At 70.8% G+C, this 56717-nt stretch carries 50 protein-coding genes; 33 read left to right on the plus strand and 17 right to left on the minus strand.

Translation table 11 applies throughout. The features are described 5' to 3' along the window. Both AB0395_RS20660 and AB0395_RS20665 read right to left on the minus strand, forming a co-directional pair. Nucleotides 1-1346 (minus strand): heavy metal translocating P-type ATPase (locus AB0395_RS20660; protein ID WP_366282891.1); only part of this gene is annotated, 1346 nt, incomplete at its 3' end. A gap of 309 nt (nt 1347-1655) precedes the next feature. Further along, the gene (locus AB0395_RS20665) at nt 1656-4226 is read right to left on the minus strand and encodes an FAD-dependent oxidoreductase (RefSeq protein ID WP_366282725.1); all 2571 of its coding nucleotides are present in this window, start codon (nt 4224-4226) and stop codon (nt 1656-1658) included. A gap of 76 nt (nt 4227-4302) precedes the next feature. Between AB0395_RS20665 and AB0395_RS20670 the strand changes: the two genes are divergently transcribed. Both AB0395_RS20670 and AB0395_RS20675 read left to right on the plus strand, forming a co-directional pair. After that, nucleotides 4303-5304: a phosphotransferase gene (locus AB0395_RS20670; protein ID WP_366282727.1), complete on the plus strand. Its 1002-nt coding sequence runs from the start codon at nt 4303-4305 to the stop codon at nt 5302-5304. Continuing rightward, entirely contained in the window at nt 5258-6799 is a 1542-nt protein-coding gene (locus AB0395_RS20675; protein WP_366282729.1) for an amino acid permease, read from the plus strand. Before AB0395_RS20670 ends, AB0395_RS20675 begins: the two co-directional genes overlap by 47 nt. Nucleotides 6800-6888: 89 nt before the next feature. On the opposite strand, the gene lipB is transcribed toward AB0395_RS20675, so the two are convergent. The 5 genes from lipB to AB0395_RS20700 form a co-directional block, all read right to left on the minus strand. Beyond that, nucleotides 6889-7527: a lipoyl(octanoyl) transferase LipB gene (gene lipB / locus AB0395_RS20680; RefSeq protein WP_366282731.1), complete on the minus strand. Its 639-nt coding sequence runs from the start codon at nt 7525-7527 to the stop codon at nt 6889-6891. 16 nt (nt 7528-7543) lie between these two features. Further along, nucleotides 7544-7729: a PspC domain-containing protein gene (locus AB0395_RS20685; RefSeq protein ID WP_366282732.1), complete on the minus strand. Its 186-nt coding sequence runs from the start codon at nt 7727-7729 to the stop codon at nt 7544-7546. A 252-nt stretch (nt 7730-7981) separates the two neighbouring features. Continuing rightward, nucleotides 7982-8959: an alpha/beta hydrolase gene (locus AB0395_RS20690; protein ID WP_366282734.1), complete on the minus strand. Its 978-nt coding sequence runs from the start codon at nt 8957-8959 to the stop codon at nt 7982-7984. Nucleotides 8960-9167: 208 nt separating this feature from the next. Beyond that, nucleotides 9168-10349 (minus strand): hypothetical protein, encoded by a 1182-nt coding sequence (locus AB0395_RS20695; RefSeq protein WP_366282736.1) that lies wholly within the window; start codon nt 10347-10349, stop codon nt 9168-9170. Next, nucleotides 10346-10837, minus strand: a complete 492-nt coding sequence (locus tag AB0395_RS20700) for a SigE family RNA polymerase sigma factor (RefSeq protein WP_366282738.1) — start codon at nt 10835-10837, stop codon at nt 10346-10348. Before AB0395_RS20700 ends, AB0395_RS20695 begins: the two co-directional genes overlap by 4 nt. A 148-nt stretch (nt 10838-10985) precedes the next feature. On the opposite strand from AB0395_RS20700, the gene AB0395_RS20705 reads away from it, so the two are divergent. Beyond that, the gene (locus AB0395_RS20705; protein WP_366282740.1) at nt 10986-11825 is read left to right on the plus strand and encodes an undecaprenyl-diphosphate phosphatase; all 840 of its coding nucleotides are present in this window, start codon (nt 10986-10988) and stop codon (nt 11823-11825) included. Between the two features lie 129 nt (nt 11826-11954). Here AB0395_RS20705 and AB0395_RS20710 read toward each other — a convergent pair whose 3' ends face one another. Further along, nucleotides 11955-12140 carry a hypothetical protein gene (locus tag AB0395_RS20710; RefSeq protein ID WP_366282742.1) on the minus strand — a complete coding sequence of 62 codons (186 nt, stop codon included), beginning with the start codon at nt 12138-12140 and terminating at the stop codon, nt 11955-11957. 245 nt (nt 12141-12385) lie between these two features. Here AB0395_RS20710 and AB0395_RS20715 point away from each other — a divergent pair, with 245 nt between their 5' ends. Then, entirely contained in the window at nt 12386-15079 is a 2694-nt protein-coding gene (locus tag AB0395_RS20715) for an ATP-dependent helicase C-terminal domain-containing protein (protein WP_366282744.1), read from the plus strand. Nucleotides 15080-15092: 13 nt separating this feature from the next. On the opposite strand, the gene AB0395_RS20720 is transcribed toward AB0395_RS20715, so the two are convergent. After that, nucleotides 15093-15836 carry a hypothetical protein gene (locus tag AB0395_RS20720; protein WP_366282746.1) on the minus strand — a complete coding sequence of 248 codons (744 nt, stop codon included), beginning with the start codon at nt 15834-15836 and terminating at the stop codon, nt 15093-15095. A 103-nt stretch (nt 15837-15939) separates the two neighbouring features. Here AB0395_RS20720 and AB0395_RS20725 point away from each other — a divergent pair, with 103 nt between their 5' ends. The 3 genes from AB0395_RS20725 to AB0395_RS20735 are packed head-to-tail and all read left to right on the plus strand — an operon-like array spanning nt 15940 to nt 18519. Further along, complete coding sequence (locus AB0395_RS20725) at nt 15940-16791, plus strand: SPFH domain-containing protein (RefSeq protein WP_366282747.1); 852 nt, start codon at nt 15940-15942, stop codon at nt 16789-16791. Further along, the gene (locus AB0395_RS20730) at nt 16784-16981 is read left to right on the plus strand and encodes a hypothetical protein (protein WP_366282748.1); all 198 of its coding nucleotides are present in this window, start codon (nt 16784-16786) and stop codon (nt 16979-16981) included. The genes AB0395_RS20725 and AB0395_RS20730 overlap by 8 nt, the downstream gene beginning before the upstream one ends. A gap of 47 nt (nt 16982-17028) precedes the next feature. Beyond that, the gene (locus tag AB0395_RS20735; RefSeq protein ID WP_366282750.1) at nt 17029-18519 is read left to right on the plus strand and encodes an amidase family protein; all 1491 of its coding nucleotides are present in this window, start codon (nt 17029-17031) and stop codon (nt 18517-18519) included. A gap of 185 nt (nt 18520-18704) precedes the next feature. On the opposite strand, the gene AB0395_RS20740 is transcribed toward AB0395_RS20735, so the two are convergent. The 4 genes from AB0395_RS20740 to deoC are packed head-to-tail and all read right to left on the minus strand — an operon-like array spanning nt 18705 to nt 22168. After that, nucleotides 18705-19592 carry an aldehyde dehydrogenase family protein gene (locus AB0395_RS20740; protein ID WP_366282752.1) on the minus strand — a complete coding sequence of 296 codons (888 nt, stop codon included), beginning with the start codon at nt 19590-19592 and terminating at the stop codon, nt 18705-18707. Continuing rightward, the gene (locus AB0395_RS20745; protein ID WP_366282753.1) at nt 19585-19782 is read right to left on the minus strand and encodes a hypothetical protein; all 198 of its coding nucleotides are present in this window, start codon (nt 19780-19782) and stop codon (nt 19585-19587) included. The genes AB0395_RS20740 and AB0395_RS20745 overlap by 8 nt, the downstream gene beginning before the upstream one ends. Continuing rightward, nucleotides 19775-21202, minus strand: a complete 1428-nt coding sequence (locus AB0395_RS20750) for an aldehyde dehydrogenase family protein (RefSeq protein WP_366282755.1) — start codon at nt 21200-21202, stop codon at nt 19775-19777. Before AB0395_RS20750 ends, AB0395_RS20745 begins: the two co-directional genes overlap by 8 nt. Before the next feature lie 3 nt (nt 21203-21205). Further along, complete coding sequence (deoC, locus tag AB0395_RS20755; protein WP_366282756.1) at nt 21206-22168, minus strand: deoxyribose-phosphate aldolase; 963 nt, start codon at nt 22166-22168, stop codon at nt 21206-21208. Between the two features lie 708 nt (nt 22169-22876). On the opposite strand from deoC, the gene AB0395_RS20760 reads away from it, so the two are divergent. From AB0395_RS20760 to AB0395_RS20780, 5 genes are all read left to right on the plus strand, one after another. Next, nucleotides 22877-24814 carry a protein kinase gene (locus tag AB0395_RS20760; protein ID WP_366282758.1) on the plus strand — a complete coding sequence of 646 codons (1938 nt, stop codon included), beginning with the start codon at nt 22877-22879 and terminating at the stop codon, nt 24812-24814. After that, a complete protein-coding gene (locus AB0395_RS20765) occupies nt 24814-26718 on the plus strand; it encodes a serine/threonine-protein kinase (RefSeq protein ID WP_366282759.1) in 1905 nt (634 codons plus the stop codon). The genes AB0395_RS20760 and AB0395_RS20765 overlap by 1 nt, the downstream gene beginning before the upstream one ends. Before the next feature lie 217 nt (nt 26719-26935). Continuing rightward, nucleotides 26936-27106: a hypothetical protein gene (locus AB0395_RS20770; protein WP_366282761.1), complete on the plus strand. Its 171-nt coding sequence runs from the start codon at nt 26936-26938 to the stop codon at nt 27104-27106. Between the two features lie 121 nt (nt 27107-27227). Further along, on the plus strand, nt 27228-30095 hold the full coding sequence (locus AB0395_RS20775) for an AAA family ATPase (protein WP_366282763.1): 2868 nt from the start codon (nt 27228-27230) through the stop codon (nt 30093-30095). 93 nt (nt 30096-30188) lie between these two features. Next, a complete protein-coding gene (locus AB0395_RS20780; protein WP_366282765.1) occupies nt 30189-30818 on the plus strand; it encodes an XRE family transcriptional regulator in 630 nt (209 codons plus the stop codon). Between the two features lie 419 nt (nt 30819-31237). Here AB0395_RS20780 and AB0395_RS20785 read toward each other — a convergent pair whose 3' ends face one another. Continuing rightward, nucleotides 31238-31642 (minus strand): RidA family protein, encoded by a 405-nt coding sequence (locus AB0395_RS20785; protein ID WP_366282767.1) that lies wholly within the window; start codon nt 31640-31642, stop codon nt 31238-31240. A gap of 622 nt (nt 31643-32264) precedes the next feature. Here AB0395_RS20785 and lepB point away from each other — a divergent pair. The 3 genes from lepB to AB0395_RS20800 all read left to right on the plus strand — a co-directional run bounded on the left by lepB (nt 32265) and on the right by AB0395_RS20800 (nt 36273). Next, the gene (lepB, locus tag AB0395_RS20790) at nt 32265-33146 is read left to right on the plus strand and encodes a signal peptidase I (protein WP_366282769.1); all 882 of its coding nucleotides are present in this window, start codon (nt 32265-32267) and stop codon (nt 33144-33146) included. A 420-nt stretch (nt 33147-33566) separates the two neighbouring features. After that, nucleotides 33567-34733 (plus strand): amidohydrolase family protein, encoded by a 1167-nt coding sequence (locus tag AB0395_RS20795; protein WP_366282771.1) that lies wholly within the window; start codon nt 33567-33569, stop codon nt 34731-34733. A gap of 88 nt (nt 34734-34821) precedes the next feature. Then, nucleotides 34822-36273: an aldehyde dehydrogenase gene (locus AB0395_RS20800; RefSeq protein ID WP_366282773.1), complete on the plus strand. Its 1452-nt coding sequence runs from the start codon at nt 34822-34824 to the stop codon at nt 36271-36273. Nucleotides 36274-36362: 89 nt separating this feature from the next. On the opposite strand, the gene AB0395_RS20805 is transcribed toward AB0395_RS20800, so the two are convergent. After that, nucleotides 36363-36896 carry a MarR family transcriptional regulator gene (locus AB0395_RS20805; protein WP_366282775.1) on the minus strand — a complete coding sequence of 178 codons (534 nt, stop codon included), beginning with the start codon at nt 36894-36896 and terminating at the stop codon, nt 36363-36365. Nucleotides 36897-37005: 109 nt separating this feature from the next. On the opposite strand from AB0395_RS20805, the gene AB0395_RS20810 reads away from it, so the two are divergent. The 10 genes from AB0395_RS20810 (at nt 37006) to AB0395_RS20855 (ending at nt 45258) form a co-directional block, all read left to right on the plus strand. Further along, entirely contained in the window at nt 37006-37506 is a 501-nt protein-coding gene (locus AB0395_RS20810) for a cupin domain-containing protein (protein WP_366282776.1), read from the plus strand. Nucleotide 37507: 1 nt separating this feature from the next. Next, complete coding sequence (locus AB0395_RS20815; protein WP_366282778.1) at nt 37508-38425, plus strand: PDR/VanB family oxidoreductase; 918 nt, start codon at nt 37508-37510, stop codon at nt 38423-38425. A 30-nt stretch (nt 38426-38455) separates the two neighbouring features. Further along, nucleotides 38456-38677 carry a recombinase-like helix-turn-helix domain-containing protein gene (locus tag AB0395_RS20820; protein WP_366282779.1) on the plus strand — a complete coding sequence of 74 codons (222 nt, stop codon included), beginning with the start codon at nt 38456-38458 and terminating at the stop codon, nt 38675-38677. Then, complete coding sequence (locus AB0395_RS20825; protein ID WP_366282781.1) at nt 38674-39708, plus strand: Rieske 2Fe-2S domain-containing protein; 1035 nt, start codon at nt 38674-38676, stop codon at nt 39706-39708. The genes AB0395_RS20820 and AB0395_RS20825 overlap by 4 nt, the downstream gene beginning before the upstream one ends. Further along, on the plus strand, nt 39705-40616 hold the full coding sequence (locus tag AB0395_RS20830) for a VOC family protein (RefSeq protein WP_366282783.1): 912 nt from the start codon (nt 39705-39707) through the stop codon (nt 40614-40616). The genes AB0395_RS20825 and AB0395_RS20830 overlap by 4 nt, the downstream gene beginning before the upstream one ends. Then, nucleotides 40613-41329 carry an aspartate dehydrogenase domain-containing protein gene (locus AB0395_RS20835; protein ID WP_366282785.1) on the plus strand — a complete coding sequence of 239 codons (717 nt, stop codon included), beginning with the start codon at nt 40613-40615 and terminating at the stop codon, nt 41327-41329. The genes AB0395_RS20830 and AB0395_RS20835 overlap by 4 nt, the downstream gene beginning before the upstream one ends. Continuing rightward, complete coding sequence (locus AB0395_RS20840; protein WP_366282787.1) at nt 41314-42093, plus strand: alpha/beta fold hydrolase; 780 nt, start codon at nt 41314-41316, stop codon at nt 42091-42093. Before AB0395_RS20835 ends, AB0395_RS20840 begins: the two co-directional genes overlap by 16 nt. A 1-nt stretch (nt 42094) precedes the next feature. Beyond that, nucleotides 42095-42877 (plus strand): SDR family oxidoreductase, encoded by a 783-nt coding sequence (locus AB0395_RS20845; protein WP_366282788.1) that lies wholly within the window; start codon nt 42095-42097, stop codon nt 42875-42877. Then, nucleotides 42870-44498: a thiamine pyrophosphate-binding protein gene (locus tag AB0395_RS20850; RefSeq protein WP_366282790.1), complete on the plus strand. Its 1629-nt coding sequence runs from the start codon at nt 42870-42872 to the stop codon at nt 44496-44498. The genes AB0395_RS20845 and AB0395_RS20850 overlap by 8 nt, the downstream gene beginning before the upstream one ends. A gap of 61 nt (nt 44499-44559) precedes the next feature. Further along, nucleotides 44560-45258: a dienelactone hydrolase family protein gene (locus tag AB0395_RS20855; RefSeq protein WP_366282792.1), complete on the plus strand. Its 699-nt coding sequence runs from the start codon at nt 44560-44562 to the stop codon at nt 45256-45258. 70 nt (nt 45259-45328) lie between these two features. On the opposite strand, the gene AB0395_RS20860 is transcribed toward AB0395_RS20855, so the two are convergent. Beyond that, nucleotides 45329-46027 carry a GntR family transcriptional regulator gene (locus AB0395_RS20860; protein WP_366282794.1) on the minus strand — a complete coding sequence of 233 codons (699 nt, stop codon included), beginning with the start codon at nt 46025-46027 and terminating at the stop codon, nt 45329-45331. A 19-nt stretch (nt 46028-46046) separates the two neighbouring features. After that, nucleotides 46047-47282: a M24 family metallopeptidase gene (locus AB0395_RS20865; protein ID WP_366282795.1), complete on the minus strand. Its 1236-nt coding sequence runs from the start codon at nt 47280-47282 to the stop codon at nt 46047-46049. Between the two features lie 228 nt (nt 47283-47510). On the opposite strand from AB0395_RS20865, the gene AB0395_RS20870 reads away from it, so the two are divergent. From AB0395_RS20870 to AB0395_RS20905, 8 genes are read left to right on the plus strand one after another with little or no spacing between them, the layout of a single operon-like run. Beyond that, nucleotides 47511-49094, plus strand: a complete 1584-nt coding sequence (locus AB0395_RS20870; protein ID WP_366282797.1) for an ABC transporter substrate-binding protein — start codon at nt 47511-47513, stop codon at nt 49092-49094. Nucleotides 49095-49099: 5 nt separating this feature from the next. After that, nucleotides 49100-50149 carry an ABC transporter permease gene (locus AB0395_RS20875; protein WP_366282798.1) on the plus strand — a complete coding sequence of 350 codons (1050 nt, stop codon included), beginning with the start codon at nt 49100-49102 and terminating at the stop codon, nt 50147-50149. After that, on the plus strand, nt 50146-50997 hold the full coding sequence (locus tag AB0395_RS20880) for an ABC transporter permease (RefSeq protein ID WP_366282800.1): 852 nt from the start codon (nt 50146-50148) through the stop codon (nt 50995-50997). Before AB0395_RS20875 ends, AB0395_RS20880 begins: the two co-directional genes overlap by 4 nt. Beyond that, nucleotides 50994-52016, plus strand: coding sequence for an ABC transporter ATP-binding protein (locus AB0395_RS20885; RefSeq protein ID WP_366282801.1), 1023 nt, complete (start codon nt 50994-50996; stop codon nt 52014-52016). The genes AB0395_RS20880 and AB0395_RS20885 overlap by 4 nt, the downstream gene beginning before the upstream one ends. After that, nucleotides 52013-52837 (plus strand): ATP-binding cassette domain-containing protein, encoded by an 825-nt coding sequence (locus AB0395_RS20890; RefSeq protein WP_366282803.1) that lies wholly within the window; start codon nt 52013-52015, stop codon nt 52835-52837. Before AB0395_RS20885 ends, AB0395_RS20890 begins: the two co-directional genes overlap by 4 nt. Continuing rightward, nucleotides 52834-53928 (plus strand): sugar phosphate isomerase/epimerase family protein, encoded by a 1095-nt coding sequence (locus AB0395_RS20895; protein ID WP_366282805.1) that lies wholly within the window; start codon nt 52834-52836, stop codon nt 53926-53928. The genes AB0395_RS20890 and AB0395_RS20895 overlap by 4 nt, the downstream gene beginning before the upstream one ends. Before the next feature lie 21 nt (nt 53929-53949). Next, nucleotides 53950-55383 (plus strand): FAD-binding oxidoreductase, encoded by a 1434-nt coding sequence (locus AB0395_RS20900; RefSeq protein ID WP_366282807.1) that lies wholly within the window; start codon nt 53950-53952, stop codon nt 55381-55383. Continuing rightward, nucleotides 55376-56488, plus strand: a complete 1113-nt coding sequence (locus AB0395_RS20905) for a sugar phosphate isomerase/epimerase family protein (protein WP_366282809.1) — start codon at nt 55376-55378, stop codon at nt 56486-56488. Before AB0395_RS20900 ends, AB0395_RS20905 begins: the two co-directional genes overlap by 8 nt. The last annotated feature ends 229 nt before the right edge of the window (nt 56489-56717 follow it).

Raw genomic sequence — 56717 nt, forward strand, 5'->3', positions numbered from 1 at the left:
ACCTCCACCAGGGTCATCCGGCCCTCGGTGACGGTGCCGGTCTTGTCCAGCACCACGGTGTCGACGGCGCGGGTGGACTCCAGCACCTCGGGGCCCTTGATCAGGATGCCGAGCTGGGCGCCCCTGCCGGTGCCGACCAGCAGCGCGGTCGGGGTGGCCAGGCCCAGCGCGCACGGGCAGGCGATGATCAGCACCGCCACCGCCGCGGTGAAGGCCGCCTCGGCCCCGCCTCCGACGCCCAGCCAGAAGCCGAGCGTGGCCAGGGCCAGCGCGATCACGATGGGCACGAAGATCCCGGAGATCCGGTCGGCCAGCCGCTGCACCTGAGCCTTGCCGGTCTGGGCGTCTTCGACCAGGCGGGCCATCTGGGCGAGCTGGGTGTCGGCTCCGACGCGGGTGGCGCGGACCACCAGGCGGCCTCCGGCGTTGACGGTCGCGCCGGTCACGGTGTCGCCGGGCCGTACCTCGACGGGCACGGACTCGCCGGTCAGCATCGAGGCGTCCACGGCCGAGGAGCCCTCCTCGACCACTCCGTCGGTCGCGATCTTCTCACCCGGCCGCACCACGAACAGGTCACCGGCCCTGAGCCTTTCCACCGGGATGAGCCTGCCCGAGGCCAGCGTGACCTCCTTGGCCCCCATCGACAGCAGGGCCCGCAGCGCCGCGCCGGCCCTGCGCTTTGACCGGGCCTCGAAGTAGCGGCCCGCCAGGATGAACGCGGTCACCCCGGAGGCGGCCTCGAAGTAGACGTTTCCCGTGCCGTCGCCCCCGGTGAGGGCGTGCTCGAAACCGTGCCGCAGGTCGGGGGCGCCCGCCGTACCGAAGAACAGCGCCCAGAGCGACCAGCCGAAGGCGGCGAGCGTGCCCAGAGAGACGAGGGTGTCCATGGTGGCGGCGCCGTGGCGCAGGTTGGTCCAGGCCGCCCGGTGGAAGGGCCAGCCCGCGTAGGTCACGACCGGCGTGGTCAGCGCGAGGGAGAGCCACTGCCAGTTGTCGAACTGCAGCACCGGGATCATCGCCATCGCGATGACCGGCACCGACAGCACGACCGAGACGACCAGACGCCGCCTGAGCGAGGCGAGATCGTCCTCCTCCTCGCGTGTCTCCTCCTCGGCGGGCAGTTCCGCGGTGTAGCCCGCCTTCTCCACCTCCGCGACGAGGTCCTGCGGACTGACGTTCCCGTTGAAGGAGATCTTCGCCCTCTCGGTGGCGTAGTTGACCGTCGCGGTCACGCCGTCGAGCCTGTTCAGCTTGCGCTCGATGCGGTTGGCGCAGGACGCGCAGGTCATGCCGCCGATGGCGAGCTCGATCTCGCCGTCGACCGCCGCCCGCCCCGTGGTGGTCATGGACGTCACGCTCACTCCTCGTAGCTTGTCCTCACCATCCTGCGCGGCCCGTCGCCGCAGGGGGTAATCGGGACCCCCTGGGCGACGATCCGGCGCGTCACGCCAACGCGCTGCCTGCAGCCCGGTGGAAAGGCGCCCGCCATGCCCGTCACCGGAACGACGCGGGCGGCGACGGCGATGACGACCGGGTGGGTGGCGGTGACGAGGACCCACAGGTCACCGAGGAAGTCGATGAAGTCCGGGGCGAGGAGACTCGACGCGATCTCCCCGCCGGAATCCGCCCTCCCCTGGGAGTCGGTTCGGTGAAGGTCAGCCAGGCAGGCGCCTGACCCGCTCAGCGGCCGGGTCGTAGAGAGGTTCCGCGGCGACGGCCGCGCCGACCCATGTGCCGGTGACGCCGACCTCGACGCGGTCGCCGGGAGCGGTTTCCTCCGGCAGGTAGGCGTAGGCGATCGAGAGGTCGACGCGGTGGCCGTACCCGCCGCTGGTCACCCGGGAGGCGGGCGCGCCGCCGAGACGGACCGGCTCGCCGCCGAGGCAGACCTGGCCGGGGTCGTCGAGCACGAGGCAGCGCAGCCGCGTGGCGGACGCGTCCACCCCCTCGTCCCCCTGGCCGGGCGAGCCGGGACGGGAGGACCTGGCCGACTCGAGCGCGGACCTGCCGAGGAAGTCCTTGTCCCCGGCCACCGCGAAGCCCAGGCCCGCCTCGACGGGGGTGGTCTCCGGGGTGATGTCCAGGCCCCACACCCGATAGCCCTTCTCCAGGCGCATCGAGTCGATCGCGCGATAGCCCGCCGGGCGCATGCCGTACGGCGTGCCCGCCTCCACGAGCGCGTCCCACAGCGTGAGCCCGTACTCGGAGGGGCAATAGAGCTCCCAGCCGAACTCGCCGACGAACGTCACCCGCTGGGCCAGCACGGGGACGTTCCCCACGGTGATCTCCCTGGCCTTCATGTATCCGAAGGTCAGGTCGTCGTCGGAGAGCGATCCGAGGATGTCCAGCGCTCTGGGTCCCCACAGGCAGTAGCAGGCGTTGGCCGAGGTGACGTCCCGCACGTCGAGGCCGTGACCGCGCAGCCAGGCCGCGTCGTGGACACCGAAGGCGGTGCCGGTGACCAGGCGGAAGCGGTCCTCGGACAGGCGGGTGACGGTCAGGTCGGCCTCGATGCCGCCACGCCCGTTGAGAAGCTGGGTGTAGACGATCGAGCCGGGGGGTCGATCGAGCTGCCCCGCGCACAGCCATTGCAACCCCGCCAGCGCCTGGGGGCCTGAGACTTCGAGCTTCGAGAACGAGGTCTGGTCGAACAGGCCCGCGGCGTCCCGGGTGGCCAGGCACTCCTCACGGATCGCCGAGGACCAGACTCGTCCCGCCCAGCCCACGGGACGCCCCGGCCCCGCCTGACCGGGTTCTGCATGAGTCGCGTTGGACTCGAACCAGTTGACTCGCTCCCAGCCCGCCTTCTCGCCGAACACCGCGCCCAGCTCCGCGTGCCGTACCCAGGCGGGAGAGCGGCGCAGCGGCCGGGCGGCGGTGCGTTCCTCCCCGGGGTAGACGATGTCGTAGTACTTGGAGTAGGAGTCCAGTGCCTTGGCCCGCGCCCACCGGGCGGACCGCGCGTGAGCCCCGAACCTGCGCAGGTCCATGCCGAACACGTCGTACTCCGGCGAGCCGTCCACGATCCACTCGGCCATGACCTTGCCGACGCCGCCCGCCGCGGCCAGGCCGTGGACGCAGAACCCGGCCGCCGCCCACACCCCCCTGACCGTGGTCTCCCCCAGCAGGAACTCCCCGTCCGGGGTGAAGGCCTCCGGCCCGTGGACGACCTTCACGATCGAGGTACGGCCCAGCGCGGGCACCCGCCGCCCCGCCGACTCCCACGATTCCTGAAATTTCGGCATATCAGGGGAGAACAGCGTCCGGGGCTCAGCCAGCGGCCGTTCGGTGTCCCAGACCTCCGGAGTCCGGATGTAGCCGCCGACCAGGATCCCGCCGCCCTCCTCCCTGAAGTAGACGATGTTGTCCGGGTCGCGGACCGTGGGCGCGGCGGAGGAGACCCCGAAGGGCTCGGTCACGACGTACTGGTGCTTGATCGGCACGATCGGGATGTCCACCCCGGCCAGCCGCCCGACCCGCCCGCTGGCGGCTCCCGCCGCGATGACCACGGTGTCCGCCCGGAGCGACCACTCCTCCCAGACCGGACCGGCGCCCGCGCCGACCTCCGCGCCCACGCCTGCGCCTGCCTCCATAGCCGTGGCCGTGGCCGCGCTGACTGTCCCCAGGACCGCGCCCGGCTCGGCGCGTGACGCCAGGCGGACGCCGGAGACCTCGCCGCCGACCACCTCGATCCCCGTCACCCGGGTGCCGGTGAGGATCCGCACCCCCAGCTTCTCCGCCCCCGCGGCCAGCGCCCTGGCCAGCAGCGCGGGGTCGAGCCAGCCGTCGCCCGGCAGCCAGAGCGCGGCACGCACGTCGCGCACGTCGAGCAGCGGGAGCATCTCCCCCGCCTCGGCGCCGGAGACGACGGAGAGGTCCAGGCCGTAGGTCTCCCCCGCGCCCGCGAGGCGCAGTGACTCCTCGACCCGTTCCCGCGTGGTCGCCAGGCGAAGACCTCCGACCCCGTGCCAGCCCGGGTCCATCCCGGTCAGTTCGGCCAGCTCGGGATAGAGCCCGGCCGAATACATGATCATCTTGGTCTGGGTGACCGTCGAGCGGAGCTGCCCGACGAAACCGGCCGAGTGCCAGGTGGTCCCCTCCGTCAGCTCGTGCTGCTCGACGAGGACGATCTCGGTCCAGCCGAGTCTGGCCAGATGGTAGGCGACGCTGCATCCGGCCACCCCGCCGCCGATCACGACGGCCCTTGCGGAGTCGGGAAGTTCCACGGTCGGCAACCCCTCTGTAACGACTCTGTCCGCGAAATCAGATCAATGGTATGAAGGTAGGCCAAAGGAGTTCGGCATGCCAGATGCTCTCGCAGATGTCCGAAAGTGGGCAGGACAGCCCGTCACCGAGACGCCGATCAAGGGCGGTCTGAGTCACCGGATCGCCCGCCTGGACGCGGCCGACGGGCAGCGCTGGCTGCTGCGGGTGCTCGACCCCCGGGTCTCGGCGGCCGGGCTCGGCATCCCCCTCGACCTGGAGATCGCCAACACGGTGCTGGCGGCCGAGACCGGGGTCGGCCCGCGCGTCCTGCGGCGGATGCCCGGCGCCCTGCTGCTGGAGTATCTGGACGGCACAACCCTGGACGCGGACGCCGTGCGCGCGCTCCCCGGGCCGATCGCGGCAGCCTGCCGCAGGCTGCACTCGGGACCCCGGTTCGTCAACGACTTCTCCATCTTCCGCAAGCTCGAACGCTTCCTCGAGGTGTGCCGTACCCACGAACTGCGCACACCCGACGGCTACGAGAACCTGCTGGAAGCCGCGTCGGAGATCGAACACGCTCTGGCCGCGGACCCGCTGCCCACCGTGCCCTGCCACAACGACCTGCTGCCCGCCAACCTCATCCGCTGCGGCGCCGAGGTCAGGATCGTGGACTACCAGCTCTCCGGGAACAACGACCCGGCCTTCGAGCTGGGCGACATCGCCGCCGAGGCGGAGTACGACCCCGATCTGACCCGCGCGCTGGCCCGCGCCTACTTCGGCGAGGACACCCCCCGGCTGACCGCCAGGGTCAGCCTCAACCTGATCATGTCCAACCTGACCTGGACCCTCTGGTTCGCCGTGCACCACGGGCTGCTCAGGGACCAGGCCGCCGCGGCCGACTTCGACTACGAGGCCGAGGCCGCGGGCAAGTTCGCGCGAGCCGTACGAGACCTGGACGACCCGGGGTTCGGGCGGCTCGTCGATGACGTCCGGGGCTCACACCCCGGATCCTTCACCCCCCGCAACACACGCAAGACGCAAGGAGGCTTGAATGACCAAGCCAGCCCCGCAGGACGAGGACGCGAAGAGACTCGCTGAACTCGGATACAAGCAGGAGCTGTCCCGCACCTGGAGCGGCTTCTCCAACTTCGCCATCTCCTTCTCGATCATCTCCATCCTCGCCGGCTGCTTCACCACCTTCGGCCAGGCGTGGAACAACGGCGGTCCGATCGCCATCTCGTGGGGCTGGCCGCTGATCTCGATCTTCATCCTGATCATCGGTCTGTGCATGTCCGAGCTTGTCTCCGCCTATCCGACGGCGGGCGGCATCTACTGGTGGGCCGCCAAGATGGGCAGGCCGGTCCACGGCTGGTTCACCGGGTGGTTCAACCTCATCGGGCTGATCGCGGTGACCGCCTCGGTCGACTACGGCTGCGCGACGTTCATGAACATCACCCTCAGCCGGTTCTTCACCGGCTGGGATCCCAACCTCACCAACGCGTTCCTGTTGTTCGCGGTGATCCTCGTGCTGCACGCCCTGATCAACATCTTCAGCCACCGGCTGATCGCGATCCTGCAGAACGTCTCGGTGTGGTGGCACGTGTTCGGCGCGGCGGTGGTGGTGCTCATCCTGGTCTTCGGCCCCGACTCGCACCAGTCGATGTCGTTCGTCTTCACCGAGACGATCAACAACTCCGGGTTCTCCGACTCCTCGTACTGGTTCTACGTGCTCCCGCTCGGCTTCCTGCTGACCCAGTACACGATCACCGGCTTCGACGCCTGCGCGCACGTGTCCGAGGAGACGCAGGGCGCCTCGACCGCCGCCGCCAGGGGACTGTGGCAGTCGATCTTCTACTCGGCGATCGGCGGCTGGATCCTGCTTCTCGCCTTCCTGTTCGCGGCGACCGACGTGGACGCGGTCAACAAGGCGGGCGGCTTCGTCGGCGCCATCTTCGACACCGCGCTCCCCGGCAACCTGGCCACGGCGATCTTCGCGATCTCCACCATCGGCCAGTTCTTCTGCGGCATGAGCTGCGTGACGTCGATGTCCCGGATGACCTACGCCTTCTCCAGGGACGGCGCCGTCCCCGGCTGGCGTCTGTGGTCCAAGGTCGACGTCAACCGGACGCCGGTCAACGCGATCATCTTCGGCTGCGTCGCCGCGCTCATCCTGACCCTTCCCGCCCTCTACCAGGCCCCCGGCGGCCTCCCGCTGGCGTTCTACGCGGTGGTCTCGGTCGCGGTCATCGGCCTCTACATCGCCTTCGCGATCCCGATCTGGCTCAGGCTGCGGATGGGCGACCGGTTCGAGCCGGGCCCGTGGACCCTGGGCTCGAAGTACAAGGTCATGTGCTGGATCGCGATCATTGAGATCGTCATCGTGTCGATCTACTTCATCATGCCGCTGGTCCCCGCGGCGGTGCCGTTCAGCAAGGACTTCACCTGGACCGCGGTGAACTACGCGCCCATCGTGGTCGGTGTGATGGTGCTCGGCATCGGCCTGTGGTGGGCGCTGTCGGCCCGGCACTGGTTCACCGGGCCGCGCCGTACGGTGGACGAGGTCGGCGAGGACCAGCCGGAGCCGGTCGGCTGACCGGCCCGGGACAGCGGCGCCCGGACAGCGGCGGCCGGACAGCCGCGGACCCCGCCTCGGACTCAGGGCCCGGGGCGGGGGTCGGCAGGTCAGCGCGCCTCGAAGGCCTCCGCGACAGCGGCCCTGACCCGGTCCATGGTTCCGGTGGCCGGGGCCTCCCTGTCCACCGAGGTCATGTCGACGTCGGGCATGCCGCAGGCAACCGCCCAGCCCCACGGGGTCAGGTCGCCGTCGACGTTGAGGGCGAACCCGTGGCTGGTGACGCCGCGGCTCTGCCGCATGCCGATCGAGACGATCTTCCGGCCCGTCCGCGTCGTCCACACGCCGGTCAGCAGCGCGGAGCCCTGCGGGGTGTCACGGCGCTCCGCCTGGACGCCGAGCGTGCCGAGCGCGCGCACCAGCCTGAGCTCGACCTCGCGGACGTAGTCGACGATCCCCTCGGTCTCGTCGAGCTTGACGATCAGATAGCCGACCAGCTGGCCGGGTCCGTGGTAGGTGAGCTGCCCGCCCCGGCCCGTGCTTACGATCGGAATGCCGTGGGAGGGATCGGGCAGGTGCTGCTGCAGGGTGCGCCTTCCGGCGGTGTAGACCTGCGGATGACTGAGCAGCCAGAGCGTGTCGGGGCGCTCGTCGCGCTGCCGCTGACCGACCAGGTCGGTCATCCGCTCCATCGCCTTCTCGTAGTCGACCAGGTCGTCCTGCACCAGTTCCAGCGGCCGTTCCCTCATGCCCCCAGAGTAGTTGTCAGTAGCGGACGGACGGAGCCTGGGGGATGAAGATCCACATCAGGATGTAGGCGACCCACATTGGTCCCGGCAGGAGGGAGAGCAGCAGCCACAGCACACGGACGACCGTGGGCGACCAGCCGAGGCTCTCCGCGATGCCGCCGCAGACGCCGGCGAGGATCTTGTGGTTTCTCGAACGGTGCACTTGTCGCTCCCTGGGTCGTTGTTGTTCACCCGGTTCAACGAAGGGCGGAAAACCTCTCGTTCCCGAGGAGACCCTGAGAAAACCCTGACAGGGTTCACACCGATGCCGGGACGTCCTGTCCCGGGCACCCCGCGACCAGAGGCGGTCACGGGTGGATCCGCTGGTCGCGACCGACGTCGACCGGCCACATGGCCGGTCGCGACCAGCGGGCGGACGTGCGTCCCCGCTCGCGTGGGACCTCTCCTACCGGCCCTACTGGCCGAGAATCCTGCGTACCCAGGTACGGCGGGTCTCAAGGGCGTAGACGCCCAGCCTGCTCTCCGGGAAGTACATCTCGAAGCCGTGGAAGCCACCGCTCCACACGTGGAGCTCGGCCTCGCCGCCCGTGGCCCAGATGCGGTTGGCGTACTCGACGGACTCGTCACGGAACAGCTCCGCCGAGCCCAGCTCGATGTACGCCGGAGGCAGGCCGGACAGGTCGGTGGCCCGCGCGGGCGCGGCGTACGGCGAGACGTCGGGGCCGCCAACCGTGTCGCCGAGCACCGACTTCCAGGCGAAGAGGTTGGCGGCCCTGTCCCAGGTGCCGATCCCGTCGTACTGGTAGGTCGAGACGGCCTCGTTGCGGTCGTCCAGCATGGGGACCAGCAGGAGCTGTCCGGCCAGCTTGGGGCCCTTGCGGTCGCGGGCCATCAGCGACATCGCGGCGGCCAGGTTGCCGCCCGCGCTGCCGCCCATGACGATCAGGCGGTCCGGGTCGTAGCCCAGTTCCTCGGCGTGGTCGGCCATCCAGAGCAGACCGGCGTAGCAGTCCTCCGCGGGGCCGGTTCCCGGGTTCTCCGGGGCGAGGCGGTACTCCACGTTGACCACGACGAAGCCGAACTCGACGATCATGTCGACCAGGCGGGGGGTGTCCATGTGCCGGTTGCCCATGACCAGGCCGCCGCCGTGCATGTTGTACAGGCCGGGAGCGCCCTGGACTCGCTCCTTCGGCCGCAGGATGGTGACGGCCAGATCGGGGGCTCCCTGCCGGCCCGGGATCGTGCGCTCCTCGAACTCGACGGGCCGGTCACCGATGACCACCGCGGGAGGCTGGGCCATGGCCTCGCCGCCCGCGCGCGCGGCGGACAGCGTCTCCGCGCTCAGCGGCGGCGGCGGCGGGTTGTCACCGCTCATCGCGGCGAGCATCTCCCCGAGCTCGGGGTCGAAGGGGACGGGGGAAACAGTCGTCATGGGGGGACCTCGGTCATCATGAAACGGCGGGCACAGTCGCCCGTTTCGGACAGCCTAAATTGCCGGTTCGGCCCTTCGAATTCGGACCCCTAACCATATACGATTTCCTGTCGGTTTCATGGTCGGAAGGCCGCGGCACGGCCGGGAGAACGTCGAAGACCTCCGTGGAACACCCCCGGCCGCGCGCCCGCCCACCCCGAGGGGGAGATCAGTCGTCGAAGGTGTACCTCCGCCCGTCAGGCCCCTCGGAGACGTGCACCTTCGCCTCGGGCTCGTCCCGCTGCTGGACGGAGACCTCCCAGTTCCCCGCCTCGGGCCTGAGGGTGCCCAGGAGCCGGTTGGCGTTCTTCGAGGCGGCCTGCAGGTCGGAGGTGAAGTCGGTCCCGCCGGGCAGCCGGTCGCGCCGTACCACAGCGACCGTGATCTCGGTCGGTCCGCCTCCGGAGCTGCTGAACTCCCACAGGGCGGGCTTGGCCCCGCACGGCAGCGACTTGGCGAGGACTCCGCTCCTGTCGGCCTTTCCGGCCCAGATGAAGGCGTGCAGGTCCTCGCCCGCGCACCTGACATACACCCGTGCCCCGTCCTTGACCTCGACCTTGAGGGCGAACCTCTTGTTGATCTCGGTGTAGCGGTGCCCCTCTACCTGGTGACCGTTGGGCACTCCCGCGAGGTTCCGCTCGCCCCGCGCGGCGAACGTCGTGCCGTCCAGGCAGATGTCCGGGGAGCAGGACGAGGTGAGGACGTACCCGTCGTGGACCGCGATCTCCCACAGGCCCGCACCCGGCGTGGCGTCCGCGAGCACCCGGTCGAAGTCCCCGGAGGAGAGAGCGCCGTCGCTTCGATCCCTGATGTCCTGCGACACCTGGGAGGCGGGCACGGTGAACGCCTCAACCGTGACGGGGACACCCTCCCTCGCCTCGCCGAGGGAGCCGCTCATGGTCCACTGGGTGTCGTCCGCCCCGCACTGTCCGCCGTCCACCTGGTCGCCCAGGCGCACGAACGCCCAGCCCGCCGCGCAGTTCACCCGATAGAAGGTCCTGCCGCTCCTGGGCGTGAACGAGAGCCGCTCCACCTTGCCCGTGCTCTCCGAGCGCGCGCCCGCCAGCCGTACCCCCTCCTTATTCTCCCCCGGGCTCCCTTTCTCGCCCACACTGGCCGCGATATTGGCCTGACGTCCCTTTCCCCCAGGCAGGCCGGCCAGCAGGGACGGCGTCAGCACGGCCAGGACCGCGAGCGCGGCGGCCAGCGTCCCCGCCGCCGCCCACCGGCGCCCGCGCCTGATCCTCCGTCCCCGCGCGAGGATGCCGTCGAGGCCCGCGGCGCCCCCGCGGCCGCCGCCCTCGCTCCGCGCGGCGAGCAGTTCCCTCAGGTCGTGCTCGGTGTGGCTCATCGCTCCGCTCCCGTCATCGTCTGAACACCCTGGTCGACCCGTAACCGGGTCAGCGCCCTGCCGAGCTGGCTCTTGACCGCCCCGACCGAGCAGCCGAGCACGTCGGCGACCTGGGTCAGGGTCATCTCCTCGAAGTAGTGCAGGACGACCACCGCGCGCTGACGGTTCGACAGCGCGCCGATCGCCGTCCAGAGCGCGTCCCTCTCCCCGAGGTCGCGGGTGAAGTCCCGCGCGACCGCCCGCTCGGGCAGCTCCGCCGTCGGGACCTCTCCCCGCCAGCGCCGCCGCCACCACGAGGCGTGCGTGTTCGCGATGATCCGGTAGACGTACGGGTCGGGATCGCCGTCGATCCTGCGCCAGGCCAGCCACGCCTTGGCCAGCGCCGTCTGCACCAGGTCCTCGGCGACCGCCCAGTCCCTGGTGAGGAGATACGCCGTTCTTCGCAGCCGTTCGTTACGCTGCGCGACGTACTCCACGAACTCAGTCATTCTTGCCTCCAGCGTTACGCCTTCGAGGATGACTACCGCTCGGGCCCGGCATCCGGATGACAGCCGATCTCAACCGAATGACCGGGTCACGTAAGCCCCCCGGCTCCGCTAGCCTCGCCTACGTCACGCATACGCGCTGGGACGGAAGGTGCCCAAGTTGATCGGCTGGTTCGAAGCGGTGGTCCTCGGGCTCGTTCAGGGATTGACAGAGTTTCTGCCGATCTCCTCCAGCGCCCACATCAGGGTCGTATCAGCACTGTTCGGCTGGTCCGATCCGGGAGCCGCGTTCACCGCGGTGATCCAGATCGGCACCGAGGCCGCGGTGGTCATCTACTTCCGCAAGGAGATCTGGGAGATCATCTCCACCTGGGTCAGGGCGCTGTGGACACCCGCCCTGCGCGCGCACCACGCCGCCAGGATGGGCTGGTACATCATCGTCGGCACCCTGCCGATCGTGGTGCTCGGCCTGCTGTTCAAGGACAGCATCGAGACCGTCTTCCGCGACCTGCGCCTGATCGGCACCACGCTCATCGTCTTTGGAGCGATCCTCTGGTTCGCCGACCGTACGGCCCGCAACAAACTGACCCTGGAGCGGCACCTCAGCTTCCCGCACGCCCTGATCTACGGCTTCGCCCAGTCGCTCGCCCTCATCCCCGGCGTCTCCCGCTCCGGCGGCACGGTCAGCGCGGGCCTGCTGCTCGACTACCGCAGGGAGGAAGCGGCGAAGTACTCCTTCCTGCTGGCCATCCCGGCGGTGCTCGGCGCGGGCCTGCTGGAGCTGTTCAAGATCGGCGACGGTGCGAGCCCCGCCTGGGGCCCGACGATCCTGGCCACCGTGATCTCGTTCGTCGTCGGCTACGCGGCGGTCGCGTGGTTCCTGAAGTACATCAGCACGCACAGGTTCACCGGCTTCGTGATCTACCGGATCGTCCTCGGCATCGCCATCATCGCCCTGGTGAGCCTCGACGTCCTCAAGCCCCTGGCCTGAAAGGCTCCCGACGAGAGCAGGGCCACCCCCGACGGGGGTGGCCCTGTTCGTTTGAGGCAGGCCGTTCTGAGTCTCGTCGGCTATGTTCCGGCCGATCCGACCCGGCGTGCCTTCACATGAATTCGCGGCCTAGAGGAAGTAGTAGACGTCGACCTTACCGTCGGCACGGTTGGAGAAGACGGCCTCTCCCGCCACCTGGGCCGGAGCGCTGTTGACGAACGCGACGGCGGCCGCCGGATTGGCCTGAACGGTCTGCCGCCAGATCTTGGGGGCTGCCGCAAGGCTTCCCTTGCTGACATTCTGCGCTTCGCTCATGCTGATCACTGCCTTTCTGCCAACTGACTCTCACCGAACGCGGCCCAACCCATGTATTTCACGACACAAAAGAAATGCATATGGCCTACGAGTCACATCGGACTCGAATTCGGATAGGAAAAGCATTCTGTCGTGATCAACAAAATGCCAAATATGCATTTTTTTAGGAAAATGGTATTTGAGTAATCGCGGCAGACGGGCCTGCCGCCGTCCCGCGGACGGCCCAGGTCGGAGAGACTGGCCTGGTGCGTTCAGACTGGTCCGGCCTTCCCGTCCGCCACGTCCTGCCCGAACTGTTCGCGGCCCTGGACGAGCGGGGCGTCGCCGTGCTCACCGCGCCGCCGGGCACCGGCAAGACCACGCTCGTCCCGCTCGCGCTGGCCGGGCTGATCGGCGACCTCGCGCAGGCCGGGCCGGGCGGCGCCCCGCCGCCGAGGCGGGTGGTCGTGGCCGAACCCCGCCGCATGGCGGTGCGGGCCGCGGCGCGGCGGATGGCGTGGCTGCTGGAGTCCGAGGTCGGCGCGGAGGTCGGGTTCTCGGTGCGCGGCGAGCGCCGGGCCGGCGCGAAGACGGTCGTCGAGGTCGTCACCACGGGAGTGCTCCTGCAGCGGCTCCAGCGCGATCCCGAACTCGAGGGCGTGGACGTGGTGCTGCTGGACGAGTGCCACGAACGTCATCTGGACGCCGACACCGCCCTGGCCTTTCTCCTCGACGTCCGCTCAACCCTCCGCCCCGACCTGCGGCTCGTCGCGGCCTCCGCGACGGCGGACGCCGCCGCCCTGGCGGGACTGCTCGGCTCGGAGACGGCGGCGCCGATCGTGCACGCCTCCGGTACCGCCCACCCCGTCACCCCCGTCTGGGCGCCCCCGCCCAGGCCGGTGACGCCCCCGCGCGGCCTGCGGGTTGATCCCGCGTTCCTGTCCCACGTGGCCGACGTCGTACGGCGTGCGCTGGGCGAGCAAGAGGGGGACGTGCTGTGCTTCCTGCCGGGGGTCGGCGAGATCGGCAGGGTGGCCGCGGCGCTCCAGGCCGCCGGGAAGGTCCGCGATACCGGGAAGGTCCGCGATACCGGGGAGGTCCACGGTGCCGGGGAGGTCCGGGGCGTCGAGGTGCTCCAGGTGCACGGCCAGGCCCCGGCCCGTGTCCAGGACGCCGTGCTGTCACCGGGCACGCGCAGGCGGGTCGTGCTCGCCACCTCGGTCGCCGAGTCGAGCCTGACCGTTCCCGGCGTCCGGATCGTGGTCGACTCCGGTCTCGCCCGCGAACCCCGCACCGATCACGCCAGGGGGCTCGGCTCGCTGACCACGGTCCGGGTGTCCAGGGCCTCCGCCACCCAGCGCGCGGGCCGGGCGGGGCGTGAGGCGCCGGGCCTGGTCTACCGGTGCTGGTCCCAGGCCGAGCACGACAGGCTTCCCGAGCACGCCCAGCCCGAGATCGCCCTCGCCGACCTGACCGGCTTCGCCCTCCAGGCGGCCTGCTGGGGCGACCCCGCCGCCACCGGGCTGGCTCTGCTCGACCCGCCCCCGCCCACCGCGCTGGACGCCGCCCGACGGACCCTGCACGCCCTGGGCGCCCTGGACGCGCCCGAGGGCCGGGTCACGGCCAGAGGCCGCCGGATGGCGGAGGCAGGGGTCCACCCTCGCCTTGCCCGGGCCCTGCTCGACGTCGGGGCCGGGGCGGCCGAGGTGGTCGCGCTGCTGTCCGAGCAACTTCCCCGAGACGCGGACGACGACCTGGTCGCGGTCTGGCGCGCGGCCCGCCGGGGCGGCGACGGGTTCGCCGCCCGCTGGCGTCAGGAGGCGAAACGCCTGGCCCTGGCCGTGGCCCGGCGGGAGCGGCCTCCCCGGTCCGGCTCCGCCGCGAACTCACGCCCTGCCGAGGCCACCGCGACCGAACCGCCACAGCCAGGCGAGGGCGCGGTTACCGTGCCGCAGAAGCCAGGCGAGGGCACGGTGACCATGCCGCAGAAGCCAGGCGACGACGCGGTGGCCGGGCTGGTCGTGGCACTGGCCTACCCGGAGCGGGTGGCCAGGCGGCGGGGCGGCTCCTATCTGATGGCGTCGGGAACGGCGGCCGAGCTACCGCCTGGGTCGCGGCTGGGGAGTGCGGAATGGCTCGCGGTCGCGGTCGCGGACCGGCCCGCCGGGTCGGCGGCGGCCCGTGTCAGGCAGGCCGTGGTGATCGATGAGGAGATCGCCAGGTTCGCCGCGGCCCCCCTGTACGGCTCCGCGGAGGAGATCGGATGGCGGGTCCCGCCGGGTGAGCGGCGCGGCGACGTCTCGGCCCGCCGCGTCGAGCGCCTCGGCGCCATCGAGCTGTCCTCTGCCCCGTTGCGCGACGCCGACGTCAGGCCCGCCCTCCTGTACGGCCTGCGCACCGAGGGCCCGTCGATCCTGCGGTGGACGTCCGAGGCCGTCGCCCTGCGCGAGCGTCTGGCCTTCTGCCACCGCACGCTCGGTGACCCCTGGCCCGCCGTCGACGACGCGGCCCTGGCCGACGCGGCCGACCTGTGGCTGGAGCCCGAGCTGTCCCGTGCCCGCCGCAGGGCCGACCTGGAACGCCTCGACGTGGCCTCGGCGCTCGGCCGCCTGGTGCCCTGGAGCGCGCGTCTCGAGGACACCGCTCCCGAGCGGATCGAGGTGCCGAGCGGGTCACGGATCAGGGTCGACTACTCCGGTGAGCAGCCGATCCTGGCCGCCAAGCTCCAGGAGCTGTTCGGCTGGGATGAGACACCGCGCGTCGCGGGGGTGCCGCTGGTGATCCACCTGCTCTCCCCCGCGGGGCGTCCCGCCGCGGTCACCGCCGACCTGGCCTCCTTCTGGCGCGGTGACGGCTACCGCTCGGTCAGGGCGGAACTGCGCGGCCGTTACCCCAGGCATCCCTGGCCGGAGGATCCGCTGTCCGCCGTGGCCACCCGCCGTACCAATCCCCGCCGCTGAGCGGGCCCGGCCGTCACCACACCAGGCGGTCCCCCACGGGAACGACGTCCTCGAAACGGATGACCGGGAAGTCCATCGAGTAGATGCCGCCGCCGGTTGCGGAGGAGACCGCAAGGGCCGCCCGGTAGAGGATCTCCATGTCGGAGCGGTGCGGATCACGTGCCTCGATCTCCAGGCCGACCACGTGGCCCGAGTCATGCGCGGGCCCGCCGGGGGACAGGCGCCCTGGGCGGCGCGGAGGGTGGTTCGGGTACTCGTAGGTGACGAGGATGGGGTCGCCCTTCCTGCCCTCGATGCGGCAGACGCGCAGGTCGTGGTCGTGGTCGACGGTCCGCTCGCCGAGGATGGGACATACCAGCTCGGCGACCCTCTCGCAGCCGACGCGGAGGTGGCCGTCCAGACGGACCTCAAGGTCAACGTAGGCGCAGGCGTCGTCGTACTCCCCCGGCGGATACAGGGTGCCGCCGAGACGGGCGGCCAGGCCCGCCAGGAGGTAGCGGCTCGCGGCTCGCCCGCCGCCGCAGGCGATGACCGCTCCGCGCCTGCCCGCGGGGACTCGTGCCAGCGTGGCCTGATCCTCGGTGACCTCGGCGAGACGCAGCCTGGTACCCCGCGCGGTGAACCGGTCCCCGGAGACGGTCAGGCCGGGGTCGTACAGGCGGAGCAGGGTCTCCAGCCTGTCGGGGTCGGTCGGGCGATGGGTGAGCAGGGCGGGGTTGAGGCGTAGCTGCCGAGCCGTGCGATCGAGGAACCACATGTCCCCGAGTGTGCCGACGGGCGCTTGGGGGTGGCTTGTGGTTCACATGCCCTCGAACAGGAGCTATCGTAGTGATATCACTTCGATAGCAAAGGTGGAGCACATGGAACGACGTGCCTTCCGGGTCAACGGTTTCGCCGTTCTGGTCGGGTTGCTGGTTCTCGGCGGGGTCCTGGCCGCGGCGGCGCTGGCGGTCAATGTCGGGGCTCTCGCCGTGGCCGCGGCCGTGTGGGGGGTGATCGCGATCATCGTGAGCACCGGCCTCGTGGTGATCAACCCGAACGAGGGGAAGGTCGTGCAGTTCCTCGGCCGCTACGTCGGATCGGTGAACGAAGCGGGTTTCCAGTGGGTGCTCCCGTTCACCAGCAAGCGGCGGATCACCCTGCGGGTCCGTAACTTCGAGACGGCCAAGCTCAAGGTGAACGACGCGGACGGCAACCCCGTCGAGATCGCCGCCGTCGTCGTCTACCGGGTGACCGACACGGCGAAGGCCGCGTTCGCCGTGGACGACTACGAGGAGTACATCGCGATCCAGTCGGAGGCCGCCGTACGGCACCTGGCCACCAGCCACCCTTACGACGCTCACGAGGAGAACCGCACCAGCCTGCGCGACGGCACCGAGGTCGCCGCCGAGCTCACCACCGAGCTGAGCGACCGCACCGAGCTCGCGGGGGTCGAGGTGCTGGAGGCGCGCATCACCCACCTCGCGTACGCTCCCGAGATCGCCCAGGCGATGCTCGTCCGCCAGCAGGCCACCCAGGTGGTCGCGGCGCGTACCCAGATCGTCGCGGGCGCTGTTGGTATGGTCCAGCTGGCACTGACCCGGCTGGCCGAGGAGGGCGTCGTGGAGCTCGACGAGGAGCGCAAGGCTCAGATGGTGTCCAACCTCCTGGTCGTCCTGTGCGGCGACCGGGCGACCCAGCCGGTGGTCAACGCCGGCAGTCTGTATGCCTGAGCGGAAAAAGATCCTGCTCAGACTGGATCAGACCGTCTACGAGGCGATCGCCAAGTGGGCGGCCGACGATCTGCGGAGTGTCAACGCCCAGCTGGAGTACGCGCTGCGCCTGGCACTCAGGGGAGCGGGCCGCGACCCCAGGCGAACCGAGCGGGATAACGCCGACGAGCTGGACAAGTCACCTGATTGAGACGTGAGACGCTTCCCCTGGCGCATTCACCGGACGACACTCGGTTCATGTCGTGGGTGGGAAGGTCCGCAGCCGAAATAGCGGAGGCCGTGCGACGAGGGGAGGTCACCGCGCCGTCTGTCGTCGAGGAGCATCTTCAGGCGATCGCCGAACGTGACGGGCGCATCGGGGCGTTCCGCAGGGTCCGCGCCGAGCGGGCGCTCGCCGAGGCGCGGGCCGTACAGGAGCGAGAGGACCTGGCGGAGCTGCCGCTCGCGGGCGTGCCCGTGGCGATCAAGGACAACATCGCGATCAGGGGCGAGGCGGCGCGCAACGGGTCAGCGGCGACGTCGTCCGCCGCCGCAGCCGAGGACCACCCGGTGGTGGCCAGGCTCAGGGCGGCGGGCGCGGTGGTCGTCGGGATCACCAACGTGCCGGAGCTCTCCCTGGCCGGGTTCTGCGACAGCGTCTACGCCGTGACCCGCAATCCGTGGGACCCGAAGCGCACCCCCGGGGGGTCGTCGGGCGGCAGCGCGGCAGCGGTGGCCGCCGGGATGGTCCCGCTGGCCCACGGCACCGATGGGCTCGGCTCGCTGCGCATCCCCGCCGCCTGCTGCGGGATCGTCACGATCAAGCCTGGCCGGAAGGTGATCCCGCCACCCGAGCAGGACTGGTACGGCATGTCGGAGAACGGCCCGCTGGCCACGACCGTGACCGATCTCGCCCTGGCCCTGGCGGTGATGGCGGGCGACATGTCCCTGGCCCGCTCCGGCGTCTCCCTGGCGCCCTCCGGCGCATCATCCCCGAGGTCCTCCGGCGAGGGCGGGACGGGATCACTCTGGACCGACGGCGAGGGCGGGACGGTGCCGCTCTGGACCGACGGCGACATCGGCGGCCGTCCCGGCGGGCCGGTTCCCGCAGAGCCCTCGGGGCTGCGGATCGCGATGGCCCGCTCGCCGCTGCCACCGGGATTCACGGTCGATCCCGAGTTCCAGCGGGCGGTCGTCGAGGCGGCCCACACCCTCGGCTCCGCGGGACACACCGTGGTCGAGCACGAGGCGCGGCTGCCGAGCTGGCTGGGCAGGGCCACGATCGCCACCTGGTTCGCGTGCGCCCTGCGGGACGTGCGGGGACTCGACCCGCGCAGGCTTGAACGCCGTACCAGATCCCTGGCGAGGGCGGGCAGGTTGCTCGCCAGGATCGGGATGGACGGCTCGGCGCCCCGGGAGCGCTGGCGCGCCCGCGGGGCCGACCAGTGGTTCGGCGACGCCGACGTGCTCGTCACCCCGACACTGGCCGCCGCCCCTCCCCTCGCGGAGCGCTGGGGGCGCCGCGGGCTGCTGGAGAACACGCGCGTCAACGTGACGTACGCCCCCGCGACCAGCAGCTGGAACATGGCGGGCTGGCCCGCCGTCAGCATCCCGTACGGCTGGCACTCAACAGGCATGCCGATCGGCGTCCAGCTCGTCGCCCCTCCGGGGGGTGAGTCCCTGCTGCTGGGCCTGGCCCTGCAACTGGAGGCCGCCCATCCCTGGCTCCGCCACGCCCCGCTCACCTGAGAAGCTCGCTCGACGTCCATCGCTGTGCACTCTTCGTGCACTCTTCGCGCACTCGAAACGGACCGGGGCAGGCGGCCCGTCCCGGGTGGGACGGGCCGCCGCCGTGAGCCACGACGGACGCGGAGACCGGGCGGAACGGGCTCGGAGACCGGGCGGGACGGGCCGCCCGCCCGGTCATGACGGGCTCAGAGACCGTTCGGGTGCCAGACCGTCTTGGTCTCCAGGAACGCCGTCAGCCGCCTGGTGCCGGGGTCGGCGAACCAGTCGGCTCCGGCCGTTCCGCGGTTTCCCGCCGGGCGCAGGACGCGCTTGAGGTTCTCCGCGGCCGCCTCCTCGCACGCGATCGCCAGGTCCCCGTCGGTGACGCCGGTGAGGTCGAGGGCGTTGACGTCCATGTGCGCCGCCAGCCAGGGAGCTATCTCCGCCACCGAGCCGGTGAGGACGTTGACCACGCCGCCCGGCAGGTCGGAGGTCGCGAACACCTCGGCCAGGGTGATGGAGGGCAGCGGAGCCCGCTCACTGGCCACCACGACGCAGGTGTTGCCGGTGACGATCACCGGGGCGACCACCGAGACGAGCCCGAGCAGGGGATCGTCGGGGGCGACGACCGCGACGACGCCCGTCGGCTCCGGCGAGGAGAGGTTGAAGTACGGCCCGGCCACCGGGTTGGCCGACCCGGCCACCGCGGCGATCTTGTCCGACCAGCCCGCGTACCAGACCAGCCGGTCGACGGCCGCGTCGACGGCCCTGCCCGCCTCCGCCTTCCCGGTGCCCGCTTCGGCCAGCTCGGCGATGAACTGCGCCCTGCGGCCCTCCAGCATCTCGGCCACCCGGTAGAGGATCTGCCCCCGGTTGTACGGCGTCGCCCCCCACCAGCCGGGGAAGGCCTTGCGCGCGGCGGAGACCGCGTCGCGGGCGTCCTTGCGGGAGGCCTTGGACGCGTTGGCGAGGAAGTCTCCCCTCGAGGAGGTCACGGCGTAGGACCTTCCGCTCTCCGACCGCGGGAACGCCCCGCCGATGTACAGCTTGTAGGTCTTGCGCACGGCCAGCCGTACCGACTCGGCCTTACTCATCTCCCCGCCCTCTCCACGTGCTCTCCTGCTGTGCCAGCCGGGCCGGCACGAAGATCTGGCCGCAGCGGCTCACCCCGCACCGGTGGGCGAACCAGCCGCGCAGCACCGGACGACCGGCGCGGGCGAAGCCGTGGCCCCTGGTGGCCTGGGCGCGGCGGGGGCGGCGCCTGGACTCGCGGTTGTCACACATCGAGATACGCCTCCAGACCGTGACGTCCGCCTTCTCTTCCGTACCCGGACTCCTTGTAGCCGCCGAACGGCGACGCCGGGTCGAACCTGTTGAAGGTGTTGGCCCACACGACCCCGGCACGGAGCCTGTCGGCCATCCACAGGATGCGCGACCCCTTCTCGGTCCACACGCCCGCGGACAGGCCGAACGGGGTGTTGTTGGCCTTCTCGACCGCCTCCGCCGGAGTGCGGAAGGTCAGCACGGACAACACGGGGCCGAAGACCTCCTCCCTGGCGATCCGGTGCGACTGCGCGACCCCGGTGAAGATCGTCGGCGGGAACCAGAACCCCCGGTCGGGCAGCGGGCACACCGGGGACCAGCGCTCGGCGCCCTCCGCCTCCCCGAGGTCGGACAGCTCACGGATCTTGGCGAGCTGCGCCGCGGAGTTGATCGCGCCGATGTCGGTGTTCTTGTCCAGCGGGTCGCCGAGGCGGAGCGTGGCCAGGCGCCGCTTCAGCGCGCCGAGCAGTTCGTCGGCGACCGACTCCTGGACCAGCAGCCGCGAGCCCGCGCAGCAGACGTGCCCCTGGTTGAAGAAGATCCCGTTGACGACGCCCTCGACGGCCTGGTCCAGCGCGGCGTCGTCGAACACGATGTTGGCGGCCTTGCCGCCCAGCTCCAGGGTGACCTTCTTGCCGGAGCCCGCGACGGACCTGGCGATCAGGCGGCCGACCTCGGTCGAACCGGTGAAGGCGACCTTGTCGACGCCGGGGTGGTTCACCAGGGCGGCGCCGGTCTCGCCCGCGCCGGTCACGATGTTGACCACGCCAGGCGGGAGGTCGGCCTGCCGGCAGATCTCCGCGAACAGCAGCGCGGTCAGCGGGGTGGTCTCCGCGGGCTTGAGGACGACGGTGTTGCCGCAGGCCAGCGCGGGGGCGATCTTCCAGGCCAGCATGAGCAGCGGGAAGTTCCACGGGATGACCTGGCCCGCGACGCCCAGCGGCCTGGGGTCGGGGCCGTAGCCCGCGTAGCCCAGCTTGTCGGCCCAGCCCGCGTAGTAGAAGAAGTGCGCCGCGACCAGCGGCAGGTCGACGTCACGGGACTCGCGGATCGGCTTGCCGTTGTCCAGGGACTCCAGCACGGCCAGCTCGCGCGAGCGCTCCTGGATGATGCGGGCGATCCGGAACAGGTACTTGGCCCGCTCGGAGCCGGGCATGGCCGACCAGGTGCCGAACGCCTTCCTCGCGGCGCCGACCGCCCTGTCGACGTCCGCCTCCGTGGCCCAGGCGACCTCGGCCAGGACCTCCTCAGAGGCGGGGTTGATGGTCTTGTTGCGGTTGTCGCCCTCGGAGTCGACCCACTCTCCGCCGATGAACAGCTGGTAGGACGGCTTGATGTCGACGACGTCGCGGGACTCGGGGGCCGGTGCGTATTCGAACATCGATCAGTCCAAGGTGAAGTAGTCGGGGCCCGCGTACCTGCCGGTCGCCATCTTCTGGCGCTGCATCAGCAGGTCGTTGAGCACGCTGGACGCGCCGAGGCGGAACCAGTCGGGGTCCAGCCAGCCGTCGCCGACGGTCTCGTTGACGAGGACCAGCATCTTGATCGCGTCCTTGGTCGTCCGGATGCCGCCCGCGGGCTTCACCCCGACCTTGCGTCCCGTCGCGGACAGGAAGTCGCGAACCGCCTCCAGCATGACCAGCGTCACCGGGAGGGTCGCGGCGGGCTGCACCTTGCCCGTCGAGGTCTTGACGAAGTCGGCCCCGGCCAGCATGGCCAGCCAGGACGCGCGCCGTACGTTGTCGTAGGTCGCCAGCTCACCGGTCTCCAGGATCACCTTCAGGTGCGCGGCGCCCCGCGACGCGTCTCCCACGCGGTCGCAGGCGGCCTTGACCGCGGCGATCTCCTCGAAGACCTTGAGGTAGTCGCCGGAGAGGAAGGCCCCCCTGTCGATCACCATGTCGATCTCGTCGGCCCCGGCCGCGACCGCGAACGCGGTCTCGGCGACCTTGACGTCCAGGGACGACCGGCCGCTGGGGAACGCGGTCGCGACACTGGCGACCTTCACGCCGGAGCCGCCGAGCGCGCCCACCGCCTGGGCGACCAGGTCGGGGTAGACGCACACGGCGGCCACTTTCGGCACGGAGGGATCGTTCGGGTCGGGACGGACCGCCTTGGCGCACATCGCGCGAACCTTGCCCGGCGTGTCCGCGCCTTCGAGCGTCGTCAGGTCCACCATGCGGATGGCCAGGTCGATGGCCCACGCCTTGGCCGTGGTCTTGATCGATCGGGTGCCGAGCATCGCGGCTCGCTGGTCGGCGCCCACACGGTCGACACCGGGCAGGCCGTGGAGGAAGTTCCGCAACGCGACGTTGGACGAGGCCACGTCAGCGAGCGAAGCAGTCATAGTTGACACCTCTCCAGCATGCCGACTGGTCTGATTACTTCCAAACTGGACCCTGCCCAGTCCGGCCACTGGTTTTCGTCAACATTCGCCGACAGCGGCCAGGGGTCCGCGGGGTTTCGCCCGCCCCCGGCTCATCCCGGGACGGGTGGGGTCTGCCATGGAGTACGCGCCCGGCGAGCCCCGGGTGCCGATGGCCACCCGGCCATCGACGGCACCCGCGCCGCCGGTCGTCACGGCCGCGCCCATGACGACCACCGCCGTGACGGCGATGACACCCGGCCTGATTCCGGGGTTCGTTTCCGATGGCTCCTCTTTCTTCAGGAGCCGCATTTTCTTCAGGAGCCACAGCCGACCGGGCCATGTAGAACGTGACATCCGAAATGCCACAGAAGAATCCCATCGTTTTCCATATCTTCGCCGTATGCCCCTTCTCGGCATTCAGTGCCCCTTCTTGGCATCCGGGGCCACCCGCTCTCCACAGTCCCCACCCGACGGTCAAGCGTGCCGTTTTATACCACCAAATCCCTCAATCACCCACTTCATCCCCGAATGCAGCTATATACGATCCAACAAGATGAACGAAGAACGAAAATCCCCATGATTTTCAATCTTGGTTCTACGGTCGCCACAAACGGACTTCTCACCCGAGCGGGCGGCGATCATAATGACGGCCAGGATCTTCTCGTCCAGGAATGGGAGCGTTTTTCCATGCCGCACACCGCACCACCGGCCCCCGACGATCCGCAAGAGGTGGCGGGATACCGGGTCGTCGGGAGGTTGGGGGACTCCCAACCTGCGGACGGCTACCTGGCCGTCGGGCCCTCCTCGACACAGGCGATCATCAGGTTTCTCTCTCCGGGCGCGAACCCCGAGCGCTTCCTGCGCGCCATCGAGCCGCTGCGGGGCGTGGCGGCGTTCAGCGTGGCGCAGGTGCTGGACGGCGGGCTGCACGAGGGCAGGCCCTACATCATGACCGAGTACGTGGAGGGAGAGACGCTGGCCGAGGCGGTCGCAGAGAGCGGCCCCCTGCGCGACGCGGCCCTGGACCGGTTCGCCATCGGCACGATGGCCGCACTGGCCGCCATCCACCGGGCGGGTGTCGTGCACGGCGACGTCCGGCCGGAAACGATCGTGCTGGGTCCTGACGGTCCCATCGTCGTGGACTTCGGGCTCGCCCAGGCGCTCGGCACGGTCGAGGACGGTCCGACCAGATCCGTCGGAGTGCCCGCCCACCAGGCGCCCGAGCTGCTGGGAGGCTCTGCACCCAGCGCACCGGCCGACGTGTTCGCCTGGGCGTCGACGGTGGTCTTCGCCGCGACGGGCGTCTCTCCGTTCGCGGCTGAAACGATGGCCTCGACCATCAACCGGCTCCTGCACGACGAGCCGGACCTCACCGCGATTCCCGGGGAACTGGGCACGGTGCTGGCGGAGTGCCTGGCGAAGGAGCCGGATGCCCGGCCCGCGGCGAACATCGTGCTGCTGCGCCTGATCGGCGAGTCATCCCTTCTGGAGGCGGCCACCGCCATCGCCACCGGGCAGGTGGCCGAAACACCCGCGCCCGCCCGCCCCTCCAGGCGGCGTACCGGACGCGTCGTGCTGCTGGGCACGGCTTTCCTGGCCGTTGCCGCGCTCTCCGGCGCCGTGGTGTATCTGGCCCTGCCACGGGCCGCCACGACCGTCGCCCGGCCTTCCTCTCCGGTCTCGGCCAGCGTCGCTCCCCGCCCCGCCACGACGGCGAAGCCGACCGCCGCGCCGTGGCAGAAGGTCGAGAAGGCCTCGACGACGATCAAGCTCGAAGGCACGTCGATCACCGTGCACGAACACCCCTCCGACCCGGTCAAGATCAGTGCGTATCTGAAGGTGAAAAGCCCGTTCACCGCCTACCTGCGAGACAAATCCGGAAAATTCCGCCAGGTCGGCCAGACGGAGGAACCATCCCTGTCACCGAACGGAACCTGGCTGGCGATGGTCCCGTGGATCAAGTTCCTCGACTCCGACTACGACCGCGTGACCCTGCGCGACTCCGCCGCCGGAACGGAGTTCACGGTCAGCACGGTCAAGCAACCACTGCAGTCGATCTCGCCTGTCTGGTCACGGGACGGCTCCAGACTGCTGTTGTCCGTCCGCGACCCCGAAAAGAAGATCATCACCGGTTTCGTGCTTGTCGATCCGGTGGCCAGGACCGCCAGCTACGTGGAGGCCGAGTACACCGGCAGCGAGGACCTGGTCTTCGGTTTCACCCCCGATGGACGGATCGCCCGCGGCTTCACGGACGGGAAACGGGTAGGAATCGACTTCTACGACACGACCGGGCGAGTGATCCGGTCGATGCCCTGGGTTGGCCGTCCGCGCGACCGCTCCTGGTTCTCCCCTTCAGGAGCGGTCTTCGCCACCGTCTGCCCGAAAGACGATGAAAGCCTCTGCGTCTGGGACGCCGCCACGGGAAACCGGCGGACGACGGTCCCGATTCCACCGCAGGCGCGCTGGTTCGGCTGGTTCAATGACGACAACGTCCTGATTCAGGTTCCGCACAAGAAGGAGTTCCGGATCCAGGTGATGGACTTCGCGGGGACGGTGCGACGCGTCCTGGCCGACGTGCCCGACCAGAAAGAGGCGTTCCTGAGGTTCGCGGGGACCCCGCGCTGATGCCCCTCGTCGCACCGCTCCTCGCCGGAGATCCGGACTCCGTGGCCGGGTATCGCGTGCTCGGCCGGCTCGGCTCCGGCGGGCAGGGCGTGGTGTACCTGGCGAAGTCGCCGGACGGAGAGCGTGTCGCGATCAAGGTGATGATCCGGCCTCTGACAGGGGAGGACCCGGCGACGCTTCCGGCCGAGACCGAACTCGCCCGCAGGGTTCGCGCCTTCTGCACCGCCCAGGTGCTTCAGACCGGAGTGGCCGGCGGCCGGCCCTACATCGTGACCGAGTATGTCGAAGGCCCGAACCTGGCGCAGGTGATCAAGGAGCGTGGCGCGTTGCGCGGCTCCGAACTGGGCAGGCTGGTGATCGGCACGATGACCGCCCTGGCCGCGATCCATCGGGCGGGGGTGGTGCACCGCGACTTCAAACCGGCCAACGTCCTGCTCGGCCGGGACGGCCCACGGGTGATCGACTTCGGCATCGCCCGCCTGCTGGACGCCACCGGCACCGGCGAAGTGATCGGTACGCCGCCCTACATGGCGCCGGAACAGTTCGAAGCGGAGGGTTCCGGGCCACCGGCCGACATGTTCGCCTGGGCCTGCACCATCGTCTGTGCCGCCACCGGCAGCCCTCCGTTCGGCACCGAGCCTGTACCCGTGGTGATCCATCGGATCCTGCACGTGCAGCCCGATCTGGACCGCCTGGAAGGCCTGGACGACGAGGTACGGGATCTGGTGATCGCCTGCCTGGACAAGAATCCCGCACGGCGGCCCACCGCGGCCCAGGCCCTGATGCGCCTGCTGGGCGAGCAGGTGCCGCCGGAGAGGATGTTCGGCGAGGGCAGCGAGCGAGCCCGGCCGCCGCACCGGCCTGCGCGGTCCCGCGGGCTCTGGCTCCGGATCACGACGCTAATGGCCGGCACCGGGCTGATCGTGGGTGGTCTGGCCGCCCTCCGGTACGGCGGATCGGACGACCGCCCGCCGGTCTCGTCACACTCCCCGTCGCCCCCGGCGATCCAGCCGACCATGGCTCCCGCCTCGGCGTCCGAGACCGCGCTCACCGGTTCCGGGGTTCGGCTGCTCGAGAACCCCGCCGACGGGATCTGGGTCTCCTCCTACCAGGACCCACGACGGGAGGGCAGCCCCGCTTTCGTGCGCGATCCCCGCTCGGGAGCCTTCGCCTACGTCGGCAACCTGCAGACTCCGGTGGTGGCCCCGGGTGGGCGCTTCGTCGCATCACTCATGGCGAGCCGTCTGGTCGCACCGGACTACGACCGCATACGCGTCACGGACCGCGCCTCCGGTGCCGCCTACGACATCCGCACCGTCGACCGGCCAATGATCACCGACAACCCGAACTGGTCCGCGGACGGCACCGAGATCCTGCTCACCGTTTACGACGGCATCGCCGACGACCGGCCGACCGTCGGCTTCGTCGTGGTGAACGCGATCGAGCGCACGGCGCGGATCACCCGGCTGCCCGTTCCCGGGCACCGTACCTATCTGTGGGGTCCCGAACCCGGCACCGTCATGCGCCGCGACTCCGGCGAAACAGTCCAGACCTACAGCCGGGACGGCCGACCGCTACGGACCTTCCCCGGTGTGGGCCGGCTGATCGACGCACGACACGGTAAGACCCCTGGAAACGGCATTTTCCTCACCTTCTGCCCGGACCGGTCCGGGGATCGGTGTGTCTGGAACTATCCGGACGGTGCGCGACGGGCCCGGATTCGACTCGACAAGCAGGTCACCGTATACGGCTGGCTCTACTCCGAGCACTTACTGGCGGTCCGCAGGGGCAAAGAGGTCACAGAGGTGGTGGCGCTGGACATCTCAGGAAAGACCATCCGAGTGCTCGCCCGCGGTCCCTCCGCCGATCTCAAAAAGATCGTTCTCTGGTACACGGCGAAGTAAGGCGCTGAAGCCGTGACGGCCGGGCTCCGGCGGCTTCACGGATCATCCCGAAACGATCAGTAAGGCGGTCGGCCTCCGCCCTAGGTATCTCCGGCCTCCAGGACCGCATGGAGATAGGGCATCCGTCCGATGTGGCGGGTGGGGCCTTAGGACGACTCTTGAGTGTGTAAGGAAGTCGCACCACCCGGGACAACGGTCCCGTGAGGAGGATCCAGAGATGGCTCCCGAGTTTCACCTTCAACTGATCGACCAGCGGGCGTCCCAGCTTCGCAAGGAGGCGGCCGACTACCGCCGTGCCCGCGAGGCCAAGCAGGAGAAGGACAAGCAGGACAAGCCCTCCTCCGGCGAGCGCCGCAAGGGCCTCTTCCGCAGGATCGCCTCCGCATGACCACGCCACGAGAGCCCGGCCGTCTCCTCCCGTCCGGCCGGGCCTCCCAGCCCCCGTAGGTCCTTTCGCTGAGCGATAAATGGGAAGAGGATCGCATGTAAGGCATGACATGCTGGAACACATGATGGGTCGGGCGGTAAGCCCCGTCTTCGTGGGGCGGGAGGCGGAACTCGCTGGCCTGGCCGAGGCCTTCGAGCAGGCACGGGACAACGCGGCCGCCGCGGTTTTGCTGGGGGGCGAGGCCGGGGGCGGCAAGTCACGGCTGATCGGGCGCTTCGCCGAACAGGCCGCGGGCGACGGGGCGCACGTGCTCATCGGCGGCTGCGTCGAGCTGTCGACCGAGGGTCTCGCCTACGCGCCGTTCACGGCGGCGATCCGCCAGCTCGTGCGCGAGTCCAGCGCGGAGGAGGTCGCCGCGCTGTTGCCGGGGGGCGGAGCGCGCGACCTGGCCAGGCTGCTGCCCGAGTTCGGGGAGCCGAGCGGAGACGTCGAGACCGACACCGCCAGGGCACGGCTCTTCGAGCAGATCCTCACCCTGCTGGAACGGCTGGCCGAACGCCGTCCGGTGGTCCTGGTCATCGAGGACATCCACTGGGCCGACCGCTCGAGCCGCGACCTGATCGCCTTCCTCAGCCGGAACCTCCGCGCCGCGCCGGTCCTGATGATCCTCACCTACCGCTCCGACGACCTGCACCGTCAGCACCCGCTCCGCCCCGTGCTCGCCGAGCTGGGGCGGGTCGACGGGGTCGTCAGGCTGGACCTGCCGCGGCTCACCCGGGACGAGGTCGCCGCCCAGATGGCCGGGATCCTCGGCAGGACCCCCGAGTTCGCGCTGGTCGGCCAGATCTTCGAACGCAGCGAGGGCATCCCCCTGTTCGTCGAGGCGCTCCTCGAGTGCGGCGAGGAGTGCTCCTACCCCGACTCCCTGCACGACCTGATCATCGGCGCCGTCGAGCAGCTCCCCGACGAGACCCAACGGCTGCTGCGCATCGCCGCCGCGGGCGGGATCCGGGTCGGCCACGCCCTGCTCGCCGCGGTCAGCGGGCTGTCCGACGTCGACCTGGAGGACACGCTGCGGCCCGCCATCGCGGCCAACGTGCTGCAGGTCGCCGACAGCCGGGCCTACGTCTTCCGGCACTCCCTGATCCGCGAGGCCGTACACGACGAGCTGCTGCCCGGCGAGCACACACGGCTGCACGCCCGCTTCGCCGAGGAGATCGGCAGGGACCGCACCCTGGTTCCCATGGGCCGGGCCGCCATCGAGATCGCCCACCACTGGTACTCCGCCCGCGACGACGTGTGGGCCCTCATCTCTGCCTGGGAGGCGGCGGCGAAAGCCGCGAAGACCTTCGCCTACAACGAGAAGATGCAGTTGCTGGGGCGAGTGCTCATGCTGTGGAACAAAGTCCCCGACGCCTCCTCACGGATCGGCGTCGACCACACCACCGTCCTGGAACAGGCCTCGGAGGCCGCCCACGCCTGCGGCGAGATCGACAGGGGCATGAAGTACGTCAAGGCCGCGCTGGACGAGCTGGACGAGCGCGCCGAGCCGGAACGGGTGGCCGAGCTGGTCGTACGGCTGTCACAGTTCAAGCTGTCCAAGCACAGGCCCGGGGTGCTCGACGACCTGCGCTACGCGGCGCGGCTGGTCCCGGACCCCAAGCCCGACCGCGCCCACGTGCTGTCCAAGCTGGGCTCGTTCCTGATCTTCCGCGGTGAGGTCGTCGAGGGCACAGCGCTCACCGAAGAGGCGCTGCAGATCGCCCGCGAGCACGGGGACGAGTGCCTTGAGGCCGACCTGCTGCTCAACCTCGCCATGGGTCACTCGATCGAAGGGTGCCTCGACAAGACGGTCGCCGTCAACGCGACCGCCCAGGCGATCGGCGAGCGCACGGGCTCGGGTCGCCTCCTATTACGCGCCATGGCCAACACGGTGGACGCGCTCAACAACATGGGCCGTTCCGTTGAGGCGATCGAGCTGGCGCTCGAAGGCGAGCGGCTGGCCAGGAAGTACGGCCGCTACCGTCTCTCCGGGACCTTCATGGCCAACAACAGGGCCGAGGCGCTGGAGGCGCTGGGCCGCTTCGAGGAGGCGGCCCAGCTGGCCGAGCAGGCGCTCACCATGGACCCGACCCTGCGCACCCGGCACCACCTGCGCCGGATCCGCGCGGACGTGGCGATCGCGCGCGGCGAGCTCGACGTGGTGAGATCGGTGCTGAACGAGGTGGACTCCTTCGCCGTCCAGGAGGAGTTCGCCCAGGAGCGATGGGCCAACGTCCGGCTCAGGATCGGCCTGTACCTCCTCGGCGACGAACCAATGGCCGCCCTGGAGATGGCCGAGCGGGTCATCCACGAGGCCCGGCTCACGAACAAGCCCATGCTGGGCTGGCGGGTGCTCGCCCTGCTGTCCACGGTCGTCGAGACCACGGAGACGCTCGCGCCGGAGCGGGCGGCGGCGCTGCGTTCCCTGGTGGAGGAGACCGGGGCCGTGATGGGCTCGCACAGCCCGGTCGCCGAGGCCTACCGGCTCAGCATCGGCCGCGACCACGACGCCGCCGCCACCGCCTGGGAGCGGCTCGACCGTCCTTTCTCTCGCGCCAAGTCGCTGCTCCACGCGGGGCGAGCGGCGGCGGGCGCGGGTGACCGCGAGGGTGCCGCGGTACGGCTGCGCACGGCCTACCCGATCGCCCTGGCGCTGTCGGCCCGGCCTCTGGTCACCGAGATCGAGGCGCTGGCCCGCAGGATCGGGGTGTCCCTCACGGGGGAGGGCGCCCCGGTCACGCCACCCGCGACGACGTCGCTGACCCCCCGCGAGCAGGAGGTCCTCCGGCTGGTCGCCCAGGGGCGGTCGAACCGCGACATCGCGACCGAGCTGTTCATCTCGGCCAAGACCGTGAGCGTGCACGTCTCGAACATCCTGGGCAAGCTCGGCGTCTCGACCAGAGGTGAGGCCGCGGCGGCGGCGCACCGCCTCGCCCTGATCGGCTGATTTCCTGCATCATGGGATCGGTCGGGGCGGGAAACCTGGATCGGCCGGGGCGGAGAACCGCGGGATCGGTCAAGGCGGGGAGAGGGGAAGCAGATGCGGAGCGAGAACAACATCGCCTTCGGCATGTCCGCTGCGCCCTCCCAGACACCGGGAGCACGTGAGACCCCCTCCGAGGCTGCGGGAATCCGCGATGCGGTCGCCGCCAACCTGCGCCGCACCCGCCTGGCGCGTGGTCTCAGTGTCCGGGAGCTGGCCGAGCTGACCGGCGTGAGCAAGGCACTCGTCTCCCAGGTCGAACGCGGCGTCGCCAATCCCACGGTCGAGGTGCTGTCACGCCTCGCGACCGCCCTTGAGCTGACCTTCGGCGAGCTGACGCGCATCCACCTGGTAGGGCCCGAGGTCATCCGGCGCAGCGAGAGCGTTCCCCTGCTGGTCGGCGACAGCGCGATCCGCACCCTGTTCGCCGCCCCGGACCGGCGCCGCTTCGAGCTGGCCGAGGGCGACATTCCCGCCGGAACCCGCAGCGCGAAGAGCTCGCACGGCCGGGGCTCGGTCGAGCACGCCTACGTGGTCTCCGGCGAGGTGACGGTCGAGACCGGCGAGTGGTCGGTGACCCTCACCGCCGGTGACGCCCTGCGCTTCGCCTCTGAGTCCGACCACATCTACGCGACCGGGGCCGTCCCGTGCCGGGTGCTGACGTTGATCTCCTTCTCCGAGGATTGAGCTCTCCTGCCCGAGGTTCGCGCTGCGGTGGGCGAGGTTCGCGCTGCGGTGGGCGAGGTTCGCGCTGCGGTGGGCGAGGTTCGCGCTGCGGTGGGCGAGGTTCGCGCTGCGGTGGGCGGGGTTCGCGCTGCGGTGGGCGGGTGGTCCGGCCGGCCGTCGTTGGTTGATCTCTGGGTGGTTCAGGCCTCCGGCCTGGCGGGCGCGGTGGTTTCCGTCCTTTAATACGCCGGCCGGACCACCCGCCCACCTCCGCGCCATCGTGCCCCTTCGTACGGCCCGCGGACCGTAGCCGCTTCCTTTCCCGCCGCCCAGTGTTCCGGCGGTGGCTGAAGCGATCGGTTACGGGTTCGGTTCAGGGCCGGTCGCCGTAGCTGAAGCTCCTGTGCGGGAAGGAGCGCAGGGCTGGGCGCCGTAGGGTCCTACTCCGCGGGGACCGCGGCGACGGCTTCGATCTCGATCAGGAGGTCGGGGCGGAACAGTCCCGCGACCTGCACGAGCGAGCTGGTCGGCGGGCGGTCCAGGTTGATGAACTCGTCGCGTACGGCCCGCACGGTCGCCAGCTCCGAGGTGTCCACGACGAAGATCGTCAGCTTGAACACGTCGTCCCAGGTCGCCCCGCCCGCCTCAAGCGCGGCCCCGACGTTCTGCATGACCAGGCGCGTCTGCGCCTCCCAGTCTCCCGCGGCGGCCACCGTCCCCTCAGCCGTGATCGGGACCTGCCCCGAGGTCCAGACGATCCTGCTGCCCGGCGGAATGCTGGCGACGTGGCTGTAGCCGTTGGTCGGGGGCAGGGTCGCGGGCGTGCCGAACTCGATCGATGTCATGTGTCCGTTCCTTGTGCTGTGCCGCCTAATCGCTGGAAACTCTGTCAGATCCTCTCCGTCCCCTCGACTCAGGCCTGCCCGATAGGGCGATCCCGTCCGGCGGTCCCATCCGGCGGTCCCATCCGGCGGTCCCATCCGGCGGGGCGGGCCTCCCGATGAGGGCCCTGCCTGACGGGTGCGCCCATCTGACGGGGTGGGTTTATCCGACAGACAGGCCCATCCGACGAGGGGAAGAGGCCAAGGCGGAATAGTAAGTAATTTCGGTATTCATTGTTTTCATGGAGCTCGACATCGAGGCGAGAGTTGTTTGACATGGGGAACATTTCTGAATGGTGATGATTTTCGAGCGTTATTTTGGATAAGTTGATATTGGGGGGCCAGGGGCGGTCGGTGTGTGCCGTACACGGTCGGTGGTTTCTCGGTTATGTCGGGGATGTGGGTGGGGCTCGGCGGATGTCGTCCTGAGGCGGAGGAACTCGGCCGCGTCGGTTCAGGTGCCGGGCGGGAAGCGTTTCGAACGCGGTTGATCGCGAAGCGTTACTTATCAGGTAGGCGGCTGAATGCACCCGGATTGAGTGCTCCCCCGCACGGTTTCGGTCATGGACCTCTAAGCTTTCAGGCAATGACGAGCGAGAGCCAGGAGCACGACGGGGCGTCCGTCCCTGTCGAGGACGAGGTGGGCGTGGTCGCCGAAGAAACCCAGAAGGCCGTCAAGGGCAAGAAGAAGGGCTCCTTCTGGAAGGAGCTGCCCGTCCTGATCGTCATCGCGCTGGCCTTCGCTCTCGTGATCAAGACCTTCGTGGTCCAGGCGTTCTACATCCCGTCCGAGTCGATGGAGAACACCCTCCTGGTCAACGACCAGATCCTGGTGAACAAACTCGTCTACCGCGTCCGTGACATCGAGCGCGGCGACGTGGTGGTCTTCTCCGGCGTCGACTCCTGGGATGAGAAGGTGCAGGTTGAGGAGCCGTCCAACCCGGTCGCCGGCTTCTTCCACTGGGTCGGCACCATGTTCGGCGTCGTTCCCAGCGAGAGGGACTACGTCAAGCGGGTCATCGGCGTGCCCGGCGACACGGTGAAGTGCTGCGACGCCCAGGGGCGGGTCACGGTGAACGGGGTGCCCCTCGACGAGAAGGGCTACCTCTATCCCGGAGACGTGCCCTCGTACAAGTTCTTCGAGACCAAGGTCCCGCCGGGCCGCCTGTGGGTGATGGGCGACCACCGCTCGGTGTCCTACGACTCCCGCCTGCACATGAACAACCCGGGCGGCGGGTCCATCCCGATCGACAAGGTCATCGGCCGGGCCTTCGTGGTCATGTGGCCGTTCTCCAGGGCGGCGGTCATCCCCATCCCCGACACGTTCGGCCAGCCCGCATTGAAGGCGGCCTCGGCCGTCGGCGGGGCGGCGCCACTGGTCGCCGGGTTCGCGGGCGCGGTGCCCGTGGTGCTCTGGCGCCGCCGCAGGCTGTCGAGGCACACGGTCGCCGCGAGGCCGGTTCCGTGAGGCGTGACTTCCGGGCTCCGGAAGTCACGACCACCGCCGCGACCACTCACCTCCACCGTGCCTGCGACCTTCCCGGCGCCGGTACGGCGAGTGATGAGATGGAGCGGATCGGCGCCGGTGAACCGCGCCCGGCCCGGTGAACGTTCCCGGTCACCGCACCATCCCGGCCACCGCACTACCGGTCGGCGAGGGGGCGCATCAGCGCCCGCAGGGCCCCGAGATCGGGAGTGGCCCGGAAGGCGGCGACCAGTCATTCGACTTGGTATACAAATTTTTGAGCAGCTTGGCGGTCGACCGCCACTAACATCCCATCCCTACAGGGATTATGTCGCAGCCCACGAGTCAGACTGTTGACGATGATTGAAATGTTGTATACCAACATGGCGTACCAACGTCTTCGTCTACGACTGGAGCCATGACATGCAAAGCACTCTCGTGCTCACCGGCGCCGTGCTGGCCAACGCCTCGCGGGCCGACATCGTGATCGACGGCGAGCTGGTCACGGCGGTCGAGCCGGAGGGCACCGCCGTACGCGAGGGCGCGCGAGTGATCGACCTCGCGGGTTCGCTGCTGCTGCCCGCGTTCGTCGAAGGTCACGCGCACCTGGACAAGACCTTTCTCGGCGCCGCCTGGCAGCCACGCGTGCCCGGCTCGACCGTGCGCGAGCGGGTGGAGATCGAGCGGGCCATGCGGCGCAGTCTCACCGTCCCGGTCCGGGACCGCGCGCTGGCGCTCGTCGAGCAGATGGTGGGCTACGGCACCGGCCACATCCGCTCACACGTGGATATCGACCTCGACCTCGGCCTGTCCGGCCTGCACGCCCTGCTGGAGGTCAGGGAACAATGCGCCGACCGGGTGACGATCCAGCTCGTGGCCTTCCCGCAGAGCGGCGTGCTCGCCGACCCGGGTGTGGCCGAGCTTCTCGACGCGGCCCTGGCAGAGGGCGCGGACGTCGTCGGCGGCCTGGACCCCTGGGCGTTCGACGGCGACGTGGACGGCCATCTCGCGGTCGTCTTCGGCCTCGCGGAGAAGCACGGAGCGGGCGTCGACATCCATCTGCACGACGCCGACGAGCGTGGACTGGAGCAGCTCGCCGCGATCGCGGGCTGTACGGTCGCGGCAGGGCTGCAGGGACGGGTCTCGGTCAGCCATGCCTACTGTCTCGGCAGCGGCCTCGACGAGGTGGCGCAAACCGCCGAGCTGCTCGCCGAGGCCAATGTGGCGATCATGACCAGCGGCCCCGCCGGACTCATGCCTCCGGTGAAACGGCTGCGCGCCGCCGGGGTCACGGTCTTCTCCGGCTCGGACAACATCCGCGACGCCTGGTGGCCGTACGGCAACGGCGACATGCTGGAACGCGCCTCAATGGTGGGCTACCAGTCGGGCTTCTACACCGACGAGGACCTGGCCGTCGCGGCCGACCTCGTCACCGTGGCCGGAGCGAAGGCGCTCGGGCTCGACCGGTACGGCGTCGCCCCCGGCTGCCGCGCCGATCTCGTCGCGGTCGCCTGCGACACCCTCGCGGAGGCGGTCGCGGCCCATCCGCCCAGGTCTCTCGTGTTGCACGGAGGCCGCGTCATCCGCTGACCGACCCCTCTCCCATAGATAGCTGACACCTAAAATATTTAGCGCTAAGGTTTATTGGCGAGGTCGGATCCATGGGAGGTTCAGGTCAGTGGATGAGATTCTGGTCGGCGGCGTCTGGCGTCGCGGTGGCGGAGCGCCGATCGAAACCCGAAACCCGGCAACCGGCGACGTCATCGCCGTGCTGCACGGGGCGAGTGTGGACGACGTGGAGGACGCCGTGCGCTCAGCGCGGCGGGCGGCGGCCGACCCGTCGTGGCGGGCCCTGCTCCCCCATGAGCGGGCCCGTCACCTGACGCGGATCGCCGACCTGATCGGCGAGCGGGCCGAGGAGTTGGCCAGGCTGCAGACGGCCGACACCGGCAAGTCCATCAACGAGACCCGGGCGCTGGTGGCGAGCGCCTCGGGCACCTTCCGCTACTTCGCCGCCGCGTTGGAGACGATGGAGGGGGCGCTGACCCCGGCCAGAGGGCCGTACCTCACGATGAGTGTGCACGAGCCCATCGGGGTCATCGGGGCGATCACCCCGTGGAACTCCCCCATCGCCAGCGACGCCCAGAAGCTCGCGCCCGCGCTCGCGGGTGGCAACGCGGTGGTGCTCAAGCCCGCCGCGTGGACCCCCCTGGTCGCGCTCGCGCTCGGCAGGTTGATCACCGACTCCGGGCTGCCGCCCGGCCTGCTGTCGGTGCTTCCCGGCCCCGGCCGGGAGATCGGCGAGGCGATCGTCAGGCATCCGGGGGTCGGCAAGGTCTCCTTCACCGGCGGCACCGCCACCGGGCGGTCCATCGGGGCCATCGCCGCGGAGAAGATCATGCCGGTCTCCCTGGAACTGGGTGGGAAGTCGCCCACGATCGTCTTCTCCGACGCCGACCTCGACCAGGCGGTCGCGGGCATCCTGTTCGGCGTCTTCTCCTCGTCCGGGCAGAGCTGCATCGCGGGATCGCGGGTCTTCATCCAGGCCGACATCTACGACGAGGTGCTCGACCGGCTGGTCAGGCAGGCCGAGAGGCTGCGGGTCGGCCCGGGAACCGACCCCGCGACGCAGGTCGCGCCGCTGGTGACGCACGCCCACCGGGACCAGGTCGCGGCCATGGTCGAGCGGGCGAGGAAGGAGGGCGCCCGTGTGCTGTGCGGGGGCCGCGCGCCCGAGGGACCGGGGGCGTACTACCTGCCGACCATCCTGGACGGGCTGCCGAACAGGTCGGTGACCTGCCAGGAGGAGATCTTCGGCCCGGTGCTGGTCGCGCTGCCGTTCACCGACGAGGAGGACCTGGTCGCCCAGGCGAACGACACGGTGTACGGCCTGGCGTGCGGCATCTGGACCGGCGACTACCGCAAGGCGTGGCGGGTCGCGGGACGGATCGAGGCGGGTACGGTCTGGATCAACACCTACAAGCAGTTCAGCATCTCCACGCCCTTCGGCGGGATGAAGGAGAGCGGGATCGGCAGGGAGAAGGGCCGCGAGGGCATCCTCGCCTACACCAGGCAGCGGAGCCTCTACTGGGGACTCAGCGAGGACCCGCTGCCCTGGGCCGCCGTCTGAAAAGCCGTCACAAAAGGGGTTCACCAGGGTTCCGGGCAGGCTTTCCGCCCGGCCCCGGCCCGGCCGTCCGGTCTGCGGCGGGGCCCGGTTCAGGTGGTGACGCGGGCCCGTTCCGCGTTCTCGAGTGAGCGTTCCAGCTTGCTCAGCAGCCTGCCCAGCCGTTGCCGCTCGGCCTCGCTCAGCCCTTCGAGCATGCCCCTCTCGTTGGCGAAATGGGCCTCGGCGACCCGCTCGACCAGGTCGAGGCCCCGGTCGGTGAGCCTGGCGTAGACGACCCTGCGGTCGTCCGCGTCACGCTCGCGGACGACGAGCCCCGCGGCCTCCAGGCGGTCGACCCGGAGCGTGACGCCTCCCGAGGAGACCAGGGAAACGGCCGCCAGCTCTCCCGACGTCCTGCGGTACGGCGGGCCGGAGCGCCGCAGCGCGGTCAGCACGTCGAAGGCCGCCATGTTGATGCCGTGCTGCTCGAACACCTCGTTGATGAGCGTCTGGTAGCGCACGAACGAGCGGTGCAGCCGCCCGAAGACCGCCATGGGCGTGGCGTCGACGCCGGGCAGCTCCCTTCGCCACTGCTCGAGGAACAGGTCGACGGCGTCGGGCTGCTCGGCGGATCCACGGGTCATGGGAAAAGCCTAAGGGGGCTTGCGGGTGCTGTGTCTGACTGCTAGAAATCTTATAGCCAAACATTTTGGCGCTAAAATAAATACGCCAGGTGGAAGGGATGATGAAGCCATGAGCGAAGCTCTGGAAGCCCTGATCGATTCGTGTGTCGCCACGCGTGAGGGGCGGTACGAGGACTGGGACGCCCTGGGGTTCCAGGCCAAGGCGGGAGAGGAGTTCCGGCGGGCTCAGATCCGCTACATCGGTTCCGGCGCGACCGGCGACCACGAGAACGACAGCCGCATCCTCCCGGCGGAGCACTTCACGTTCTCGAACATGCGCCTGCCCGCCGGAGCCGTCGGCCCCGAGCACACCCACCACGACGCGGAGGAGGCGTTCTTCGTCCTCGAGGGAACCCTGGAGGTCACCGTCCACGACGTGCGGGACGGCGCCAAGACCGCCTCCAGGATCCTCGGCTACCGCGACCTGATCAGGGTGCCCGCCGGAGTTCCCCGCAGCCTGCGCAACATCGGCGAGGGGGACGCGCTCTTCTGCGTGATCATCGGCGCCGCCAGACCGCAGGTCCCGACCTACCCGGCCACCTCCGCGATGCACGGCGTCACCCGCGGCTGACATGCTCACCCTGCGGCTTCACCAGATGACCTGGCTCGCCGAGGGCGTCGTGCGCCTGGAGCTCGCCGACCCCTCAGGAGCCGCGCTGCCCGCCTGGGAGCCGGGGGCGCACCTGTCCCTCAGGCTCGCGGGCGGCCTGGTCAGGGAGTACTCCCTCTGTGGAGATCCCGCCGACCGCTCCCGCTACGCGGTGGCCGTACAGCGGGAGCGCAACTCCCGGGGCGGCTCCGCGCACGTGCACGAGCGGCTGCGGGTCGGGGACCTCCTGGAGGTCGACGGGCCCCGCAACCACTTCGCGCTGGTCGAAGCCCCCGCCTACCTGCTGATCGCGGGCGGGATCGGGATCACCCCGGTCAGGGCCATGGTCGGCGCGCTCGGCGCAAAGCCCTGGCTGCTGTTCTACTGCGGCCAGAACAGGGCGCGGATGGCCTTCGCCGGAGAACTGGCGGGCCATCCGAACGTCACCCTGCACGCCGACGACGAGGCCGGGCACCCGCCCGACCTGGCGGCGGTGCTCGGGGACGCGCCGAAGGACGCGCTCGTCTACTGCTGCGGCCCGGAACCGCTGATCCAGGCGGTCGAGCGGGCGCTGGACGACCCGGCGCGGCTGCGTGTCGAGCGCTTCCGCGCCGCCGAGCGGCCGAGGACCGGAGCCGACTCCGCGTTCACCGTGGTCTGCTCGGGCCGCGAGTTCACCGTCGAACCCGGTGTCTCCATCCTGGAGACACTGCGCGCCGGCGGTCTGGCCGTCTCCTCCTCCTGCGAGGAGGGCATCTGCGGCACCTGCGAGACCAGGGTCCTGGCCGGTGAACCCGAGCACCGCGACTTCCTCCTCACCGAGGAGGAGAAGGCCGCGAACCGGTCGATGATGCTCTGCGTCTCGCGCTCCCGCACCCCCCGACTGGTCCTCGACCTCTAGCCCACCCGGTTTTCGACCGCTAGGAGAGACATGTCCCTGCGCCTTCAGCCGGTGCAGTCCCGCACACACGAGCTGACCAGCTACGAGCACGCGCTCGCCGACGAGCTCGAAGAGATCTACGGCCGCGGCGTCCACGAGCTGCCCTCGCTGGTCGAGGCACTCAACGAGACCGGTATCCGCCCGCCCGGCGGCACCGACTGGACCGAGTCCTCCCTCACCGCCGAACTGGCGCGGCTGGGGGCGAAGGAATGACACACCCCTCGGTCAACCCCCGGCTGGACACCGTCGACGGCCTGCTCAGGCTCGGCCTGCGCGACCGGTGGTACGCGCTGTGCCCCGCCGGGCGAATCAAGCGCGGTGAGCTGGTCCGCATCGACCGCGCCGGCGAGGAGCTGCTGATCTGGCGCGACGCCGCCGGAACCGTACACGTCCAGGAGGACCGCTGCCCGCACCGCGGCGCGCGGCTCTCGCAGGGCGTGCACATGGGCGACCGAATCGCCTGCAACTACCACGGCCTGCAGATCGACGACGAGGGCGTCGTGGTGTCCGTGCCCGGGGTCCCCGGGTGCGCGCTCGAGGGGAAACGGGCCCTGCGCACCTTCCCCGCCCGCGAACACGCCGGTGCGGTCTTCGCCTGGTTCGGCGCCGACGAGAACGCCGAACCCGCCCCGTTCCAGCCGCCGGAGCAGCTCGCCGACCCCGAGTGGGACAACTTCCTGTCCTACGTCGAGTGGGACGCCCCCTGGATCTACTCCCTCGACAACCTCATGGACCCGATGCACGGCGCGTTCCTGCACCGCAAGTCGCACACCATGTCCACCGGCAAGCGCGAGGCGCTGTTCCAGATCCGTGACACCCCGACCGGCTTCGTCTTCGAAAAGACCGACCAGGCCGGGGTGAACTTCGACTGGTCGGAGTGGATCGACACCGACATGCACTGGGTGCGCCTGGCCATCCCCTACCCCGCGACGGCGGGACCCGGCGGACCCTTCACCATCGTGTGCACCGCCACACCGATCAACGAGACCCAGCACGCCGCCTTCTTCTGGCGCACCCGCAAGGTGACCGGCTGGCAGCGCGACTCCTGGAACTTCCTCTACAAGGCCCGCCTCGAACCGCGCCACTGGGAGGTGCTTGAGCAGGACCGGGTCCTTGAAGAGGCCATGCCGCTCGACGCGTGGTCGCGGGAGAACCTCTACCAGCACGACCTCGCCATCGTACGGCTGCGCCGCATGCTCAACGGCGAGGCCAGGAGGCACCTCGAGGCCAGGGAGGCCCGATGAGCGTCGCCCGGCTGAGAAGCCTCCGCAGCGTGGCGCTGCGGACCCCGGACGCGGCGAGGGCGGCCGAGTTCTACCGGGAGGTCTGGGGCCTGTCACAGGTCGAGGGCGACAGCGGGGTCTCCTGGCTGCGCGGCACCGGTCAGGAGCACCACATCCTGGAAGTACGGCAGGCCGAACGGAACGCCCTCGGCAAGATCGCCTTCTCCGTCGGCTCGCCCGCGGAGGTCGACGCCGCCGCCCGCGGGCTCGCGGAGCTGGGCATCCCCCTGGTCGCCGAGCCCGGCCGCCTCGACCAGGCGGGCGGCGGCTACGGCCTGCGGTTCGCCGACCCGGAGGGCCGCCTGGTCGAGCTGTCGACCGAGGTCGAGGCCGTCGTGCCGATGGAGCCGCAGGGCAGGCGGGCCGCGCCGCGCAAGCTCGCCCACGTCGTGCTCAACACCGTCGACATCGACGCCGCCGTCGCCTTCTACCGGAACGTGCTCGGCATGCGGGTCTCCGACTGGTCGGAGCACCAGATGGCGTTCCTGCGCTGCAACGCCGACCACCACGTGATCGCCTTCAACCAGGCGGAGTGGACCTCGCTCAACCACGTGGCCTACGAGATGCCGTCGATCGACCACTTCATGCGGGGCATCGGGCATCTGCGGCACCAGGGCGTCACCCCGCTGTGGGGTCCCGGCCGCCACGGCCCCGGCAACAACACCTTCTCCTACTTCGCCGACCCCGCAGGCCTGGTCTGCGAGTACACCTCCGAGGTCGAGCAGGTCCAGGAGGACGCCTGGCTGTGCCGGGTGTGGCGGCGCGTGCCCGAGCTGTCCGACATGTGGGGCACGGCGGGCCCGCCGTCCAAAGACGTGCGCTCGCACATGGCGGGGGTCCCCGACCCCGGACACTGGTGGGACCGATGATCCGCGTCGCCGTCGCGGGGCGGGGCGCCATCGGCAGCGTCGTGATCAGGGAGCTGGAGGAGGGCCGGGTCCCGGGCGCGCGGCTCGTCGCGACCGTGGACCTCGGCGACTCCCTCGCCGGCGCGATCGAAGCCGCCGACCTGGTCGTCGAGTGCGCGGGACAGCGGGCGCTGGCCGAGATCGGCCCCGCCGTCATCGACGCGGGCCGGGACCTGCTGGTCGTCTCGATCGGCGCGTTCACCGACGACGCGCTGCTGGCGCGGCTGCGGCGCGGTCCCGGCAGGATGCACCTGACCTCGGGCGCCGTCGGCGGCCTCGACCTGCTGCGGGCCGCCTCCCTGATGGGACGCCTGGAGAAGGTGCTCATCGTCACCACCAAGAAACCGGCGACGCTCGGAGTGCCGGAGGCGAGCGAGCCCTTCGAGGTCATGCGGGGACCGGCGCGCGAGATCGCCGCCGCCTTCCCCCGGTCGACCAACGTGGCCGCCGCCGTCGCGCTCGCGGTGGGTTCCTTCGACGCCGTCGAGGCCGTCGTCGTCGCCGACCCGGCCGCGACGCTGACCTCCCACGTGATCATCGCGTCCGGCCCGTCGGGCGACTACCGCTTCGAGATCCGCAACCATCCCTCACCGGACAACCCCGCGAGCAGCCGGGTCGTGCCGTACGCGGTGCTCTCCGCGATCGAGGAACTGGCCCGATGCGCGTCCACCTGACCGACAGCCGCGCCGAGGCGCCGGGCGGCCCCGTCCTGCTGCTGCACGGCATCGGTGGGAGCTCGGGATCCTTCGACGCGCAGATCCCCGCGCTGTCCGCGCGGCACCGCGTGCTGGCCTGGGACGCCCCCGGCTACGGCCGCTCCGGCGATCCCGCGGCGCCACCCGGCATGTCCGGGTACGCCGCCGCGGCGGCGGCGCTCCTGCCCGGTCCCGCCCACGTGGTCGGCGTCTCCTGGGGCGGGGTCGTCGCGACCCGCCTCGCCCTGGAACACCCGGGGCTGGTGCGCTCGCTCGTGCTCGCCGACTCAACCCGCGGCTCAGGCCGTACTCCCGAGCAGGCGGCGGCGATGCGCGGGCGAGCGAGCGAGCTGGAAAGGCTCGGTGCCGCGGCGTTCGCCGGGGCCAGAGGGCCCCGGCTGCTGTCCCCGCGGGCCCCGCAGGAACTCGTGGACCGGGTGGTGACCTCGATGGAGCGGTCGATCCGTCTGCCCGGTTACACGTACGCGGCCGCCGCGATGGCCGGAACCGATCACAGTGACGTGCTCGGCTCCCTCTCCGTCCCCGTCCTGGTCGTCGTCGGCGACCAGGACCGCGTCACCGGGGTCGCGGAGAGCCAGGCCATCGCGGCGGCCGTGCCCGGCGCGCGGCTCGCCGTCATCCCCGGGGCGGGACACCTGGCCAACCAGGAACGCCCCGAGGAGTTCAACCGGCTGGTCCTGGAATTCCTGGAGTCGGTCCCATCCCCCACATCGGAGGCCTGAAATGGATCTCGATCTGACAGGGCGGTCCTACGTCGTGACGGGAGCCAGCTCGGGCGTCGGCCTCGCGACGGCCGCGCTGCTCCTGGGCGAGGGGGCGCACGTCGTCGCCTGCGCCCGCGACGGCGACCGGCTGGCCGCCGCCCTGGAGCCGCTGCCCCGCGCCCGGGGCGCGCGGGTGGTCGCCGGTGGGTGCGACGTCCTGGACGCCGACGGCGTCTCCGCGTTCGTCACCTCGGCCGCCGAAGAACTGGGCGGCCTGGACGGGGTGGTGAACAACGCGGGCAGGTCGCTGCTGGCCACCGTCGCCGAGACCACCCGCGAGCAGTGGCACGAGGAGTTCGACCTCAAGATCTTCGGCGTGCTGAACACGGTCCGCGCCGCGGAGCCGTACCTGCGCCGGGCCACGGCCCCCTCGGTCGTCAACGTCAACGCCATCCTGGCCCGCCAACCGGAGTCCCGGCTGGCGGCGACCTCGGCCGCCCGCGCGGCGTTGCTGAACCTCACCAGGACCCTGTCCGCCGACCTCGCCCCGGTCCGGGTGAACTCGGTCTGCCTGGGCCTGATCGACACCGGCCAGTGGCGGCGCCGCCACGAGGCCGCGGGCACCCCGGACTCCTACGAGGAGTGGACCGGGGCGCTGGCGACCGACCGGGGTGTCGCGCTCGGCCGCCTCGGCACAGCCGAGGAGGTCGCCTATCCGATCGTCGCGCTGCTCTCGCCGCGCGCGTCCTACATCACCGGCGCGTCCATCGACGTCGGCGGAGGAGTCGCTCGATATGTCTAACGGCGGTGACCTGCTCGTGCGGGTCCTTCGGGAGAACGGCGTCGAGGTGGTTTTCGGCGTCGTCAGTGTGCACAACCTGCCCCTGGTCGAGGCTGTCGACCGGGATCTGCGTTTCGTCCCGGTGCGGCATGAGGCCGCCGCGGTCAATGCGGCCGACGGCTACGCGCGGGCGAGCGGCGGTCTCGGCTGCGCGCTGACCAGCACCGGCACCGGGGCGGGCAACGCGGCGGGCTCGCTCGTCGAGGCGCTCAGCGCGGGCAGCCGGGTGCTGCACGTCACCGGGCAGATCGACAGCGGCTACCTGGGCCTGGGCCGGGGCGTGATCCATGAGACCAGGGACCAGCTCGGCATGCTGGCCGCGATCTCCAAACACGCCGCGGGCATCCCCTCCGTCGAGGCCGCCGCCGAGGTGCTCGGGGAAGCGGTACGGCGGGCGCTGGCCGCGCCGTACGGGCCCGCGAGCGTCGAGTGGCCGATCGATTTGCAGTACGCGGCGCATGCCTCAGGCCCGTCCTCTGCGACGCCCACGACGCCTGCCCCCCGGCCGGTTCCGGCGGCGGAGGCGGTTGCGGAGGCCGTACGGCTCCTCGGCTCGGCGCGTCGCCCGCTCATCTGGGCGGGCGGCGGCGCCAGGGAGGCGGGCGGGGAGCTGAGCGCGCTCGCGGAACGGCTGGGCGCGCCGATCCTCACCTCGAACGCCGGGCGCGGCGCCGTGCCCGAGGACCACGAGCTGGTTGTCGGCAATTTCGCGGCCAACCCCGCGGCGGCCTCCCTGATCGCCGAGGCCGACCTGCTGCTCAGCGTCGGCACACACTTCCGGTCCAACGAGACCAGGCACTACAAGCTCGTGCTGCCCGAACGGCACATTCAGATCGACCTCGACCCGGCGGCGCTCGGCCGGGTCTATCCGACGACGGTCGGCCTGCACGGCGACGCGGCGGGCGTGCTGGCCGAGCTTCTGTCCGCCCTGCCGGCTCCCGAGGTGGCGGAAGGGTGGCGGGCGCTGGCCGTACGGACGCGGGAGGCCGTGCGCGCGCGGCTCGGCTCCGACATCGGGAAGTACGGCGTCATCTGTGACGCGATGCGGGCCGGCCTGGATCGGCGCTCACCGATCGCCAGGGACGTGACGATCCCGTCGAGCCAGTGGGGCAACCGGCTGCTGCCGATCTACGACCCCGCGACGAACATCTTCCCGCTCGGCGGCGGCATCGGGCAGGGCCTGGCGATGGGCATCGGCGCCGCGCTGGCCAGGCCGGACGTGCCGACGCTGGTCATGGCCGGTGACGGCGGCCTGGCCGTGCACCTGGGCGAGCTGGCCACGCTCGCCCAGGAGCGGCCGTGGTTGGTGCTCGTGGTGTTCAACGACGGCGGGTACGGCGTGCTGCGCAACATGCAGGACGCCCATCTGGGACGACGCTCCGGGGTCGACCTGCACACGCCGGACTTCGGGACACTGGCCGCCTCGATGGGACTGCCCCACGGCCTGGTGACCGACCCGGCCGACTTCGAGGCGGTGTTCGCCTCGGCCGTCGCGCGGCGGGAGCCGTACCTTCTCGAGGTCGACGTCACCGCGATCGGGCCCGCCCCCTCGCCGTTCATCCCCCCGGTGGAGATCCCGTGAGCGCGCGAGCGGCCTGGCCCGTACCGGGAACCGGGGCGTCCTCCGGGAAAGGCAGGACGGCATGAGCGCGCACGCGCACGGACCGGCGAACCGCGGCAGGCGGGTGCTCGACGCCGCCGCGCCGCTGTTCGTCTGCGAACCGGGCGGCAGGCCCGTGGGCGGCGCCCTCGTCCTGCACGACGTCTTCGGGGTCACCGAGCACGCTGAGGAGGCCTGCCGTGCGCTGGCCCGCCGGGGACGGCTGGCGGTCTCGCCCTACCTGTACCACGAGCACGGCGGCCCGGCGTTCGCGGCCGAGGAGCTGGCCGCCGCCAGGACGCAGATGGAGGAGCTGACGCCGACGGACCTCGCCGCCGACGTCGGCGCGGCGCTCGGCTACCTCGAAAGCAGGCGGACGGGTCCGGTGCTCGTCGTCGGCTTCAGCATGGGCGGCCATCTCGCCACCTGGGCCGCCGCCCACCACGTGGTCGAGGCCGCGGTCGCGGTCAGCCCCTCCGCGGGGCCGTGGCCGGGGGTGCCGTCGGTCGAGGCGCTGGTCGCCGGGCGGCGCTCGCCGTGGCTGGGAGTGGTCGGCGGGGCGGACGGGCGGGTCGACGCCGACCGGCTGCGCGCGGCGGCCGGGCGTCCCGGGCCCCCGGCCGCCGTCGAGGTGGTCGACGGCGCCGGGCACGGGTTCTACCGGAAGGACGCGCTGCAGCGCGACGGCGGGCTCTGGCCCCTGATCCGGGATTTCATGGCGGGCCATCGGCCACCGGGGTGACGCGCGCACCGGGCCGCTCCGCCCGCCCGGTGTCGGCTCTCCACGCACCGGGCCGCCCGCCCGCCCGGTGTCAGCTCTCCGGCAGCAGGGTGCGCAGGACGCCCAAGGTGCTCTCCCTGGTGCGGACGATCTGCGCGTACGCCACGGCGGCCGCCAGGTCGGGGTTGCCGCTGGCGATGGCGTCGCAGAGCTCCTGGTGCTTGACCAGCTGGGCGTGCGGGTCGCGGGAGGGCAGCAGATGGAACAGCCAGCGGACCCGGCCCTTGATCGGTTTCATGATCGACTGGAGGAGCGGGTTGTCGGAGAGCTTGAGGATCTCCCCGTGGAAGGCGGCGTTGGCCGCCTCAAGCCCGTGCGCGTCACCGGCCTCCGCGGCGGCCCTGCCCCGCTCGAGGCACTCGAGCAGGGCGGCGGGCGGGGAGTGCCCGGCCTGGCGGGCGGCCAGCCGTGCCGCCAGGACCTCAAGCGACTCCCTGATGTCGTACAGGTTCTCGGCCTCGCGCAGCGTCAGCGTGGCGACCATCGCGCCGCGGCGCGGGACCATCTTGACGAACCCCTCGGCCTCAAGCACGGGCAGCGCCTCGCGGACGGGGATGCGTGAGACGTTGAGCCGCTGGGCGAGGTCACGCTCGCGGAGCCAGGTGCCCGGTTCCAACGTCCCGTCGATGATCAGCTCGCGGATGTGGTCGCAGATCTGCTCGGGAAGGGACCGGTTCGTCGCCCCGAGCGGCGCTCCGAAGTCGGGGGCCGTCACGCTCTTGTTGTCCATCTGTGCTGTCCCCGCCTGGTCAGACCACGTTGAGGCGATTGCAGAGAGAGTTGAGCTCCTCGTGGCCGTCCTCGGTGACGAGCACGGTTCCCCCGAGGCACACTCGTTTGCGGTCCCGGCACGCGTTGGGCTCGAAGGCGAATGCTACCCCAGGAACGATCAAGAAATCTCCGTCTCGTGGGGTTTCGTCGGGCAGCGGAAGCCCGGCCAGGCCCGGCTGGGTGCCAAGGCCCACGTGGGTCGCGCTGTTGAAGATCACCGGGGAGACCGTCTGCACCAGCGGCCCCATGTTCCAGCATCCGGCCGCGCGCAGCGGCGCCTCCATGGCGGCGCACAGCTCGGCGAAGGTCACTCCCGGCCTGAGCGCGTCGAGGCCCGCCCGGTAGGAGGCCTCGGTCACCTCGTGCAGGAACCTGTGGTCGGCGTCCGGCTCGCCGATCGAGATGTCGATCTGCTGCTGGGACTCGAAACCGCCGTAGAAGGTGAACAGCTCCGCACCGAAGGCGTCGCCTTTCTCCAGCACCCGGGAGCCGCCGCCCATCCAGATCCAGTCGGCCCCGGCCCAGCCGAGCCGTTCCGGGCCGCTGCGCTGCGGCCCGGTCAGCCACATGCCACCGCGCCTGGTCACCTCGTGCATGCCCGCGGCGACGATCTCGCACTCGCGTACCCCGGCACCGGCCGCCTCGATCATGGCGGCGCAGGCGTGCTCGCCGATCTGCGCGGACTTGCGGATCATGGCCAGTTCCTCGGGACCGTGCACCAGCATGACCGTCTCGTAGCGGCCCGCGACGTCGACGAACTCCGCCTCGGGCAGCGCGTCCAGGATCCGCTTCCAGGTGTTGTAGGGAATGGTGCCCGCGGCGCTGGCGGGCGCCCTGCTGGTCAGGCCGACAACGCCGATCCGCGCCCGTGCCAGGCCCAGCTCGGCGATCACGTCCGCCGGGCCGTAGGAGCGGGAGGTCAGCCGCTGGTCGGGCACCCAGCGCTCGTAGGCCCGCCCCGGGACGTCGTGCCTGCCGAGGGTGACGTTGCCGCTGGCGACCATGGTGACCGGCTCACCGGCGCGCGGCAGCAGGCACAGCCCCCGGGTGCCCTCGTTGGTGATGTAGCGGTCGAGCTGGTCGCGGCCCATGCCGGAGACGAGCAGCGCGTCCAGTCCGAGCTCGTCCATCAGCTCGCGCAGCAACCGTAGTCGGCGGTCTCGCTCGGCTGTTGTGAGGGTGGGGAAGTCGATGTCGGCCATGGATCCGGTCACGGAGGCCTGCCTTCCAAAAACAAGGGGGGTTGGTATGCCAAATATTATCGACCCGAGCGCGCTGGCGCGAGACCTGAAGTCGACAGAACGTCAACAGCTTGCGTTTTCCCTGCTAGTCAACAGGTGAAAAAACGCCCCGGGATCACAGATTGACGTCAACCCCTAGCGCTGAGGCTCGACCGTCGGCAGACTGTATACCAAAGTTCCCCCCGCCCCCCGGAGGACAACGTGAACCTCGGTCGCTCCCTCACCGTGACCCGAGGCGCTGGGCTGGGCGCCGCCCTGCTCGCCGTCGCCACCCTCACCGCCTGCACCGCCGGAGGAACCACCTCCGGAAAGAGCACGACCCCCGCCACCCGCGACATGCTCACCTTCGGGGTCGACGGCACCCTTCCCAACCTCGACCCGATCCTCGCGAGCAACTCGACCGTGGACCAGGCGGTCGTGCCCGTCTACGACGCGCTGCTCGACTTCAGCCCGGCCAACGAGATCGTCGGCAGGCTCGCGGAGAAGTGGACCGTCGCCCCTGACGCCCGGTCCATCGCGTTCACCCTGCGCCCGGGCGTCGCCTTCCACGACGGCACGCCGGTCACCGCCAAGGACGTCGCCTACACCCTGGAACGAATCAAGAAGCTCGGCGTCGGCGTCGCGGAGTCCGTCGCCGCCTACGACAAGACCGAGATCACCGACGACACCCACTTCACGATCAGGCTCAGCACGCCCTCCTCGCTCTTCCTGGGCGCGCTCAGCAAGGTGTACATCCTCAACTCCAAGCTCGTGCAGGCCAGCGCGGGATCCGACGACGGCCAGGCCTGGCTCGCCACCCACACCGCGGGCAGCGGGCCGTACACGCTCGCGTCCTACACCCCCAACCAGCAGATCAAGTACGTCCGCAACGACTCCTACGCGGGAGCGGACCCGCGCATCGCCAAGACGGTCGTCTACCGACTGCTCCCGGAGAGCGCCACCCAGCGGGACGAGCTGGAGAGCGGCAACATCGACGTCTCCGACGGCATCGACCCCATCGACGTGCCCGCCTTCGAGAAGAACCCCCGCTTCGAGGCGGTCAGGCTCAAGAAGCCCCAGGGCCTCTATGTCTTCTTCAACACCCAGAAGGGGGCGACCGCCGACAAACGGATCCGCGAGGCCGTCCGGCTCGCCTACGACTACCAGGGACACGCGAAGACGATCCTGCGCGGCTTCGGCAGCGTCGCGGCGGGCCCGCTGCCCGACACCATGGGCTGCCGAGCCGACATCCCGGACGCGAAGCAGGACCTGGCCCGCGCCAAGGAGCTGGTCGCCGAGTCGGGGCAGAAAGACCTCAAGCTGACCATGGCATACCAACAGATCTTCAGCGAGCACGCCGAGGCCGCAACCGCCCTGCAGTCGGCTCTCAAGCAGATCGGCATCACCCTGGAGCTGAAGCCGACGGCCTACCCCAACTACCTCGAGTCGCTCAAGAGCGTCGACACGACCCCGCAGCTGGCCCTGCTCTGGGACAACCCGCCGACCCCCGACGCCGGCTCGCTGCTGTACCGCACCTACAGCTCCAAGTTCCTCGGTTCCAGCACCAACTACGGCCAGTACAAAAACGCCGAGGTCGACGCGCTGCTCGACAAGGCGGTCGCCAGCGGCGACGAGACCGCCCGGTGCGCGGAATACAAGAAGGTGCAGGAGCTCATCGAGGCCGACGCGGCCACGATGAACATCGCCGACCACGAGACCGTGATCATCGCGCCCAAGGGCGTGACCGGCATCGAGCTGTATCCCGCCCACGTCGGCTACGTGCCGCAGGCCTACAAGGTGAGCTGATCCGAGTGGACCGGCGCCTGATGCGTTACCTGCTGCGGCGGCTGTGGCTCGTCGTCCTCACGGTCTGGGGGCTCGCCACCCTCGTCTTCTTCATGATCAAAGCCATCCCCGGCGACGAGGCGCAGAGCGCCGCGGGGATCACCGCGACCCCGGAACAGGTCGAGGTCGTCCGCGAGCGGCTCGGCCTGAACCTGCCGCTCTGGGGGCAGTACCTCGCCTACCTGTGGCGGCTGCTGCACGGCGACCTCGGCAGCTCGATCTTCACCTTCCGCCCCGTCACCGCCGACCTCGGCGGCGCGCTGCCCGCGACGATCGAGCTGGTCGCCGCGGCGGTGCTGCTCAACCTGCTGGTCGGCATCCCCGTCGGAATGCTGGCCGCCGCCTACGAGCGGCGCCGTCCCGACGCCGCCATCCGGCTGGGCGCCATCGCGGGCGGCGCGCTGCCCCTGTTCTGGCTCGGCCTGATCCTCCAGCACCTGTTCGGCGCCCGGCTCGGTCTCCTGCCGATCTCCGGCACCCAGTCGATGGGCGTCGAGGTACCCCGGGTCACCGGCCTGGCCACCGTCGACTCCCTGCTCGCCGGAGACCTGCCGGCCTGGTGGGACGCGGTACAGCACCTGGTGCTGCCCGCCGTCACTCTGTCGGTCCCGTTCGTCGCGTTCGCGGTCAGGCTGGTCCGCACCTCCATGATCACCGCATTGGAGGCCGACCACGTGGTGATGGCCCGCGCCAAAGGTGCCTCGCCGCTGCGGGTGATGCTCCAGCACGGCCTGCGCACCTGCCTCGGGCCGATCGTCACCCTCATCGGCATGCAGACCGGCTGGATGATCGGCGCAGCCGTCCTGATCGAGGGCGTCTTCGGCCGTCCCGGCGTCGGCGCCTACCTGACCGAGGCCGTCCAGCAGAAGGACACCTTCGCGGTGCTCGGCGTCGTGTTGTTCACCGGCGTCACGGTCACCCTGGTCAACCTCGCCGTCGACCTCGTCCAACTCGTCAGCGACCCCAGGATCCGCGCCGCCCAGTTCGGCGCCGCCCCACTCGGAGCGAAGGCATGACCACTGCCGCCCTGCTTCGGCGCCCGGTGCTCCGGCTGCGCCGCATGCCGAAACTGGACCGCGCCGCGTTCGCCGCGGTCGGCCTGCTGCTGCTGACGGTCGCGTTCGGGCCGCTGCTCGCGCCGTACGACCCGTACCACGTCGACCTCGGGCAGGCCATGCTGCCGCCGGGGGCCGAACACTGGCTCGGTACGGACTCCTCGGGGCGCGACGTCCTCAGCCGTGTCCTGTACGGCGCGCGCCCGACGATCCTGGGCTCGCTGTGCGCGGTCGGGCTGTCCGCGGTGATCGGGGTGACCATCGCCTCCCTCGCCGCGCTCGGCCCCCGATGGGTGGACGACGCGATCATGCGGATCTGCGACATCGCGCTGTCGCTGCCGATCATGGTGATGGCGCTGGGCATCTCGGTCGCCCTCGGCCCGAGCCTGCGCTCGGCGATCATCGCGATGGTGCTGTCGTGGTGGCCCAGCTTCACCCGGCTGGCCCGCGCGGAGATCCGTACCACGATGACGTCCACCTACGTGGAGTCGGCCATGATCACCGGGGTCTCCCGCTGGCGGCTGATGACCCGGCACGTGCTGCCCAACTCACTGGACAGCGTGTACGTGCAGGTCACGCTGGAGATCGGCGGCGCCACCCTGATCATGGCGGGCCTGTCGTTCATCGGCGCGGGCGCCCAGCCGCCGAGCGCCGAGTGGGGCGCCATGGTCGAGAGCGGCTCCCGCTTCCTCACCAGCGCCTGGTGGACCGCCGTCGTCCCCGGCGCCGTCATAACGCTCACCGCGCTCGCGTTCGCCCTGGCGGGCGACGCGCTGCGGGCCAGGACCAGCGGCCGGGAGGTCATATGAGAACGCCGCAGAACACCCCGGCGGACGGGAAAGCGCTGCTCGACGTGCGGGGACTCACCGTGGACTTCCCGGTCGCGGGCGGCCGGGGACGCACGCTGCGGATCGTCCGCGAACTGGACCTGACCGTCGCGCCGGGAGAACGGGTCGCCCTCGTCGGCGAGTCCGGCTCGGGGAAGTCGGTGACCGCCCGCGCGCTGCTCAGGCTGGACCGGCACGCCGTGCTCGGCGGCCGGATCCTGTTCGAGGGCCGCGACCTGGTGACGCTGACGGAGCGCGAGCTGCGCAAGGTGCGCGGCGCGCGAATCGCGATGGTGCTCCAGGACCCGCAGACCACGCTCAACCCGGTGCTCAGCATCGGCGACCAGCTCGCGGAGACCCTCACCATCCGCGGCGTGCCACGCAAACAGGCACTGGTCAGGGCGCGGGAGGCGCTCGACAGGCTCGGCGTGGCACGTGCCGGGGAACGGCTGCGGGCCTACCCACACGAGTTCTCCGGCGGTATGCGGCAGCGGGTCTGCCTGGCCATGGCCATCATCGGCGACCCCGCCGTGCTGATCGCCGACGAACCGACGACCGCGCTGGACGTCCGGGTGCAGCAGCAGGTGCTGGAGCTCATCGACGAGCTGGCCGCGGAGAGCGGAATGGCCGTGCTGCTGATCACCCACGACCTGGGCGTCGTCGCCGGGTACGCCGACCGCGTCGCCGTGATGTACGCCGGGCGCAAGATCGAGGGAAGCGGGGTCGAGGACTTCTTCGCCACCCCCAGGCACCCCTACGCGCAGGGCCTGCTGCGCTCGGTGCCCCGGGTCGACCGCGACGTCAGCACCGACCTCGACCTGATCCCCGGCACCCCGCCCAACCCGGCGGAGCCGCCCAGTGGCTGTGCCTTCCACCCCCGGTGCGACCGGTGGGTCGAGCGCTGCCTCACCGAGATCCCGCAACTGCGGGTGCTCGAGGACGAGGACCGGGTGGTCGCCTGCCACCGCGCCCGCCCCGAGCGGGAGGAGGTCGTCGCGTGAGCCGTACCCTGCTGACCGTCGAGGGGCTCACCAAGGCCTTCACCTCGCGGGAGCGCGGCGAAGCGGTCAAGGCGGTCGACGACGTGTCGTTCACCCTGGGCCAGGGCGAGACGCTCGGCCTGGTCGGCGAGTCCGGTTCGGGCAAGTCCACGATCACCCGCTGCCTGGTCGGCCTGGAACGCCCCGACGCGGGCGCCGTCACCTACGACGGCTTCGACGTGCTGCGCGCAGGCCGCGACGACCGGCGCCGGTTCCGCCGCGAGGTGCAGCTGGTGTTCCAGAACCCCTACGCCAGTCTCAACCCGCGGATGACCGTCGAGGACCTGGTCGGCGAGCCGCTGCTGGTGCACCAGGGCCGCCGTTCCCGCGAGGGGCGCCGCGAGCGGGTCGTCGAGGTGCTGGAGATGGTTGGGCTGACCGGCGCCCACCTGCCGCGCTACCCCGCCCAGTTCTCCGGCGGACAGCGGCAGCGCATCGCCATCGCCCGCGCCCTGGTCTCCGGGCCGAAGGTGCTGATCTGCGACGAGCCTGTCTCGGCCCTGGACGTCTCGGTCCAGGCTCAGGTGGTCAACCTGCTGCGCGCCATGCGCCGAGACCTGGGGCTCACCGTCCTGTTCATCGCGCACGACCTGGCCGTGGTCCGCCAGCTCTGCGACCGGCTGCTCGTCCTCAAGGACGGCAGGGTCGTCGAGGAGGGCAGCCGTGAGCAGGTGTACGGCGCGCCCGCCCATGACTACACCCGGGCGCTGCTCGCCGCGGTGCCCATCCCCGACCCGGCGGCCGACCGCGCTCGCCGCCGCAGCTACCAGGAGAGCCGTTGATCAGGATCGGGCTGGACGTCAAGCTGCCCTCCGCGTTGCGTCCGGTCAAGGGCGCCGTCGCCGACCCGCCGCTGGAGGTGCTCGGGCAGGTCGCCGCCGCGGGGCTCGACGGGGTGCTGCTGCGCACCCTGGCCGAGCTCTCGCCGACCCTGGACCCGGGGTTCCTGCGCGAGCTGCGGGCCCGCGCCGACGAGCTCGGCCTGTACCTCGAACTCGGCGCGGGCAAGGTCAACCCGTACATGACCGCCGAGCTGCCCGAGGTGCGCGAGCTGGGCGGCGGCAGCTACCTGGCCGGGATGGAGCGCATGATCGAGGCGGCGGCCGCGATCGGCTGCCTCGACCTGTGGACCGCGACCGGCAACTACAAGGCGCACCTGCCCGGGGTGCACGCGACCGACCGCTACCGGGGCGAGGCGCCCTGGCCGGACCAGCTCGCCGCGACCGAGCGTTTCCTGCTCCGGCTCGCCCCGTGCCTGCGCGCCAACGGGGTACGGCTCAACCTGGAGACCCACGAGGAGATCACCACCTTCGAGGTGGTGCGGCTGGTCGAGTCCGTCGGCCCGGACGTGCTCGGCGTCACCTTCGACACCGCCAACGTCTACGTGCACGGCGAGGACGTGCTCGCGGCGGCGCGCAGGGTCGCGCCGTACGTCCGGATGGCCCACCTGCGCGACGTCGCGCTCTTCCCCTGTCCGGACGGGGTGAGCCGCTACCTGGTGCCGTGCGGTGTCGGAGTGATCGACTGGGCCGCCCTGCTGGAGATCCTCGGCGACCTCACGAACCTGACCATCGAGCCCGCGGGCAGCGGCCAGCGGGACATGACCATGCACCTGGCCCTGCCCGAGTGGCGGGCCTCCCATCCCGACCTGGACGAACGCGAGCTCGCCGAGATCGACCGCCAGGTCGGCGCCTACGCCGCGCTGGTCGCGGGCGGCTCGGCCCCCGACCGTGACGCCTGGCGCGACGGCAGCCCCTACACCCGTGACGAGTTCGCCGCCCGCAGTGCCCGCCACCTGCGTGGCCTGCTCGGTCTCCCCCAGCCGGAGAGCGCCGCGCCGCTGAGCGGCTTCGCCTCCGGCCAGTACAACTGATCATTTCTGAAAGGACCTCACGTGAGCATCACCGAGACGCCGACCGCCGCCCAGCTGCGCTCCGTCGTCGACTGCCCGGTCATCCTGCCCGGCGACAAGGGGTACGACGTGGCCCGGCACGTGTGGAACGCCGACATCGACCGGCATCCGGCGGCGATCGTGCGCTGCCGGGACGCCCAGGACGTGTCCCGGGCGCTGACCTGGTGCCTGGACCACGACCTGGAGGTCACCGTGCGCGGCGGCGGCCACAACCTCGCCGGGACCTCGGTCGACGACGGCGCGGTGCTTCTGGACACCGGCGGCATGCGGGACGTTCTCTTCGACCGCGAGGCCGGGACCGTGCGGGTCGGCGCGGGCTGCAGGCTGGGGAACCTGGACCGGGCCTGCGCCGACGAGGGCGTGGTCGTGCCCGCGGGCACGGTCTCGCACACCGGCGTCGCCGGGCTCACCCTGGGCGGCGGCAACGGCTACCTGTCCCGCATGTACGGCCTGACCGTCGACCACCTGCTCTCGGTCGAGCTGGTGCTGGCCGACGGGCGGATCATCACCGCCTCCGCCGACGAGCACCCCGACCTCTTCTGGGCGCTGCGCGGCGCGGGCCACAACTTCGGCGTCGCGATCTCCTTCACGTTCCGGTACCTGCCGTTCACCCGGCTCGCCAACGTCCGCCAGGCGTTCTTCGCCACCGACGACCGGCGTGAGGTGCTGCGCTTCTTCCGCGACTGGGCCTACGACGCGCCCGACAACGTGGTGACCTACGCCCGCACCGTCGAGGTGCCCGAGTACTGGACCCCGGTGCCGACCGCGCACCGCGGCACCCAGATCGTCAGCGTCGCCACCGTCCAGTGGGGTGACGACGAGCCCGAGGTGACCCAGCCGATGTTCGCCCAGGCGACCCCGATCTGGGAGACCTCCTACACCGTGCCGCACATGGAGCTCCAGCGGGCCTGCGACGACGACTTCCGGTACGGCATCCGCCGCTACTGGCGCAACGGCAACCTGCGGGACTTCCCCGACGAGGCCATCGACACCGTGCTGCACTGGTCGGACCGCTACCCGGGCAGGCCGCTCCAGGCGGGCTCGACCATCGCCCCGCACTTCGCCTGCCCGTTCCAGCTCTTCCCGCGCGGCGGCCAGGCGGCCAAGGTCGACCCGTGGGACACCGCGGTCGGCGACCGCGTCGAGGCCCGCTGGATGTCCAGCGCCGGAGCCGAGTGGGAGTTCCCCTCGGAGGCCCCCGAGCTGATCGAGTGGACCCGCGCCTTCGACGCCGACATGGACAGGTTCAAGGCCGGTTCCTACGTCAACTTCACCACCGAGATCGTCAACGCGATGGAGGCGCGCGACATCTACGGCGAGAAGTACGACCGGCTCGTCAAGGTCAAGCGGGCCTACGACCCGGCGAACGTCTTCCGGCGCGGCCTGGTAGATCTGTCAGGCGGCACCGATGCCTGAGGCTTTCACGCCCGGGGCGGCTCCGGCGTATGAGACGGCTACGCATGAGGCGGTTCCGGCGCGTGAGGTGCGGATCGGGACCGACAGCAGCAAGTTCCCCGGCGCTCCCGAGAACGGCGCGGAGTGGACTCTGCGCGAGGTGCACCGGCTCGGCCTGGAAGGCGTGTTCTTCCGCTCGGTCCTGGAGCTGAGCCCGACCCTGGACCCCGGCGAGCTTCGCGCCGTGGTCCAGCTGGCCGAGGAGCTCGGCCTGTACGTCGAGGTCGGCACGGCCAAGGTCAACCCGTTCGCCGCACCGGAGGCCCCCGAGGTGCGGGAGCTCGGCGGGGGCGACTACCTGCGCGGCCTGGAGCGGCTCGTCGTCGCCTGCGCCGAGGCGGGCGTGCGCGAGCTGTGGACCGCGACCGCCAACTACAAGTTCGGCATCCCCGGACGGCTCGGCTGCGACCGGTTCCGCACCGACGTGACCTGGCCGGAGCAGTTGGAGGCGACCGCCAAGGTGCTGGCCAGGCTGGGGCCACTGCTGCGCGACCTGGGCTGCCACCTCAACCTCGAGACCCACGAGGAGATCACCACCTTCGAGCTGGTGCGTCTGGTCGAGGAGGCGGGACCGGACGCGTTCGGCATCACCTTCGACACCGCGAACGTGCTGCTGCGCTGCGAGGATCCGGTGGCCGCCGCCCATCGGGTCGCCCCCTACGTACGGCAGAGCCACGTCCGGGACGCCGCGCTGTTCCTCACCGAGGACGGCATCCGCCGCTTCCTCGCGCCGTGCGGCCGGGGTGTCATCGACTGGCCCGCGCTGCTGCGGCCACTGCTGGCGCACGCGCCCCGGCTGACCCTGTCCATCGAGGGCGTGATGGGGCGGCGTTTCCCGCTGCCGCTGTCCATCTACGACCCCGAGTGGCACCGGGGCCACCCGGACCTGACCACGGCGGAGTTCGCCGAGATCGTCCGGCTGGCCGACGGCTACCGGCGCAGGGCCGAACGGGGCGAGGTTCCCGACCGGGAGACGCTCTCCCTGCCGGTGCCGGTGTCCGAACGACTGGACTTCGTCACCGAGAGCGCCGCCCACCTGCGCGCCGTCCTGGCCGGCCTCACCTGAGAAGCCCTCCGGGGCAGGCCGCCGGTGACGAAACAGGCGGCCTCCCCCGGCTCACGAGGCGACCACCACCTGTTCTCAACGGGCCGTTCTAGCCGCGCCCGGTGACCGGAAGTGGCTCCGTCACGACACTCTCGACCATGTGCCGGTGAGGACCGGCCACTCCCGCCTGCCCCCGCTACTGGTGGAAACGCCGGGACGGGTATGCAGTTGTGGCGGTGCTCCCCCATTC

Source organism: Streptosporangium sp. NPDC051023, assembly GCF_040689595.1.
In the GTDB taxonomy this organism is placed as follows: Bacteria; Actinomycetota; Actinomycetes; order Streptosporangiales; family Streptosporangiaceae; genus Streptosporangium.

What these genes read in the sequence shown, in the direction of transcription:
- AB0395_RS20750 (WP_366282755.1), bottom strand. Translation starts at nt 21,202, where the DNA reads ATGTTCGAATACGCACCGGCCCCCGAGTCCCGCGACGTCGTCGACATC.
- AB0395_RS20885 (WP_366282801.1), top strand. Translation starts at nt 50,994, where the DNA reads ATGAGAACGCCGCAGAACACCCCGGCGGACGGGAAAGCGCTGCTCGAC.
- AB0395_RS20815 (WP_366282778.1), top strand. Translation starts at nt 37,508, where the DNA reads ATGCTCACCCTGCGGCTTCACCAGATGACCTGGCTCGCCGAGGGCGTC.
- AB0395_RS20675 (WP_366282729.1), top strand. Translation starts at nt 5,258, where the DNA reads ATGACCAAGCCAGCCCCGCAGGACGAGGACGCGAAGAGACTCGCTGAA.
- AB0395_RS20745 (WP_366282753.1), bottom strand. Translation starts at nt 19,782, where the DNA reads ATGTGTGACAACCGCGAGTCCAGGCGCCGCCCCCGCCGCGCCCAGGCC.
- AB0395_RS20850 (WP_366282790.1), top strand. Translation starts at nt 42,870, where the DNA reads ATGTCTAACGGCGGTGACCTGCTCGTGCGGGTCCTTCGGGAGAACGGC.
- AB0395_RS20835 (WP_366282785.1), top strand. Translation starts at nt 40,613, where the DNA reads ATGATCCGCGTCGCCGTCGCGGGGCGGGGCGCCATCGGCAGCGTCGTG.
- AB0395_RS20845 (WP_366282788.1), top strand. Translation starts at nt 42,095, where the DNA reads ATGGATCTCGATCTGACAGGGCGGTCCTACGTCGTGACGGGAGCCAGC.
- AB0395_RS20830 (WP_366282783.1), top strand. Translation starts at nt 39,705, where the DNA reads ATGAGCGTCGCCCGGCTGAGAAGCCTCCGCAGCGTGGCGCTGCGGACC.
- AB0395_RS20810 (WP_366282776.1), top strand. Translation starts at nt 37,006, where the DNA reads ATGAGCGAAGCTCTGGAAGCCCTGATCGATTCGTGTGTCGCCACGCGT.
- AB0395_RS20855 (WP_366282792.1), top strand. Translation starts at nt 44,560, where the DNA reads ATGAGCGCGCACGCGCACGGACCGGCGAACCGCGGCAGGCGGGTGCTC.
- AB0395_RS20720 (WP_366282746.1), bottom strand. Translation starts at nt 15,836, where the DNA reads ATGTGGTTCCTCGATCGCACGGCTCGGCAGCTACGCCTCAACCCCGCC.
- deoC (WP_366282756.1), bottom strand. Translation starts at nt 22,168, where the DNA reads ATGACTGCTTCGCTCGCTGACGTGGCCTCGTCCAACGTCGCGTTGCGG.
- AB0395_RS20780 (WP_366282765.1), top strand. Translation starts at nt 30,189, where the DNA reads ATGCGGAGCGAGAACAACATCGCCTTCGGCATGTCCGCTGCGCCCTCC.
- AB0395_RS20760 (WP_366282758.1), top strand. Translation starts at nt 22,877, where the DNA reads ATGCCGCACACCGCACCACCGGCCCCCGACGATCCGCAAGAGGTGGCG.
- AB0395_RS20825 (WP_366282781.1), top strand. Translation starts at nt 38,674, where the DNA reads ATGACACACCCCTCGGTCAACCCCCGGCTGGACACCGTCGACGGCCTG.
- AB0395_RS20795 (WP_366282771.1), top strand. Translation starts at nt 33,567, where the DNA reads ATGCAAAGCACTCTCGTGCTCACCGGCGCCGTGCTGGCCAACGCCTCG.
- AB0395_RS20880 (WP_366282800.1), top strand. Translation starts at nt 50,146, where the DNA reads ATGACCACTGCCGCCCTGCTTCGGCGCCCGGTGCTCCGGCTGCGCCGC.
- AB0395_RS20820 (WP_366282779.1), top strand. Translation starts at nt 38,456, where the DNA reads ATGTCCCTGCGCCTTCAGCCGGTGCAGTCCCGCACACACGAGCTGACC.
- lepB (WP_366282769.1), top strand. Translation starts at nt 32,265, where the DNA reads ATGACGAGCGAGAGCCAGGAGCACGACGGGGCGTCCGTCCCTGTCGAG.
- AB0395_RS20905 (WP_366282809.1), top strand. Translation starts at nt 55,376, where the DNA reads ATGCCTGAGGCTTTCACGCCCGGGGCGGCTCCGGCGTATGAGACGGCT.
- AB0395_RS20690 (WP_366282734.1), bottom strand. Translation starts at nt 8,959, where the DNA reads ATGACGACTGTTTCCCCCGTCCCCTTCGACCCCGAGCTCGGGGAGATG.
- lipB (WP_366282731.1), bottom strand. Translation starts at nt 7,527, where the DNA reads ATGAGGGAACGGCCGCTGGAACTGGTGCAGGACGACCTGGTCGACTAC.
- AB0395_RS20695 (WP_366282736.1), bottom strand. Translation starts at nt 10,349, where the DNA reads ATGAGCCACACCGAGCACGACCTGAGGGAACTGCTCGCCGCGCGGAGC.
- AB0395_RS20670 (WP_366282727.1), top strand. Translation starts at nt 4,303, where the DNA reads ATGCCAGATGCTCTCGCAGATGTCCGAAAGTGGGCAGGACAGCCCGTC.
- AB0395_RS20860 (WP_366282794.1), bottom strand. Translation starts at nt 46,027, where the DNA reads ATGGACAACAAGAGCGTGACGGCCCCCGACTTCGGAGCGCCGCTCGGG.
- AB0395_RS20805 (WP_366282775.1), bottom strand. Translation starts at nt 36,896, where the DNA reads ATGACCCGTGGATCCGCCGAGCAGCCCGACGCCGTCGACCTGTTCCTC.
- AB0395_RS20725 (WP_366282747.1), top strand. Translation starts at nt 15,940, where the DNA reads ATGGAACGACGTGCCTTCCGGGTCAACGGTTTCGCCGTTCTGGTCGGG.
- AB0395_RS20765 (WP_366282759.1), top strand. Translation starts at nt 24,814, where the DNA reads ATGCCCCTCGTCGCACCGCTCCTCGCCGGAGATCCGGACTCCGTGGCC.
- AB0395_RS20840 (WP_366282787.1), top strand. Translation starts at nt 41,314, where the DNA reads ATGCGCGTCCACCTGACCGACAGCCGCGCCGAGGCGCCGGGCGGCCCC.
- AB0395_RS20775 (WP_366282763.1), top strand. Translation starts at nt 27,228, where the DNA reads ATGATGGGTCGGGCGGTAAGCCCCGTCTTCGTGGGGCGGGAGGCGGAA.
- AB0395_RS20740 (WP_366282752.1), bottom strand. Translation starts at nt 19,592, where the DNA reads ATGAGTAAGGCCGAGTCGGTACGGCTGGCCGTGCGCAAGACCTACAAG.
- AB0395_RS20730 (WP_366282748.1), top strand. Translation starts at nt 16,784, where the DNA reads ATGCCTGAGCGGAAAAAGATCCTGCTCAGACTGGATCAGACCGTCTAC.
- AB0395_RS20735 (WP_366282750.1), top strand. Translation starts at nt 17,029, where the DNA reads ATGTCGTGGGTGGGAAGGTCCGCAGCCGAAATAGCGGAGGCCGTGCGA.
- AB0395_RS20770 (WP_366282761.1), top strand. Translation starts at nt 26,936, where the DNA reads ATGGCTCCCGAGTTTCACCTTCAACTGATCGACCAGCGGGCGTCCCAG.
- AB0395_RS20710 (WP_366282742.1), bottom strand. Translation starts at nt 12,140, where the DNA reads ATGAGCGAAGCGCAGAATGTCAGCAAGGGAAGCCTTGCGGCAGCCCCC.
- AB0395_RS20700 (WP_366282738.1), bottom strand. Translation starts at nt 10,837, where the DNA reads ATGACTGAGTTCGTGGAGTACGTCGCGCAGCGTAACGAACGGCTGCGA.
- AB0395_RS20785 (WP_366282767.1), bottom strand. Translation starts at nt 31,642, where the DNA reads ATGACATCGATCGAGTTCGGCACGCCCGCGACCCTGCCCCCGACCAAC.